This window comes from Actinomadura rupiterrae (assembly GCF_024172125.1).
Lineage (GTDB): Bacteria > Actinomycetota > Actinomycetes > Streptosporangiales > Streptosporangiaceae > Spirillospora > Spirillospora rupiterrae.
In genome coordinates this window covers 172,069-228,030 of record NZ_JAMZEA010000016.1, presented here as the reverse complement: position 1 = coordinate 228,030, position 55,962 = coordinate 172,069, and the positions used below count along the sequence as shown (strand labels likewise).

Here is a 55,962-nt window from a genome sequence, read left to right as displayed (position 1 = left end):
GTCGCGAAGGCCGCCCTCGCCGACCCGAGGTTCACCGAGACGGCCGTGACCAGGGCGTTCAGCGGACGACCCGCGCGCGGGTTGGTCAACCGCTTCCTCTCCCGGTATTCGGACGAGGCCCCGGCCGCCTATCCGGACGTCCACTACATCACGTCCCCGCTCCGCAAGGCCGCCGCCGCCCGCGGCGACGCGGACGCCGTCAACCTCTGGGCCGGGACGGCCTTCCGCAGCGCCACCGAAGCCCCCGCCGCCGACGTCCTCGACCGCCTCACCCCGCGCTGACCCCGCTGACCCAGCTGACCCCGCTGGCTCTGCGTCCCGGCTGACCTGACCGACCCCGCTGACCCGAGTGGCCCTGCGTCCCGGCTGGCCCGACTGACACGACTGGCTCTGCGTCCCGGCTGACCCGGCGTCTCGGTGAACAGGCCCGGGGGCCGATAGCGCCGGGGGCGCGGTGCCGCTAGGTTGTGCGCATCGGGGATCTTTGACGGGGAGGGTGCCGGGTGGGGACCGGTGTTTCCGCCGCCTTCGGGCGGCTCGCCGCGGGCGTCTGCTGCGCGGCATTGCTGGCCGGACTGGCCGGATGCAAGGTGTCGGGCGACTCCGACCGCGGGACGGGCGGCACCGGCGGCACTCCCGGAGACGGCAAGGGCAAGGACGGCAGCACTCAGGTCGATCCCGCCGCGTGGGCGAAGTGGGGGCTCAAGCCGATGCGGCCCGCGCCCGCGGCGCCCGCCGACAAGCCGATCAAGCTGTCGAAGAAGGGCCCGGCGAAGGTGTTCCGGGCCGTCCCGACGAGCGAGAAGATCGTGTTCGTCACCATCGACGACGGCGCGGAGAAGGACCCGAGGTTCGTCGAGATGGCGCGGGAGTTGCGCGTCCCGTTCACGATGTTCCTGATGAACGACGCCGTCAAGGTGAACTACGGGTACTTCAAGCCGCTTCAGGCGCTTGGCAACCACATCCAGAACCACACGCTGAACCACCCGGTCATGCGCAGCCTCGGGCCGGAGTCGCAGAAGCAGCAGATCTGCGGCGACCAGTCGATCCTGGTCAAGCAGTACGCGACCAAGCCGTACCTGTTCCGTCCGCCCTACGGCAGCTACAACATGGCCACGCAGGAAGCGGCCGCGGCGTGCGGCATCCACGGCATCGCGCTCTGGCGCGAGTCCATGCAGATCCACGACATGCAGTACGACGACGCCGCGAAGAAGCTGCACCCCGGCGACATCATCCTCGCCCACTTCCGCGGGCCGAAGGAGCTCAAGGGCGCGACGATGACCGAGATGTTCGCCGCGCTCCTCAAGCACATCGCCAAGCAGGGCTACACCGTCGCCCGCCTGGAGGACTACGTCCAGCCCCCGGCCTAGCCGATATGCCCCGCCCGCGCGGACTCGGGCGGACGCTCAGGCCGGGATGTGGTCGGTCTTGCGCTCCCAGTTGCGGTGGGCCGCGACGGCGGCCTGGACGCGGGACGCCAGGACGGCCTCGTCGGACGCCACGATCAGCGCCGGATCGTCGTCGGTGAAGACGATCCCGGCCTTCTCCAGCAGCTCGCGGCCCGCGCCGTGCGCGGCGACCGGCTTGCAGTGCTTGTAGGCCTCGGTGACGAAGTGCAGCGCGTCGCCGTCCTGCGCGAGCGCTTCGACGCACTCCGGCCCGCCGGGCACCACGACCGCGTCATAGAGGACGGACCCGACCGTCCCGAGGCGGCGCGTCACCTCCACGCGCGCGCCGTTCAGGGCCTGGACCGTCCCGTCGTCCGCCGCGAGCACCTCCACGATCGCGCCCTCGCGGATCAGCGTCTCGCCGACGCTCGCGACGACGCCCGACTCCACGCCGTCCGCGGCGAGCACCGCGATCTTGCGTCCGCGGGCCGAGGCGAAGGAGGTGTTCGCCTGGCTCAGCGCGGGCGACGACCGGCCGTGGTTCGGCAGGCCGGACGACTTGGGCGGCTCGACGCCGATCCCCTCCGCGACCCGGACGGCCAGCTCGTGGTCCACCTCGTTCAGGTGCGCGACGACACCCTCCCGGATGGGCCGGTGCTCGACCTTGCCCAGCTCGAAGCGGAACGCCGCGACGATGTGGTCCCGCTCCCAGTCGGCCATGCTGTTCCAGAACAGCGTCGCCTGGCCGTAGTGGTCGGCGAAGCTGTCGCTGCGCTTGCGGATCTTGCGGCCGTCCACGCGCTCCGGGAAGTGCGTGTACGCGCCCTCCCCGGCGAGGGCCGGGCAGCCGCCCGACAGCGAGTTGGGGTGGTAGGCGGCGCGGCCCTGGTGGATCTCGGTCTGGTGGTAGCCGTCCCGGTGGTGGTTCCGGACGGGCGCGACCGACCGGTTCACCGGCAGCTGCGGGAAGTTCGGCCCGCCGAGCCGGATCAGCTGCGTGTCGAGGTAGGAGAACAGCCGGGCCTGGAGCAGCGGGTCGTCGGTGACGTCGATGCCCGGCACGACGTTGCCGAGGTGGAAGGCGACCTGCTCGGTCTCGGCGAAGAAGTTCTCCGGGTTCCGGTTCAGCACCATGCTGCCGACCGGACGGACCGGAACCTCCTCCTCCGGGACGAGCTTGGTCGGGTCCAGCAGGTCGAAGTCGAACCGGTGCTCGTCCTCCTCCGCGATCAGCTGGACACCGAGCTCGAACTCGGGGAACAGCCCGGCCTCGATGCGGTCCCACAGGTCGCGCCGGTTGAAGTCGGGGTCCTTGCCCGCGATCTTCTGCGCCTCGTCCCAGGCGAGCGAGTGCGTGCCGAGCAGCGGCCGCCAGTGGAACTTCACGAACGTGCTCCGGCCCTCGGCGTTCACCAGCCGGAACGTGTGCACGCCGAAGCCCTGCATCGTCGCGAAGCTGCGCGGGACCGCCCGGTCCGACATCAGCCACATCATCATGTGCATCGTCTCGGGCTGGAGCTGGACGAAGTCCCAGAGCGTGTCGTGCGCGGACGCCGCCTGCGGGATCTCGTTGTGCGGCTCCGGCTTCACCGCGTGCACGAAGTCGGGGAACTTGATCCCGTCCTGGATGAAGAAGACCGGCATGTTGTTGCCGACCAGGTCGAAGTTGCCCTGGCCCGTGTAGAACTTCGTCGCGAAGCCCCGGACGTCCCGGACGGTGTCGGCCGACCCGCGCGACCCGGCCACGGTCGAGAACCGGACGAACACGTCGGTGTCGGTCTCCGGCTCGTACAGGAACCGCGCGGTCGTGTAGTCGGCGAGCCAGCCGTCGTACGGGTGGAACCGGCCGTACGCGCCGGCGCCGCGCGCGTGCACGACCCGCTCCGGGATCCGCTCGTGGTCGAAATGGGTGATCTTCTCGCGGAGCTGGAAGTCCTCCAGGAGCGTCGGCCCCCGCTCGCCGGCCGCCAGGGAGTTGTCGGTGTCGTCCACCGCGATCCCCTGGTCGGTGGTGAGCACCCCGTCGTCCGGGGCCACCCGCGCCTGGTCGAGCTGCCCCTGCTTGCCGGGCCGCCGCCGGCCGCCGCGCTGCTGCTGGTCGCCGGACTGCTGCTGGTCGCCGGGCTGCTGCTCGCTGGGCTGCTGCCTGTCAGCGGACATCCGTCCTCCTCGTCCTGGGCCGTCCCCTTCCCCCTGCCCCCGACACGGCTCCTAACCTCCGCCCGGGGCCCGTGATCGATCCGCGTCCGGGCGTGTTTTCCGTCCGCATTGCCCGGAGTTTTCCGTGCGCTTCCCGGGGAAGGGCACCTCATTAGGCGAGGGGAGCGAGTGGACGGGCATGCAGGGTCAGGGGTGGGTCCAGCTCGGCGAGTTGCTGCTGGCACTGGTGCTGTCGGCGGCGATCGGGCTCGAACGCGGGCTGCGGAACAAGAGCGCGGGACTGCGCACGCACACGCTGGTCGGCGTCGGCGCGGCGCTGTTCATGCTGGTCAGCAAGTACGGCTTCGCGAACGTGCCGGGGCCGCACGTGTCGTTCGACCCGTCCCGGGTGGCGGCGCAGATCGTGTCCGGCATCGGCTTCATCGGCGGCGGGCTGATCTTCGTCCGGCGGGACGCGGTGCGCGGCCTCACCACCGCGGCCGTGGTCTGGGTGACCGCCGCGGTCGGCATGGCGGCGGGCGGCGGCCTGTGGCTGCTCGCGATCGCCGTCACCGCCGGGCACTTCGGCGTCGTCCTCGGGCTCAACGGGCTCGTCCGGCTGCTGCCGCTGGAGCGGTTCGCCCGGCATCCGGGGCGCGTCCGCGTCCGCATGGTCTACCGGGACGGGCGCGGCGTGCTGAGACGCACGCTGACCGAGTGCACCGGCCGCGGCTTCTCCGTCGTCGAGGCCGCCGTGGACCGCGACCACCTCGACGAGGACTCCGACCCCGGACGCGACGAGCGGCGCGGGCGCGGCGAGACCGAACCGCACCACTCGGCCGCCGTCACCCTCGTCCTGGACGGCACGGGCGACGTCCACGACCTCACCGCCGCGCTGTCCGAGCAGCCCGGCGTCCTCGCCATCACCACCGGCGACGACCTGGACGACCGCGACTGACCGCACCGCCTCACGCGGGCGTGCCGGGAGGGCTCGTCGCGCGGGCGTGCCGGGAATGGCGAAAGGCCCGTGCATGACACCTCATCGCGGACTCGCCGGCGAGAGGGGCCATGCTTCCGGACCCTTCGACCTCACCATAATTCAGCGGCGGCACGCCGTAAAGACGCGGTCACGGGTGGTGAGCACGGGTTCAGTGCGCCGTCCGGTGAGGGTGGTGGCGTTGATGCGGCCGCAGGCACTCACTTGAGGGTGATGCGGCCGCGGGCGCTCACTTGAGGTTGATGCGGCCGCGAGCGCTCACTTGAGGTCGTACCAGGCGCGGACGCGGTCGCCCAGCTCGGGCTGGAGCTCCTCGGTCCGGGCGCGGATCTCGGCGAGGGTCTGGCCGGCCAGCGCGCGCCGCCAGGCGAACTCGGCGCTGCGCATGGCCGTGGTCACCGTGCAGGGGACCTGGAAGGCGCGCTCGGGCTGGTTCGCGCCGAGGCCGTGCCGCCGGATCTCGGTGCACTGGAACGCCTCGTCCGGGCCCTCGATCGCGGTCACCACGTCCATCAGGGTGATCTTCTCCAGCGGCCGGACCAGCCGGAAGCCGCCCCGCGCGCCCGGTGTCGAGGCGAGGATCCCGGCCCGGGAGAGGGCCTGGAGCTGCTTGTTCAGGTACGGCGGCGGCAGCTCGTAGCCCGCCGCGAGCCGCGTGGTCGAGACCGGCTCGTCCGTCCCCAGCCAGTCCAGCAGGAGGCAGACGTGCACCGCCCACTCGACGCCCTCGTTCATCCGCACAATCGGGACCTTACTTATCCAGTTTGCCGCGCGCAACGCGGGCGCGTGTGCCGTCCGTAACGGCATAGGGATTGCCCTACGCGGCTTCCGTAACCATTGTCCTGCTCTGGGTGGACGTTCAGTCTTCAAGGAGACCGGGGCTCCCACCCCCGCCGTCGGGTGTGCTCCACCGCCAAGGACGCGACGCGTCCGGAGCCGACCGCGACGGTGCGGTCCCCTCGGTACCGCCATAACCGAGGGGGCCGCTCTAGCGGCCTGCGCGTTTGGGACGCGTGCGTGGCCGGCGGTTCGCGCGGGTGTTCCCTCGGAGCGCCGGTCACCCGCGGGCGCGTCGCCAAGGTACGCGCCCACCTGGCACGGAGGATGAACCCCGTGAGCTCCCACCACCTGCCCCGGCGCGCCGGACTGACCGTCCTCGCCGCCGCGGCGCTGACCGCCGCCGCCGTACCCGGCGCGCACGCGGCCCAGCCCAAGCCGGCCGCACCGGCCGACACCGCGAAGACCGCCGCCAAGCTGGCCAAGCAGCTCGGCGACCGTTCCGCCGGCGCCTACCTGGACCGGACGACCCACAAGCTCGTCGTCACGGTCACCAGCGACGCCGACGCCCGGACCGTCCGCGCGGCCGGGGCCGAGGCCCGCACCGTCGCGCACGACCGCGCCGCCCTGCGCGCCGCCACCGCGCAGCTCGGCAGGACCGCGCGCGTGCCCGGCACCGCCTGGTACATCGACCCGCGCACCGACCAGGTCGTCCTGTCCGTGGACGGCACCGTCACCGGCGCGAAGCTCGCCAAGGTGAAGGCCGCCGCGGGCAAGCTCGGCTCGACCGTCCGGACCAGGCAGGTCCGCGGGAAGTTCCGCCCCCTGATCAGCGGCGGGGACGCCATCTACGGCGCGAACGTCCGCTGCTCCCTCGGCTTCAACGTGCACGACTCCAGCGGCAACGCCTACTTCATCACCGCCGGGCACTGTGGCAACGACTCCTCCTACTGGACGGACGAGAGCGGCAACGAGCTGGGCAACGTCGCCGACAGCCAGTTCCCCGGAACCGACTACGCGATCGTCCAGTACACCGGCAACGTCGACCACCCGAGCGACGTCGACCTGTACGACGGCAGCACCCAGCCCATCACGCAGGCCGCGGACGCCTACGTCGGCGAGTACGTGCAGCGCAGCGGCAGCACGTCCGGCCTGCACGGCGGCACCGTGAACGGCCTGGACGCCACGGTCAACTACGAGGAGGGCAGCGTCAGCGGCCTCATCGACACCGACGTGTGCGCCGAGCCCGGCGACAGCGGCGGCTCGCTGTTCGACGGCACCTCCGCGCTCGGCCTCACCTCCGGCGGCAGCGGCGACTGCTCGTCCGGCGGCGAGACCTTCTTCCAGCCCGTACCCCCGGTCCTCAGCGCCTACGGCGTGGACGTGGGCTGACCCCGCCCCGAACTCCCGGCCGTCCGCCGAACCCCGCCGGCGGACGGCCGGGAACCCCGCCCTCGACCCCCGTCGGCGGCTGGTCAGGAACGCCCCCGGCGGCCGGCCGGGAACCTCCGCCAGCGGCGCCCCAACCCACCGCCGACGGGCCCACCCCATCCGATCCGACCGATCCACCAGGTTCGTCCGCCCGCCAGAGCCCGGCCGAACCGCCTGGCCCGGCTGGAGCGGGCGCTCAGGTCGGACTGGTGGCCCGGCTGAACCGGGCGCCCTGCCTGAACCGGGCGGTCAGGCTGAACCGGCCGGATCGCCTGCACCAGGCTGACCGGTTGAAGCGGTGGGTGTGGCTAGGTTGGTGAGGGCGGTGCGGGCGCGCTCGACCAGGGGGTTCGGGTCGTCGGCGCGCCAGACGAGGTGCTGGACGGTGGTCGTCCCGGCCAGCGGACGGGCGGTGACACCGGCGCGGCGCAGCGAGCGCATCGAGTCGGCGAGCACGGCGCCGCCGAAACCGGCCGCGACCAGCGCGAGCAGCGTCGGGACGGACCGTCCCTCCGCCGCGATGACCGGCGCCACCCCCGCGCGGTCGCAAAGCGCGATGATCTCGTCGTGCGAGCGGGCGGACGCCTCGCGCGGCCACAGCACCAGCGGGATCCGGCCGAGCGCGGCCAGCGGGAGCGGCCCGGTCCCGGACGCCAGCGCGTGGTTCTCCGGCACGAACAGCGACATCGGCTCGCGCCACCACACCCGCGACGCGAGCCGCGGATCGCGCATCGGCAGCCGGTGGACGGACAGGTCGTACCGTCCGTCCAGCACGCCCTCGGACATGTCGGCGTCGCTGAAGCTCTCGTCCAGCCGGAGTTCGACACCCGGCAGCTCGCGGTGCAGCCGGCCGAGCGCGGCGCCGAGCGGCCCGTTGATCCCGGACGGCCCGAACGCGACGGTGAGCCGTCCGGACAGCCCGCGCGCGGCGAGCCGGACGTCCGCCAGCGCCGCGTCCGCCTCGGCGAGGATCACCCGGGCCCGGCGCAGCAGCGCCCGCCCCGCCTCGGTCGGCACCAGCCCGCGGCCCTCCCGCTCGAACAGCCGGGTGCCGAGCTCGCGCTCCAGCTCGCGAAGCTGGCGGCTCAGCGTCGGTTGCGTCAGGTGCATCCGGCGCGCGGCCGCGCTGATCGAACCCTCCTCGGCGATCGCGACGACGTAGCCGAGCAGCCGAATCTCCATCCATACCTCCCAAGCATGGCAAGCATAGAACCCTCTGCCTGAAAGGCAGCCACGCGCCGAACGGCCGCCAGGATGGGTTCATCGCAAGGAACCGACCGCAAGGAGCCATGGAGATGAACCGTTCGGAGCGTTTCGAGCACGGCATGAAGGTCCTGGAGCGCGTGGACGGCGAGGGCGGCAAGCGCGTCGTCGCGTCGCTCGGCGACGTCTCGCCCGAGCTCGGCCACCAGGTCGTCGCCTGGGCGTTCGGCGACATGTACGCCCGTCCCGAGCTGCCGCCGCGCGACCGCCAGCTCGTCACCCTCGGCGTCCTGACCGCGCTCGGCGGCTGCGAGATCGAGCTGGACGTGCACATCAACGCCGCGCTGAACGTCGGGCTGACCGCGACCGAGATCTCCGAGGCGCTCCTGCACTCGGCCGTCTACTGCGGCATGCCCCGCGCCATCAACGCCACCCTCGTAGCCAAGCGCGTCTTCGCCGACCGCGGCGTCTCCCCCCTCCCCACCGACGCCGACGCCTGACCCCCGGGACCCCCGACCCCGGGGGACGGCTGACCTCGCGTCGACGGCGATCGCTAACCTCGAAGCGACCCCCTGACCTCGGACGACGCGGGGGACGGCGACACGCACGGAGGAGCGGGACGTGACCTGGTACGAGCCGACCGAGACCGAGCGCGCGCACCTGCGCCGCTGCGTGGACCTGGCCGCCGAGGCGCTCGCGGACGGGGACGAGCCGTTCGGCTCGGTGCTGGTCTCGGCGTCCGGCGAGGTGCTCTTCGAGGACCGCAACCGGGTGAAGGACGGCGACAACACCCGGCATCCGGAGTTCGAGATCGCGCGCTGGGCCGCAGCGAACGTGCCCGAGTCCGAGCGCGCGGACGCGACCGTCTTCACGTCGGGGGAGCACTGCGCGATGTGCTCGGCCGCGCATGCCTGGGTCGGGTTGGGACGCATCGTCTACGCGTCCTCTACAGAGCAGCTCGGCGGCTGGCTGCGCGAGTTCGGCGCCGACCCCGCGCCGATACGCCCGCTCGCGATCAACGAGGTGGCCCCTGACGTGCCGGTCGCCGGTCCCGTCCAGGAGTTCGCGGACGAGATCAAGGAACTCCACCGCACCCGCTGAACGCGCGGCTCGCACCGGTCGCCGCACGGCCCGATCGAAGATCATCGGGCCGGGGTAGGAATCCTGCCGGGGGCGGACGGCCGTCCCGAGCAACCGGGGGGAACCGACGATGAGTGATCTCGTGGCGATCGCCTACGACGACGTGCAGACCGCCCAGCTGGTCCGGGAGCGGGTGCTGGACCTCCAGAAGCAGCACGTCATCGAGGTCTCGGACGCGGTGGTGGTCGAGCGCCGGCAGGACGGGCGTATCAAGCTCCACCAGGCGGTCCACACCGTCGCCGGGGGCGCGGCGGGCGGCGCGCTGTGGGGCGGGCTGATCGGGCTGATCTTCCTGCAGCCCCTCCTCGGCGCCGCGATCGGCGGCGCGACGGGGGCCGCCGTGGGCGCCGCGACCGACATCGGCGTCGACGACGCCTTCATGCGCCGCCTGGCCGAAGGTCTGCGCCCGGGCGCTGCCGCCCTCTTCCTCCTCGTCGAGAAGAGCACCCCGGACAAGGTCCTGCCGGAGGTCGCTCCGTTCGGCGGCCAGGTCATCCAGACCTCGCTGTCGAAGGACCAGGAGGCCCACCTACGCGACGCGCTCCGCCACCACCCCGTCCCAACCCAGCAGCCCGCCGACCCGGTCCCCGCAATCCCAGGAGACTGACCCCAGGCCGCACGTCGCGGCGGGCGGACGGCACCACCCACCGTCGCCACATGGGCGTCTTCGCGATCGACGCGCCCGTGCGCGGGGCGGACGGGGTGGGTTGCTGGAGCGGTCCAAGCGGGGCGATCATGGGGTGATGAGCGTGACGCGACCTGCCTCGCTGGGCGACGCTGCTGAGCTGGCCGAGTTGTACGGGCAGAACCGGGAGTTCCTCGCGCCGTGGGAGCCCGCCCGCGACGAGGAGTTCTTCACCGAGGCGGCGCAGCGCGCCGGGCTGGCGGTGATGCTCGACGAGCACGCGCGCGGGAAGGCGGTGCCGCGCATGATCGTGGACGAGGACGGCGCGATCGCCGGGCGCATCAACCTGGTCGACATCGTCCGGGGCGCGTTCCAGTCGGGGAACCTCGGCTACTGGGTCAGCGGGAAGGCGAACGGGCGCGGCCTGGCGACCCGGGCGGTCGGCGAGATCGTGCGGATCGCCTTCGAGGACATGGACCTGCACCGGGTGCAGGCGGCCACGCTCGTGCACAACGCGCGGTCGCAGAAGGTGCTGGAGCGCAACGGCTTCGTCCGGTACGGGACCGCGCCGGACTACTGCAAGATCGCGGGACGCTGGCAGGACCACACGCTGTTCCAGCTCATCCGCCCGGACGCCTGAAGCCCGGCCGCCCCGGGTGGGACGGCCGGGCGGAACCCGTGCGGGGCGCCGGAGGCCTACCGGCCCCGGTTGAGCTGGCGGGTCGGGAGCCGGCGGGCGTTCCGGTTGGCGTGGTTCGCCATCGCGCCCGCACGCGGGTTCTGGAAGTCGCGCTTGGACTTCTTCTTCGCGAGGGCCTTGGTGAAGGGCGGATTGTCGTCGTTCTGGAATCGCATAAAGAGACACCTCCGGGCATGCTCGAATTCGGCCTGGGAAAGGCCGCGAAAAAGGCTTGACCGTCTGGGGGCAGGTGTGGCGCACGCCGGGACGCAGGTGTGATGCCGCGGCAAGGTGTGCGTGACAGGTCCGGGGGACGGCCCGGTGGGGGAGATGGGGAGCGGGCCGCGACAGCGACGCGTCGTCAGGACGGGTGCGTGTCGGGCGGCTCAACCCGGAAGATGAATCACAGCTCCATGGCCGAAATAATAGCGGGCTCCACGGGTCTCCTGTCAACCGCTAATTCCGGAAAGAATGGCGCGGGCGCCGTTTGGCGCGATCTGTGGGGTACGTGTCGTTGACGCCACCGGCCGTCCCGCGCGAGGCTCGGTGCCGTGAAGCGGATCGTGTTCGTGGTGTTCGACGGGTTCCAGCCGCTGGACCTGGCCGGGCCGTTCGAGGTGTTCTCGTTCACCGAGCGGTACGAGTGCCTGGTCGTCGCGTCCGAGGCCGGCGAGGTCCGGACGCGCAGCGGGCTGCCGATCGTCGCGCGGCACGGCGTGCGCGACCTGGCCCCGGCGGACGCCGTCGACACCCTCGTGGTCGTCGGCGGCACCGGCGTGGACGCCGCCGTCGAGGACGAGGCGCTCGTCGCCTGGATCCGGGAGGCGGCGCGGGGCGCGCGGCGGGTGGCGTCGGTGTGCAGCGGCGTGCTGCTGCTCGGCGCGGCCGGGCTGCTCGACGGCAGGCGCGTCACGACGCACTGGGGACGCGAGGAGCAGGTGCGCCGCGCGCATCCCGAGGCCGTCGTGGACTGCGATCCGATCTTCATCCGGGACGGGCGGGTGTGGACGTCCGCGGGCGTCACCGCCGGCATGGACCTCGCGCTCGCGCTGGTCGAGGACGACCTCGGCCGGGCCGCCGCGCACCGCGTCGCCCGCGAGCTGGTGCTGTTCCTGCGCCGTCCCGGCAGCCAGTCGCAGTTCAGCGTCCCGCTGTGGACGGCCCGTCCGGAGACCGACCCGATCCGGACGGCCGTGGACGCGATCAACGCCCGTCCCGGCGACCGGCACGGCATCGGCGACCTGGCCGACCGGGCCGGGCTCAGCCCGCGCCACCTGCAGCGCCGGTTCGCCGCCGAGATGGGCGTGCCGCCCGGCGCGTACGTCGAGCGGGTCCGGGTCGAGGCGGCGCGGCGGGCGCTCGCCGAGACCGCCGAGCCGGTCGAGGCGCTGGCCCGGCGGCTCGGCTTCGGCACCGGCGAGACGCTGCGCCGGGCCTTCCACCGGACGGTCGGCGTCGCGCCGTCCGACTACCGCGAACGGTTCCGCTAGACAGGAAGGACCATCCGATGACCACGTACGGACTGCTGCTCTTCGAGGGTGCGGAGGAGCTGGACTTCGCCGGCCCCTGGGAGATCTTCACGGCGTCCTCGATGACCCGCGACGGCGCCGACCGGGCCGTCCTGATCTCCAAGTCGGACGGGCCCGTCCGGTGCAACAAGGGCATGCGCGTGCTGCCCGACCACACCTTCGACGACCATCCGGAGCTGGACGTCCTGCTCGTCCCCGGCGGCAACGGCCGGGTCGCGGCGGGCCAGGACAAGGTGATCACCGACTGGGTCGCCGCGACCGCGCCGACCGTCCAGTGGGTGACCAGCGTGTGCACCGGTTCGCTGCTGCTGCACGACTCGGGCCTGCTGCGCGGCAAGCGCGCCACGACGCACTGGGCCGCCGAGGACGAGCTGGAGGCGCGCGAGGGCGTCACGCTCGTCCAGGACGAGCGGTTCGTCGTGGACGGCAACGTCGTGACCAGCCAGGGCGTGTCGGCGGGCATCGACATGGCGCTGTGGCTGATCGGCCGGCTGCACGGGGTCGACCATGCGCGCGGCGTGCAGAAGTACGTGCAGTACTACCCCGAGCCGCCGTACCAGAGCTGAGCTAGAGGGTCCCGGCGGACTGCTCGGACGCGGCCTCGGACGCGGCCTCGGCCTCGGCGGCGGCCGAAGCCTCGGCGCGCATCTCCTCCATCTCGCGCAGCACCTTCTTGCGGGCGCGGCCCGAGAGGCGGTCGATGTAGAGCTTGCCGTTGAGGTGGTCGGTCTCGTGCTGGAGGCAGCGAGCGAGCAGTCCCGTCCCCTCGACGGTGATCGGGTTGCCCTCGATGTCGAAGCCGTGGCAGACCGCGGTGTCGGGACGGGCGACCGGGGCGTGCGGGCCGGGCACCGACAGGCAGCCCTCCTCGCCGTCGTCGAGGTGCCGGTCCGGGCCCTCGGGCAGGACGACGGTCGGGTTGCACACGGCGCCCTTGCGGTTCACGTCGTCGGCGTCGGGGCAGTCGTAGACGAACACGCGCAGGTCGACGCCGATCTGGTTCGCTGCCAGCCCGACGCCGTCGGCCTCGTACATGCTGGCGAACATGTCGTCCACCAGCGCCGCGAGGTCCGCGTCGAAGCTCTCCACCGGACGCAGGGAGCGGTGGAGGACGGGGTCCCCCACCAGGGTGATCGGTCGTGCCTGTCCGCTCGTCATGGCCTGCATGGTAGTCAGCCGGACACGGTGCCGGGCGCACCGCGATAATCGCGATCATGCGGTTCGGTGTGCTCGGTTCGACGGCGGCGTGGCGGCCGGACGGTTCGCAGGTCCCGCTCGGCGGCCCGGCCCGCCGGGCGTTGCTGGCGTTGCTGCTCGTCCGGCCGGGCGAGGCGGCGTCCGCCGAGGGGCTCGCGGACGAGCTGTACGGCGACCGTCCCGGCGGCGACCCCGGGCACGCGCTGCAATCGCAGGTGTCGCGGCTCCGGGCCGTCCTCCGGCCGGACGCCGATATCGAGGCGACCCCCGCCGGCTACCGCCTGACGGCGACGTCCGGCCCGTCCGGCGACGCACGCGCAACGGAGCCGCCGACCGCGCTGGAGGTGGACGCCGAGCGGTTCGAGTCCCTCGCGGAAGATGGGCGGAACGCGCTCGCCGCCGGGGACGCGGGCCGCGCGGCCGATCTGCTGGCCGAGGCGCTCGGGCTGTGGCGCGGGCCCGCGTTCGCGGACGCGGCGGAGGCGGCGTCCGGCGCGGCCGCGGCGGCCCGCCTGGACGAGCTGCGCTTCGCGGCGCTCGTCGCCCGCGCCGAAGCCGACCTCGCGCTCGGCCGCCACGATGCCGCCGTCGCCGAGCTGCGCGATCTGATCGCGCGGCATCCCCTCCGCGAGGACCTGCGCGCGCTCCTCGTCCGGGCGCTCGCCGCGGGCGGCCGCCAGGCCGAGGCGCTCGCGTTCTACGAGGAGACGCGCGTCCTGCTGGCGGACGAGCTGGGCGCCGACCCGTCGCCCGAGCTGGTCGCCCTGCACCGCGCCCTGCTCCAGAGCGGGCCCGCCGCGCCGCCGCGTCCCGCCGAGCGCCCGAGGGTGGCCCGGCCGGGCACTCCGATCAGCGGCTTCATCGGACGGGACGACGACGTCGCCGGTGTCCTCGGCGGCCTCGCGACCGGACGGCTCGTCACGCTGTTCGGCCCCGGCGGCGTCGGCAAGACGCGGCTGGCCGGCGAGGTCGCGCGGCGCTGGGACGGCGATCAACCGGGCGAGGTGGCGTTCGCGCCGCTCGCGCCCGTCGCCGACCCGGCCCAGGCGGTGCTCCAGGCGCTCGGCCTGCGCGAACGCGGACTGCTGGGCGGCGGTCCCGAGCCCGATCCGGAGGAGCGGCTCGTCGCGGCGCTGGCCGATCGCGCGCTGCTGCTCGTCCTGGACAACTGCGAGCACGTGGTCGCGGATGCCGCGAACCTCGCCTGGCGGCTCCTCTCCGAGTGCCCTGACCTGCGGATCCTCGCCACCAGCCGGGAGCCCCTCGACGTGGACGGCGAGCGGCTCTGGCAGGTCAGGCCGCTGCCGCAGGACGACGCCGTCCGGCTTTTCGAGGAGCGGGCGAGGGCCGCGCGCCGCGACGTCGTCCTGGACGGGACGCTCGTCCGGAACGTCTGCGAGGCCCTGGACGACCTGCCGCTCGCCATCGAGCTGGCGGCGGCGCGGCTGCGCACGCACGAGCTGTACGACGTGGCGGCGCGCCTGGACGACCGGTTCGCGCTGCTCGCGCGCGGCAGCCGCACGGCCGACGCCCGGCACCGGACGCTGCGCGCCGTCGTGGACTGGAGCTGGGAGCTGCTCACCGAGGACGAGCGCCGGGCCGCGCGCCGGTTCACCGTGTTCGCCGGGGGCGCGACCGCCGCGTCCGCCCGGGCGGTCGCGCGAGGGGACGAGGCGACCCTCGACGCCCTCGCCGACCGCTCGCTGCTCGACTTCTCCAACGGCCGCTACCGGATGCTGGAGACGATCCGCGCGTACGGGTCCGAGAAGCTGGCCGAGGCGGGCGAGACCGAAGAGTTCACCGACGCGCACGCCCAGCACCTCCTGGACCTGGCCGCCAACGCCGATCTCCTCGGATCGGGCCAGCTCGAAGCCCTGGACCGCCTCGCGGCCGAGCACGACGACCTGTTCGCGGCCCTCCGCCGAGCCATCGACGCGGGCAAGGCCGACACGGCGTCCCGCCTGCTCAACGCGATGTCCACCTACCTGTGGATCAGAGGGCTCGCAGGCTCAGCGGCACCCCTTGCCGTCGCGATCCTCGATCTCCCTGAGAGCGCCGACCTCCCCGGCGAGGAGTACGCAGTGATCGTCACGATCGCGGGTGCGAACGCGACCGACGAGCAGCGCGAGCGCGCGGCTTCGGCGCTGGCGGAGGCGGAACGTCCGCTGCGGAACTCGATGGCCGCGTTGCAGTGGCTCATGAACACGGTCGGCGGCGGAGACGTCCGCGTCCAGTTCAGGACGCTGATGGCCGAGCGGGAAAGCCCCGATCCGTGGGCGCGGGCGGCGGCCCGCCTGATGTCCGGTTATCCGCAGCTCGCGCAAGGCGACCTCGCCCAGGCCGAGCAGGAGTACCAGGACGCGGCCGACGGCTTCCGCGCGCTCGGAGAGCGCTGGGGAACGGCCCTCGCACTGGACGCCCTGGCCAACCTCGCCGCTACGACAGGCGACACCGTCCGCGCGATCGCCCTCACCGACGACGCGCTCGCGCTAGCGGGCGAGTTGGGCGCTGCCGACGACATCGCCGACCTCCTGTGCAACCGAGGCGACCTCCGCGCGCATGACGACCCCGAAACCGCTCGCGCCGACTATGCAGAGGCCGCCGCCGTAGCGCGCCGAGCAGGAAACGCCACCTGCCTGGCCGCCGCCTTGCGCGGCCTAGCCGACATGGCCCTCGCCAATGGCGACAAGGACGAAGCCCAACGCCTCTACGCAGAAGCCCTGGACCACTTCGACCCGGCCTGGGTGAAGAGCGTCGGAAACCGCGTCCGCACACTCATCGGCCTCGGACGCATAGCCGAACCCGACCCCAAGGCAGCCGACCTGTACCGGCAGGCCGTCGAGGTGGCCGCCGTTATAGGAGCGCTGTCGGAAGGGGCGCGCGCCATGGTCGCCATCGCGCGCCTGCACGAGGGCGAGCAAGCGGCCCGCATGCTCGGCGCCGCGACCGTCCTCCGCGGCATGGACGCCGTCAACGACCCCGAAGTCAACGCACTGGAACAGGCCCTACGGACGCGACTGGGCGATGAGACCTACGCGTCCGCCTACCGAGAAGGTCTGCGCCTCAGCCACGGAGACGTACTGCGCCTGGCAGGCGTGTCGGACGAAGTCGTGGCGAAATCACCGCTGCACGTCTTCCCCGACTCCTGACCCTGGACTCCTGGCCCTGGACTTCTGGCCCTGGACTTCTGGCCCTGGACTTCTGGCCCTGCACTTCTGGCCCTGCACTTCTGGCCCTGGACTTCTGAAACAGCGCCGGTGAGCGCGCGGTGAGGTCGCGGTGAGCGGCCTCCCGCAGAGTCGCGGGCATGACGAAGAACATCCTGATCTCGGGCGCCTCGGTCGCCGGACCGGCGCTGGCGTACTGGCTGCACCGCCACGGACACGCCGTCACCATCGTCGAGAAGGCGAGCGAACTGCGCGACGGCGGCTACGCGGTCGACTTCCGCGGCGAGGCCCACCTGCGCGTCCTCCAGGAGATGGGCGTCCTGGACGACATCTACCGCGAGCAGACCCGCACCGGCGCGATGGCGTACGTGAACGCCGAGGGCAAGAAGCTGGCGTCCATGCCGGCCGACCTGTTCGCGGGCGACGTGGAGATCCTGCGCGGCGACCTCGCCCGCATCCTCTTCGAGAAGACCGCGCCGTACACCCGGTACGTCTTCGGCGACTCGATCGCCCGCATGGACGAGGACCCCGACGGCGTGACCGTCACCTTCGACAGCGGCGCCGTCGGACGCTACGACCTCGTCATCGGCGCGGACGGCCTGCACTCCAACGTTCGCCGCCTCGCGTTCGGACCCGAGGAGCAGTACGTCTCGCACCTCGGCCTGTACTGCGCGATCTTCACCGTGCCGAACTACCTCGGCATCGACCACGCCGGGCTCGCGTTCACCACCCCCGGCAAGGTCGTCACGATGTACAGCGCGCGGGAGAACACCGAGGCCAAGGCCGTGTTCTACTTCGGCGCGCCGCTCACCGACATCGACCGCCGCGACGTCGCCGCGCAGCAGCGGCTGCTCGCCGAGACGTTCGCGGGCAACGGCTGGGAGTCAGACCGGCTGCTCGGCATGATGGCGGACGCGCCGGACTTCTACTTCGACTCGGTCAGCCAGGTTCGCATGGACACCTGGACGCGCGGCCGGATCGCCCTGCTCGGGGACGCCGCGTACTGCCCGTCCTCGCTGTCCGGGATGGGCACCGGCCTGGCGATGGTCGCCGCGTACGTCCTCGCGGGCGAGCTGGCCGAGGCGGACGGCGACCACACCGTAGCGTTCGCCCGCTACGAGGAGCTGATCCGCGAGTACGTCGCGGGCTGCCAGAAGCAGGGCCAGGGCGTCGCGAAGATGATGGTCCCCGAGAACCGCGTCGTCGCCTGGCTGCTGCGGCAGAACTACAAGCTCATGCCGTACCTGCCCGGCAAGAAGATGATCGCGAACAGCGTCCGCCGGACGGCGGAGAACATCGCCCTGAAGACCTACCGGGAGCGCCGCCGGTCCAGCAGCACCGGGGCCAGGTTCAGCGCGAGCAGCCCGGCGACCAGCGCGAACCCGCCCGCGTAGGACGCCACGGACACCACGATGCCGAACCCGACCGCGCCGACGCCCATCCCCGCGTCGTACGCGACGTTCCACAGCGCGCTGACCCGGCCGAACTCGGGCCGGGTCACGCGGTCGAACATCAGCGCCAGGGTCGAGGTCTGCGCGATGCCGAACCCGGCGCCGAACAGCAGCGGCCCGACGATCACCGCGACCGGGGCGCCCGTCCACACCAGCGTCCCGGCCCCCGCCGCGGTGAGCAGCACCATCGGGACGAGCAGGTGCCGCGCGCCGTACCGGTCGGCGTACCGCCCGGACAGCCAGCGCGTCAGCGGTGTCGCGGCCGACTGCGCGAACAGCGCGCCCGCCGCCAGCCCGGCCGTCGCGCCGTGCACCGCCAGCGGCACGAACGTCTGGAGCACCCCGGTCGCGAACGTGACGGCGGCGAACACCAGCGCGGGACGCGCCAGGTCCGGCCGCCGCGCCGCCGCGAGCAGCCCGCCGTGCTCGGTCGGGTCGTCCTCGCACCGGACGCCCGGCAGCATGCCGAGGACGGTCAGCGGGACCAGCGCCACGACGACCGCCGCGACGAACACCGGACCGAACCCGGCGTGCCCGCTCAGCCAGATCCCGATCGGCAGGCAGGACAGCGCGGGCAGCCCGACCGCGACCCCGTAGACGCCGAGCGCCTCCCCGCGGCGGGACGGCGCGACCGACTCGGCGGCGAGCGCGGTCCCCGCGACGACCAGGACCCCGAGCCCCGCGCCGCGCAGCGCGCACGCCAGCAGCACGGCCGGCAGCGCCCCCGACAGCAGCGGCAGCGCGGACGGCAGCCCCATCAGCACCAGCCCGCCCGCGAGCGTCGCGCGGTACCCGAACCGCGAGGCCAGCCGCGGGACGAGCGGCTCCAGCAGCACGGTCGCGAGCATCATCACCCCGGTGCTGAGCCCCGCGCCGAACCCGCCGCCGCCGTGCCGCGCGACGAACAGCGGCAGCGTGGACATCAGCAGGTAGCAGCTGGCCATCCCGCCGAGCGAGCACCAGAGCAGGCCGAGGAAGGCCCGGGTGAAGATCGTCGGCCTGGTTCCGGCGCGGACCGGGACGTCCTGAACGCTCACTGCCACCCTCCTTCGGCACGGGACCTCCATCGTCCGCTTCCGGCGTCCCGCCCGGATCAGGCAATCGCCCTATTTCACGGACCGGCCCGTCCGTGCGGCGTAAGACGCTGTGGCGTGGCCGCTGTGGCGTAAGACGCCCGCCGCCGGCCTGCTCGACCGCGGCTCCGGTCGAATACTGTGATCGTCCGCTGTGTCGACGTGTTCGCTGATAGGGATCCGGGTGGGCATGAGGACGGGCCTTTCGCGCCTCTCGGCGCGCGACCGCATGGGGCTCGCGGTGTCGGCGGCGCTCGTCCTCGGGCTGGCGCTGGGCGACGCGGGCTGGTGGCTCTCCGGCCGCGCGGGCGGGCACCGGGCGGGCTGCGCCCGGTCCGGGCAGCGCCTGCGCGTGACGGCCGACCCGGCGATCGCCGAGGTCGTCCGCAAGGTCGCGGACGAGGGGCCGGGCTGCTCGGCCGTCCGGGTCACGCCGCTCGCCTCCGCGGCGGCGGCGCACGCCCCGGACGCGCCGGACGTCTGGATTCCCGACAGCTCGGTCTGGCTCGACCTGGCCGACCACGCGACCGTCGGGCGTGCCGTCTCCGCCGCCACGTCCCCGCTGGTCTTCGTGCTCCCCGCGAAGGCCGCCGGACGGGACGGGCCGCTGCTGCGCACCCGGTCCTGGTCGGTGTTCAAGGACGCGGGGACCCGGTTCGGCCTCCGGCTGGTCGATCCCGCCCAGTCCGCCGCCGGCGTCGGCGCGCTGCTGCTCCTCCAGCAGGCGGCGGGCGGCGGCGGGAAGGGCCTGGAGGCGTTCGCGGACTCGCTGCGCACCGCGCAGACCGTCGCCGCCGGCGATCCCGTCGCCGAGAGCGCCGCCTACTCCACGCTGCGCACCGCCGACGGGACCACGCCCGTCCTGGTCGACTCCGAGCAGACCGCGTGGCGGCACCTCGCGCCCGGGCCGCGCGGGCTCCGCGTCGTCTACCCGGCGGCGGGCAGCGCCGCGCTCGACTTCCCGTTCGCGGTCCTCAGCACCGACCCGGTCCGGCAGCGGCTCGCCGTGGACCTCCAGCGGCGGCTGCGCTCCGCCCGCGGGCGGGCGCTGCTCGCCGCCGCGGGACTGCGGCCTCCGGACGGCACGCCGGTCGCCGTCCTCGCCCGCGCCGGGCTGTCCGGGGCGCCCGCACTGCTGCCGTACGGGCAGCCGGGCTCGGCGGCGGCCGTGCTGCGGATCTGGCAGCGCGTCCACCTCGGCACCCGGGCCGTCCTCGTCCTGGACGGCGTGCCCGCGAAGTACGAGGACGCGCTCCGGCAGGCGCTCACCTCCATGCCGGACGACGCGGAGTTCGGGTTGCGGACGGCGGGCGGGCCGTCCCCCTCGCGCGTGCCGCTCGGCGCGCTCGGCGAACCGGCCGCCGCCGGGACCCGCCGCGCGCGGCTGCTCGCCGCGATCCCGTCCGCCGCTCGGACCAAGCCCGCGCCCGCCGACCGGGCCGTCCTGGACGCCTACCGGACGCTCTCGGACGGCTACGACGCGAACCGGGAGAACATCGTCCTGCTGCTCACCGGCGAGCGCGCCTCGCTCGCCGACCCGGGCGCGCTGCGCCGGAGGCTCGCGGCGGCCTTCCGGACGACCCGCCCGGTCACGGTCGTCGCCGTGGCGCTCGGCGGCGCGCCGGAGACGCCGCCCCTGGACGAGATCGCCTCCGCGACCGAGGGCGGCGTCTACCGGATCACCGAGCCGGGCGGGCTCATGCGCCTGTTCCTCCGCGCCGCCGCCCTCCGCGCCTGCGACGGCCCGGAATGCCCCGGGTGAGAACCGCGGACATCGCCGTCCTGCGCGGTCTGGCGGCTGTTCGCCTCGCGGTCGTCCTGGCGGCCTTCGGCCTGGACGGCGCGGCCGGGCGGGAGCCGCTCGGCCTCGCCATACAGATCGTCCTCGCCGTGGCGGTCTGGTTTCGGGCGGGACGGGTCCAGGGCCTTGTGGCGAGGTGGCCTGTGCTGCTCCTCCTGGACGCCGCGCTCGGGGCGTTGGTCCTGTGGCGGCTGCACGCGCCGTTCCCGTTCGTCTGGGCCACGCTTTCGACCACTGCCGCAGCCGGGGCGTTCGTGCCGTGGGGCTGGCTGCTGCTCGTGTGCTCGGCGCAGATCGTGGCGTGCCGCCTGCTCGTGTCCGTGCTGCGGCCGGACGACGTCCGGCTCGCGCTCTGGCTGCCGCTGCTCTACCCGCTGGCGAGCGTCGCGGGGATCGGGGTGCGGTGGCTGCTCGTCCGGTACGCCGAGACCGAGCAGGAATCCGCCGCCGCCGAGGAACGCGCGCGGCTCGCCCGCGAGATGCACGACTCGCTCGGCAAGACGCTCGTCGGCGCGGCGCTCAGCGCCGAGACGCTGCCGCTGTGGATCCGCACCTCGCCCGAGCGGGCCGAGGCGGAGGCCGAACGCATCGCGGCGGCGCTCCGCGCGGCGAACGCCGAGGCGCGCGGGCTCATCGCCGGGCTCCGCGCCGAGACCGAGCCGCTGGACCGAGCGCTGCGCGAGCTGGCCGCCCGCTGGACCCGCGTGACCGGGATCGCGGTCGATGTCCGGACGGACGAGCCGCCGGAACCGCCTCCGGACGTCCGGGCCGAGCTGATCGCGATCGCGGGGGAGGCGTTGACGAACGTGGCCCGGCATGCGGACGCGCGGCGCGTCCGGCTGGCGCTCTCGGCGTCCGGGCTGGTCGTCGCGGACGACGGCCGTGGCTTCGTCCCGGAGGACGGCGTTCCGGACGGACACTACGGCCTGATCGGCATGGCCGAACGCGCTGTCCGCGCCGGATGCGGCTTCGCCGTCACGAGCGCCCCCGGTCGCGGGACCGCGATCACCGTCACGTTCCCCGAGGGCTGGGCCTAGGCGGTTGGGCCCTGGGGCCCAACGCGAATCGGGCCCGTGGGCTCTCGTCCCGCAGGTGGGGCGGTTGCGAGATTTGTCGCGCACAAGCGCACCCATCGCAAGGAGTCCCATGCGCATCCCCCGTACGGCGGTGCTCTCGCTCGCCTTCGCCCTGCTCGGGCTGGGCCAGGCGGCAGCTCCGGCCCTGGCCGCCGCCACGACCCCGTCCAGCCCGTCCGGCACGTCCGGCCCGTCCGGCCCGTCCAGCCCGTCCGGCACGGTCGCCGCGGCAACCGTCAACCAGACCACCGAGCCGGTCTACTTCGTCCACGGCTGGAAGCTCGGCAACTCCGGCGACTGCCAGAACGACTGGCGCGACGCCCAGGGCGTGTTCCGCAACGCCGGGCTGCGCGGGCCGTTCATCACCTGGGGCTACTACAAGTTCGACGCGCACTGCACGCGCAAGGTCAACGGCGACCACAACACGCGCGTGCAGGAGCTCGGCCGCCTGTTCGCCTGGGACGTCTACAACAACTACTCCCGGCACGGGAAGTACGTGAACGTCGTCGCCCACTCCATGGGCGGCCTGATCACGGACGCGGCGCTCGTCGGCACGCACAAGTACGCGGGCCACGGCTGGCCGCCCTACCTGCGCATCCGCAACGTCGCGACGCTGAGCACGCCCTACTACGGCGGCAACTACGCCTACGCCTGCTCGCCGTGGCAGCAGCAGTGCAGCGACATGTCGGCGGGCAGCGGGTTTCTGCGCTGGCTGCGGACGTACCAGAACCCGCAGGGCGCGGGCGGCACCGACTGGACGATGATCGGCTCGCAGGACGACAAGACCGTCGACTACCGGAGCGCGGCCGGCATCAAGCCGACGCCGATGACCTCGCGGCACAAGGTGTACTTCTACGCGGGCCAGCACCTCAGCCACTCCTCGATCAACCACGTCGGGACCGGCCGCTCCTGGCACGTCTGGTACAGCAACGACTGGGGCGCGAACCCCTGGCAGATCCGCACCGGCGGCGCTCCGCTGGTGTACGCGGCGAACGCGATCTGGAGCACGGCCTACTAAAACCACCGACCCCGGCCAGGTTGCCCGGCCAGGTTGCCCGGCCGGGCTGAGCGGCCCCGCCCGCTACCGCGGCCTCCCGTTCAGCGGAGGCCGAGGTAGCGGGCTACGGCCGCGGCGCGGTGGGTGACGCGGAGCTTGCCGTAGACGCGGTTGATGTGGTTCTTCACCGTCTTCTCGGACAGGCTCAGCTCGGCGGCGATCTCGGCGTTGGTCAGGCCGCGCGCCATCAGCCCGAGCAGCTCCTCCTCCCGCGCCGACAGCCCCAGGCCGGCGAGATCGCCGCGGGGCCCGGCGGACGGTTCGCGCGCCGCCGCGACCACGGCGAGCGACGCGGCGCCCGACAGCGGGCTGGCGATGCCCGCCGCCGCGTCCCGGACGGCCCGGCACAGCTCGTCCGGGGTGAAGGAGCCGTGCGTGAGGTAGCCGATCGCGCCGCGGCGGACCGCCTCGCGGACGGTCGCGGCCTCGCCGTCGTAGGAGAGCATCACCACCGGGGCCAGCGCGCTCAGCGGGCCGACGACCTCGAGCCCGCCCGCCACCGGCATCCGGACGTCGAGCAGCACCAGGTCCGGGCGGTTCGCGGCGGCCTCGGCGAGCGCGGCCCGGCCGTCGGCCGCCTCGCCAGCGACCTCGATGCCGTCCGCCGCGTCCAGCACACTGACCAGGCCCGCGCGGACCACCGGGTTGTCGTCCACGACCAGCACCCTGACCGGGCCCGCGCCCGCCGTTCCGTCCGCCACGCGCACCACCCCCCGTTTCCGGGGCGAAAGGTACAACACGCGGACGATCAGTTCGGACGGCCGAGCAGCGCCGGGTCGAGGATGTCCAGCACGGGGCAGAGGCGGCGTTCTTCCTCGACGAAATGCGCCTCGATCTTCTCCGTCAGCCGCGCCAGTTCCGCGCGGCGCTCTTCGGGGTCGAGGTCGGTCCGCGCGCAGAGGGACTCGATCTCGGCGCGCTGCTTCTCCAGGACGGCGTGCTGCCGCCGGAGGTCGTCCAGCATGGGCGCGAGGGCCGGGAACTGCTTCTCCAGGCGCGGGAAGAGGTGTTCTTCCTTGCCGTGGTGGGATTCCAGGTCGCCGCAGACGGTCACGCAATGGGTGCGGAGCCGGTCCAGCAGGTGCTGCGGCGCCGGAGTCCCGCCCATGGCGGCCTGGTCGAGCAGGTCGGCGAGGGCGGTGCGGAGCGAGTCGTGGATGCGGGTCAGCTCGTCGCCGAGGGCGCGTTCGCGGTCCTCGTCCACGCGGTGGAGGACGACGGCGGGGAACGTCCGGGAAGTCCGCTCGGTGTATCCGGCGTAGGCCTCGGACGTCTCGACCATGTGCCGGTGCAGGCGGTCGCGCTCCTCGTCGTCCGCCGGGATCGCGGTCGCCGTGTAGGTGGACGCGCCGATCTCGACGGTGACGCGCGGGTTCGCGAGCAGGTTCGCGTACCAGGCCGGGTCGTGCTCGCTGCCCGCGTTGGTCGCGAACACGATGGGACGTCCGTGGTCGTCCTCGCGGTAGGCGAGCGGCGAGGTGCGGGGCGTCCCCGACCGGTGGCCGGTGGTGGTGAGTAGCAACAGCGGGGTCCCGGCGAAGTAGCCGCCGACCTTCCCCTCGCCGGCCCGGAACTCCTCGATGACGGGACGGTTGCGCTCGGTGTAGGTCATGCCTCTGGGCCTCCGCGTAGGCTGGTCCGGCCGAATCATGTTTGCTTTGCAAGCAAATCTACTTTGGATGCAAAGGTATTTGTATGTCAACGGGCCGGGATGCCGAAGGGCCGGACGTCGAGGCCGGCATCCGCGCGATGCTGCTGCTCATGCCGCGCCTGGTGGGCCGGGTGAAGCGGACGCCGCCGCCGGACTCGCTCGCCGGGTTCGCGCTCGCGCCGCGCCACCTGTCGCTGCTGGGGAACCTGCTGTTCGACGGCCCGATGCCGGTGAACGCGCTGGCCGAGCGGCTGGAGGTGGCGCCGACCACGGTCAGCCTCATGGTCGGCGACCTCAGCCGCCAGGGCATTCTGGAGCGCCGCGAGGACCCGTCCGACCGGCGCCGCACGATCGTCGCGCTCGCCGCCGAGCACCACGACGGGATCAGCCGCTGGCTCGCCAAGGGCGCGGACGCCTGGCGCGTCGCGCTGGAGCCGCTCACGCCGTCCGAGCGGCGGGCCTTCATCGAGACCATCCGGCGCTACGAGGAAGCGGTGCGCGACCTGTGATGTGACCCAGAGCACATGATGGACTGTCACGTCGGGGCGGCTTCGCAAGTCCTCTTTGCGTCGAAGCAACGATGAGGAGTCCGTCATGCGAGTTCTGGTCGCCGGAGCCACCGGAGTCATCGGCCGCCGCCTGGTCCCGCTGCTGAAGGAGGTCGGCCACGAGCCGGTCGCGCTCACCCGGAATCCGGACCGGGCGCGGGACATGCTCGGCGTCGAAGCGGTCGTCGCGGACGCGCTCGTCCGCGAGGACGTCCTGAAGGGCGTCGGCGAGGCCGCGCCGGACGCCGTGGTGAACCTGCTCACCGCGATCCCCGCCCAGCTCGACGTGTCGCGCCTCGCCGAGGAGTTCGTGACGACGAACCTGCTGCGGACGCGCGGCACCCGCAACCTGCTGGACGCCGCGCCGGACGCGCGGCACATCGCCGAGAGCGTCGCGTTCGTCTACCAGCCGGGCGACGGCCTCGCCGACGAGGACGCGCCGACCTGGCACGACGGCACGCCCGACCAGTTCGCCACGACCCTCGCCGCGGCCCTGGAGCTGGAAGAGCAGCTCGTGGCGGCGGGCGGTCTGGCGCTCAGGTTCGGCCACCTGTACGGGCCGGGTTCCGGCTACGCGGCGGACGGCGCGACCACCGCCGGGATCAAGGCCGGGCACCTGCCGCTGATCGGCGGCGGGCACGGCTGGTTCTCGTTCATCCACTCCGCCGACGCGGCCACCGCGATCGTCGCCGGGCTCGACCGGGACGTCCGCGGCGTCCTGAACGTCGTGGACGACCATCCCGTCCAGGCGCGCGAGTGGATTCCGGAGACGGCGCGGATGCTCGGCGCGCCCGAACCGTCCGTCGTCACGGAGGAGCAGGGCTTGGCGGCCGTCGGCGAGTGGGGCGTGGCCTTCCTGAACCGGCTCCGCGCCGTGGACAACGCGCGTGCGCGCACGAGCCTGGACTGGCGTCCGCGCTACGCGTCCTGGCGGGACGGCTTCGCCGCCGAACTCCAGCCCGGCGCCTAGCGCGGCGTGGGGCTCGCATAACGCGGCGTGGGGCTCGCCGCGTGCGAGCCCCACAGCAGGCCGGACCGTTCAGCAGGCCAGAGTGCTCAGAAGTGCGTGCCGCCGTCGATGCGGACCTCGGTGCCGGTGACGAACGCGCCGTCGTCCGAGGCGAGCATCGCGACGACGCCCGCGACGGTCTCCGGGCCCGCGAAGCCCTGCCCGAGCGCCGGTGCGAGCTTGACGAACAGGCTCATGTCGGCGTCCTCGGGCAGGCCCGGGCCGCGCCCGGTCGTCATGCCGCTCTCGATCGAGCCCGGGGCGACCGACACCGCGCGGAGCCCCTGCTTGGCGTACTCGCTGGCCAGCACGTGCGTGAACGACTGGATGCCGCCCTTGGACGCGGCATACGCGGCCATGTAGGGGTGCGCGAAGCTCGCCGAGGTGGACGAGAAGTTCACCACGACGCCCTTCCCGGTGGCGAGCAGCGCGGGCAGCGCCTCGCGCGTCACCAGGAACGTCCCGGTCAGGTTGATCTTCAGGACGGTGTTCCAGAAGTCGAGCGTGGTCTCGTGCGTGTGCGCGGAGCGGAGGATGCCGGCCGCGTTGACCAGCACGTCCAGGCCGCCCATGTCCGCGACGGCGGCGGCGACGCCGGACCGCACCGCGGGCTCGTCCGAGATGTCCACGACGGCCGTGGTGAGCCGGTCGGCGGTGCCGTCCTGGGCGGCCCGCTCGGCGGTGGCCCCGAGCCCCTCGGCGTTCACGTCGAAGCCGGTGACCCGCGCGCCCTCGGCGAGCAGCCGGTGCGCGGTGGCCTGCCCGATGCCGGATCCGGCCCCTGTGACGATGACGCGGCGTCCCTCGAAACGCTCCATGATCCCTACCTCCATTGGCAGAACGTGTCTACATGGCACAACGTGCCATTCCTGCACTTTATGCCTACGATGGGGAGATGAGCACCGAGGGCCGGACGAGCCTGACCGAGCGGCGCCGGGCCGAGACGCAGATGGAGATCGCGCTGGCGGCGGCCGGGCTGTACGCCGGTTCCGAGGGCGCCGACGTGACGGCCGAGGCGATCGCGCGCCGCGCCGGGGTCGGGCTGCGCACCTTCTACCGGTACTTCCGCACCAAGGAGGACGCGATCGCGCCGCTGCTCGCGCACGGCGCCGAGCGCTGGCTGCGCCTGCTGAGCGAGACCGCTCGGGAAATGCCGCTGCGGGACGCGCTGGTCGAGGCCGCCGCCCAGGCGCTCGCCGCCACGGACGAGGAAGGCCGCGAGTCCTTCGCCTGGACCCGCGGCCTGCTCCGCGCCGCCGCGTCCGACCCGGCGCTCCGGGCGGTCTGGCTGCGCGTGAACCACGACACCGAGGAGCGTCTGGTACCGGTGCTCGCCGACCTCACCGGACGTCCCGCCGACCTGGACGTCCGGCTCGCGGCGGCGGCGGCGAGCGCGGCGATCCGGGTGGCGGTCGAGACCTGGGCGCTCGGCGACGCCCCGGCCGAGGGGCCGGGCTCCCCGGCCGACCTGGGCGTCCGCGCGATGCGCGGCCTCACCGCCCAGCTCGACGCCCTCGGTTAGCCGACCCGGGATTGGGCGCCCTCGGTCAGCTGCCCGGGACCGGGCCCTCCAGGTTCCTGGTGAACCAGGCGAGGATGTCCGGGAGGAGCTTCTGCAGGTCGGCGGTGTAGTGGCCGCCGTTCTTCTGGATCTGGACCTGCGCGGTCGTCGGCGCCTGGACGAGCTGCTTGAACGCCATCACGCGCTCGCGGTCAGCGCGGAACAGCTTGCGGTCGCCGGCGAGCAGGAACAGCCGCACGTCCGGCCGCTTCTTGACCATCTCGTCCGGGCTGTTCGCGCGCATCTGCTGCGGCGTCCAGCGCGGGCCCGCCTGCGGCTCGGGGACGAAGTACCCGGCCCAGGACATCGCGGCGCGGTACTTGTCCGGGTGCTGCAGCGCCAGCTTCACCGCGCAGAACGCGCCGGACGACGCGCCCCCGAGGCCCCAGCCGTTGCGGCCGGGCAGGGTCCGGAAGTTCGCCTTGACCATGTCGTAGACGTCCTGGCCGAGGAACGTGCCCATCTTCGGCATGCCGGGGATGTCGCTGCACTCGGTGTCCTGGCGCGTGGACATCTGGAGCACCGGCATCACCATGATGAAGGGGTGGGCCTTGTGCTTCTTCTCCATCTGGACGGCGGTCTTCTGTATGGGCTCGACCTCTTCGTGAGCCCAGAAGTTGTAGTTCACGCCGGTGTTGCCCGTGTAGAGCATCAGCACGGGGAAGCCGCTCTTGGCGTAGCGCGGGTCCTTGTACTCCGGCGGCAGCCACACCCAGACCTTGCCGGTCACGCCCGACTTGGCGCCCTTGAGCGTGGTGACCATGATCGGCCCGCCGGACGTGGTGTGCGAGACCTTGAAGTGGGCCTTCGGCCCGGACGGCATCTGCACCGGCGGCTCGGTGCGCCCGGCGGGCGCGGCCGGCGCGGGCGTGGTGGTCTGTGCGGGCGGCTGCGCCTTAGCGCCCCCGGACCCGCATCCGGCGGCGGTCGAGACCACGAGCGCGGCGGCGGCGAACGCGGCCCCGATGCCGCGCGCTCTCCGTCGTGATGTCATCAATGGCCTCCCCGTAGGCCGTCCTCCGCGTCCTCGCGAGGAGGGGCGCGGAAGCACACGAACTGGCAGGATCATAGGGGCGGCCAGGCAAAACGCAAAAGTCCCGCCGCAGGTCACCTACCCGTACATGCTGGGTGAGGTCCCTATTTAAGGATCGGTTAACCCCACGGGCGGACGAATGTCTTCGGCTGCTCGCTCGGGCCGCGGCCGGATGCGGACACCTGACCGAGACGCCCCCATCCCTACCGGTATTTGCGTAATGGCGCAAGAGTCCGGCTTGCTGCCCGGCCCGCCCAGGGCGGACGGCTCAGGGTGTCAGCAGGCGGGTGATCAGGTCGTCCATGGCGACGCCGATCCGGGCGCGGTCGGCGGCCTGGTCGGGCGCGGCGGCGATCGCCACCCCGGCCTGGTTCGCGGCGCCGAAGATCAGGTGCGCGAGCGGCTCGGCGCGTCCGGGGGAGATCAGGCCGAGTTGCTCGGCCTCCCGCATGCCCGCGCGAAGCTGCTGCCGCGCGCAGTACGGGTCGTCGAAGTTCACCGAACGCTCCCAGCCGAGGACGAGCGGCCCCTCCCGCAGCAGCACGCGCTGGACGTGCGGTTCGAGGCAGGCGTCCAGGTAGGCGGCCATGCCCGCGCGCATCCGCTCGGACGGTTCGGACCCGGCGCCCATCGCGGCGGCGGCGCAGCGGTCCGCGACCTCGCGCTGGACCTGCTGGTAGGCGGCCTCGAAGAGGCTCTCCTTGTCGGCGAAGTGGTGGTACAGCGCGCCGCGCGTGACACCGGCCGCCTTCACCACCGCCGTCGTGGACGTCCCGGCGAAGCCGTGCGCGGTGAACAGGGCGACGGCCGCGTCCACGAGCCGCTGCCGCGTCGCGTCGCCCTGTTCGGCCTTCCTGCTCATGCGTTCATCGTAGGGAGCTACTTGGCGTGCACGTTCACCTGTGGCGGCAGGCCCAGCACGGACGCGTCGAGCCGTCCGGTCGCCACCAGGACGAACCGGTACGGGTCGCCGGTCACGACCGTCCCGCCGCCGCCGATCTCGGTCTCGGGGAAGCCGTCGAGCCGCAGCGTGAGGGGGACGCGGTCCTCCAGCTCGTCGCGCAGGAACGCGAGCGCAGCGGCGAGGCCGGGGCCGGGCTCGGCCGGGCGGTCGAGCGCCGCCCGGATGTCGTCGCCGTGCACGTACGCGTCGTACCAGAGCGTCGTGACGCCGCCGCCGATCGTCCGCCCGGCCGGGCCGGGGGCCGTCCACAGGTCGTCGGTCAGCGCGGACAGCGCGGGCTCGATCGCGTCGACCGCCGCGCGCATCGCCGCCGCCAGCTCGCCGGGCGAGGCGTCGCGCCGGGCCGCGGCCTGCTCGTCGGGCGAGCGCGTGCCGGACGCGCGGTTGACGACGTCCTCGGCGTTGCCCACTACGTGCGCGGCGACGTCCCGGACGAGCCATTGCGAGCATCGGGTCCGGGTGTTCCAGTCGTCCTCGGACAGGCCGTCCGTGAGGTCGGCGATCGCGCGGAACTCGGCCAGCAGGCCCTTGACCGTCGTGTCGCGGTCGAGTCGTAGGGTCATGCCCGCGAAGATACATACATGCAGTCTGTATGTGAAGGGGGTGGGGACAACCCGAACACCGATCCGGTGGGAGGCCCCGTTCCGGCGGAGGGGGCCGGAAAGGTGGGATCGGAGCATGACGTTCCCGCGCCCCCAGGCCGCCGTGCCGCAGGCGGTCCCGCCGATGCCGCCGCCCCACCTGCCGCCCCCGCAGCTGCCGCCGCCCGCGGTCGAGCTGCGCTCCGTCGTGCGGCGCTACGGCTCCGGCGACACCGCCGTGACGGCGCTGGACGGTGTGAGCATCGCGTTCCCGCCCGGCACCTGGACGGCGGTCATGGGCCCGTCCGGGTCCGGCAAGTCGACGCTGCTGCACTGCGCCGCCGGGCTCGACCGCGCTGATGAGGGGCAGGTCGCCATCGCGGGCCGGGACATCACACGCGCGCCCGAGCACGTGCTGACCGAGCTGCGCCGCCGGGCGCTCGGGTTCGTCTTCCAGAACTTCAACCTGGTCGGCGCGCTGACCGCCGAGCAGAACGTCGCGCTGCCGCTCCGCCTCGCCGGGGTGCGTGTGGACCGCAAGCAGGTCCGGGCCGCGCTCGCGGACGTCGGGCTCGGTGAACGCGGCGGGCACCGGCCGCGCGAGCTGTCCGGCGGGCAGCAGCAGCGCGTCGCGATCGCGCGCGCGATGGTCACCCGTCCGGACGTGCTGTTCGCCGACGAGCCGACCGGCGCGCTCGACTCCCGGTCCGCCCGCATGGTGCTCGACCTGATGCGCGGCGTCGTGGACGGCTCGTCCCAGTGCGTCGTGATGGTCACGCACGACCCGGTCGCCGCCGCCGCGGCCGACGCCGCGGTGTTCCTGCGCGACGGACGCCTGGTGGACCGGCTTGTGGGCGCGTCCGCGCGGGACATCGCCGACCGGCTCGCGACGCTGGAGGGCTGACCGGTGTGGCGGATGTCGTGGAGCACCTTCCGCGAGCGCTGGACGCTGTTCGCGGGCGCGCTGCTGACCGTGGTGGTCGGGGTCGCGCTCGTCCAGGCGTCGATGATGGTCATGATCGGCTCGCAGCACCCGCGGATCCCGGCCGGGACGTCGCCGCGCGCCGCCGCCGAGATGAGGGACGCCTACGAGGGCGCGGGCTCGCTGCTCGGCATGACCGCGATGCTGGCCTGCTTCCTCGCGGTGTTCATCGTCGGCTCGACGTTCGCGTTCACCGTCGCGCAGCGCCGCGCCGACCTCGCGCTGCTGCGCACGCTCGGCGGCAGCCGGCCGCAGGTCGTGACGCTGCTGCTGAGCGAGGCGGTGATCCTCGGGGCGCTCGGCTCGGCGGGCGGGATCGTGCTCGGCGTCCCGCTGATGTGGATCCAGACCCTGCTGCTGACCTCGACGAAGATCGTGCCCGGTTCGTTCGAGCCGGTCTGGGACAACGGCGTGCTGATCGGCTCGGTGTGCGCGGGCATCGGGATGGCGCTGGCGGGGTCGTTCGCCGCGACGCTGCGCGCCTCGCGCGTCCGCCCGCTGGAGGCGCTGCGCGACATCGGACGGGCCTCGCGGGTCATGACGCCCGGCCGCTGGATCTGGGGCGTGAGCATGCTCGCGCTGACCGCCGCCATGGTCTCGGTCGAGGGCAAGGTCGACTTCCTCGGCGCGATGATGATCGGGCTCGGGGTGTCCTTCTGCGGTGCGATCGGGCTCAGCTCGCTCAGCCCGCTCGTCGTGCCGCTCGCCGGGCACCTGCTGCGCCCGTTCACCCGGTTCGGGCCGCTCGCCGAGCTCGCCCAGGCCAACCTGCGGGACGGCAAGCGCCGCGCCGCCGCGACCGCCGCGCCCATGATCGTGCTGACCGCGCTGGTCGTCGGGCTGACGGCGATGCTCGGCACGCAGGCGAAGGCGGGCGGCGCGCAGGTCGAGCGGAACATCATCGGGCAGTACGTCGTGACGTCCACCGGGGCGGACGCCGGACGGATCGCCTCGGTGCCCGGTGTCGGCGCGACGTCCACCAACCTCGCCGCCGACATCACGCTCACCTACGTCCGCTCCGACGCCGACGAGCGCGGACGCCGCCAGACCGTCCGGTCCGGGATCTACGCCATCGACGCCGCCGACTGGGCGCGCACGCACAAGCAGCGGCCGGTCTCCGGGACGCTCGAAGCGGTGCACGGCAAGGGCGTCCTCGCGGGGCCGGGCTCGGCCGAGGACGGCGTGCGGCGCGGCGCGAAGGCCGTCGCGGAGATCGGCGGCAAGAAGGTGAAGCTGGAGGTCGCGGCGCGGTTGCCCGGGACCGTGGAGAACAACGCCGACGCGTTCTACATCCCGCGCACGCTGCTCCCGCCGGACATGGCCGCGAAGGCGGAGGCCGAGACGATCGTCCAGGTCGCGCCGGGCGCTTCGGCCGCCGATGTCGCGCAGCGGCTGCGGGACCTGCGGATCGGCAAGGTCCAGACGGTCGCGAAGTGGTCCGGCGCGCGCGTCGCCAAGCAGCAGGAGCAGAACGACAGCGTGATGATGGTGCTGCTGGGGCTGTCCGCCGCCTACGCGGTCGTCGCGGTCATCAACGCCATGATCATCGCGGGCACCGAGCGCCGCCGCGAGTTCGCCGTCGCCCGGCTGACCGGGCTGTCCCGCCGCCAGGTCGTGCGGTCGGCGCTGCTGGAGGCGGCCGGGGTGGCGCTGATCGGGGTCGGGCTCGGGCTGCTGGTCGCGCTCGCGGCGCTCGGCGGGTTCCTGTTCGGGCCGTCCGGGGCCGCGGTCCTCGCCGTCCCATGGACGCTGATCGCGCTGCTCGTCCTCGGCGCGTTCGCGATCTCCGGCGTGACGAGCGTCCTCACCACGCGGGCGGCGACGCGCGTCCCACCGGTCGCGCTGGCCGCCGCCCGCGAATGAGTACCGCTAACGAGTACCGCTGGGCAGGATGCCCGCGGCGAACTCGTCCTGCTGGTTGCCCGGAATGTCGTGCGTCATCGAGAACACCGACACGAACGCCGGGCCGGCGTGGTCGAGGGCCATGTAGTCGCCGAGGAAGAACCCGCGCGCGACCGGGGACAGCTCGGTGTCGAACGAGCCGCCGACGTGCTGCTCGCGCCAGGCGTCCGGGTTCTTGGCGCAGGCCCCGCCGCCGCAGGTGACGGCCCAGTAGTCGGTCAGGGCCCCGGCGGCGGGCGTGTTGCGGCGGAAGTCGTAGTACGTCACGCCGACGGTCCCGCCGGCCGCCACGTCCACGGTCGCGGTGAACGCCTGGCCGTTGCCCTGCGGGTCGGAGTCCGGGGTCTTGCTGACCTTGACCGGCTTCGTCCAGGTCCTGCCCGCGTCACCGGACGAGGACAGCAGGATCGCCGACTGGCTGCGGGACGCGCCCGCGTCCTGCCACACCACGTAGAGGCGCCCGGTGTGCTGGTCGACCGCGATGTCCGGGACGATGTCGCCGGTCCGCAGCGCCGCGTGCGTGTCCGGGTCCACCGGCTCGGCCGGGTTGATCACCGCGACGGTGTCGGGCGCCGACCAGGTCGCGCCGTGGTCGCGGGACCGGATCACCCGGATCCGCATGCTCTGGTCGGGCTGCGCCTTGGGCCTCGGCGCGAGCTTGACGTCCCCCTGGTTCTGCGGACGGTCCGGCTCCTCGCCCCCGCCCGCCGGGCCCTCGAAGAACATGTCCACCAGCGTCCCGTCCGGCTGGACGACGATCTGGTTGGCGATCGTGAAGCCCGGCGTCGGGTCATAGAGGATCTTCGCGGGCTCCCAGCTCTTGCCGCCGTCCACGGTCCGGGCGAACCAGACCGGCTGCCCGCCCTGCTCGTTGCTGCGGTCCCAGACCGCGTAGGCCCGCTGCGAGCTGGTCGGGTCGGCGGTGATCAGCTCCTTGTCGTTGAAGAACGCCTCCTCGGTGTCGCTCTTCAGCGTGACCGGCGCGCCCCAGTGGTCGCCGCCGTCGGTGGACTTGGACACCAGCAGCGCGTTCCCGAAGTCGTTGGCGTTGAACGACAGCGAGATCGCGTACAGGTCGCCGTTCGGCGCGAAGCTGACACCCGGGTCGGACGCCCGCTCGTAGGTGCCGCCCGCGCACTGCGTCGTGCCCGGGACGACGACCTTCTTCCAGTGCCGCCCGCCGTCGTGGGTGACCCCGGCGACGAGGCCGTGCGAGCCGCCGTCGCTCCAGCGGTCCTGCTGCCACTCGGTGACGATGTTGCGCGGGTCGCGCGGGTTCACGCTGACCCAGGGCTCGACCTCGGACCCGGTGTAGTTCGTGCTCGTCGGTGTCGAGCCCGCCGTGCATCCCGGGAACGGCGTCGTCCCGGACACCGCGACCGGGCCGAGCACGGCGTCCGGTTTCGGTTCCGCGAACGCCGGTCCGGACGCGACCAGCGCCCCCGTGGCCGCCATCGCGATCAGTGCGCGTCGCCGCATGGCCAGCACCTGCCTCCCGTCCGGCGCTCGACCGCGAGCCGCCGGACCTCGTTGTGATCGGCGGGAAACAGTCGAGCACCGGGCGGGCGGAGTGCCTAGAGCGATGGCCGGAGCCGGGCGGGCCGTGGCGCAAAGCGGACACTACAGTTTGTCAGGCGCGGGACGGCACCTCCTGGATGAGCCAGCTGTTGCCGTCCGGGTCCTGGAAGTCCAGGTAGGTGCCGAAGTCGCCGCGCTTGGGGTCGTGCCCGTCCACCTGGGCGCCGCCCGGCCCGCCGAAGTGGTACGGCCCGGTCACGTCCACCCCGCCCTTGACCAGCTCCTCGCGGGCCTGGTCGATGTCCGGGACGACGATGTGCAGCCCGCCGAGCGTCCCGGCCTTCTCCTCGTTGCGCATCAGCGAGATCGAGCACGCCGAGCCCGGCGGCGTCAGCTGGACGATCCGGAAGTCCCCGGCCTCGAAGTCGACGTCCACCGCCCACCCGCAGCGCTCGGCGTAGAACGCCTTCGCGCGGTCGATGTCGGACACCGGCATGATGATCAGTTCCAGCTTCCAGTCCATGATCCTCCTTCGGGCGGTCCAGTACGCCGATTGGACCAGCGGCCGGGCGGTAACTCATCGCACTTAGCATGAACGGGTGGAAATCCTGGGGCCGGAGGAGTGGCGTGGGCGTGCCGAGGCGCACCGGCGCCGCGTCGGCGCCTGGCTCGCGCCGCATCTGGAGCGCCGCCGGCGCGGCGAGAAGCACCCGGTAGAGGACTTCCTGTTCACCTACTACAGCTACCGGCCGAACCGGCTCCAGCAGTGGCATCCGGGCGCGCACGTCGAGCTGGTCGGCGCCCGCGAATACGGCCGCGACTATGTGGACACCGAGCGCGGCGCGACCGTGGACGTGGACGGCCTGGTCGAGCGCCGCCGGGCCTCGATCGAGTGGACGGCCGCGCTGCTGTCCCGGACGGCGTCGCGTCCGGCCCAGTTCGGCTGCTTCGGCATGCACGAGTGGGCGATGGTCTACCGGGCGCCCGAGGTGCGGCACGAGGCGTGGCCGATGCGGCTGCCCGCCGACGCGATCGCCGGGATCGTGGAGGAGCGCGGCGTCCGGTGCAGCCACTACGACGCGTTCCGGTTCTTCACCGGGCCGGCCCGTCCGCTGAACGTGCTGCAGCCCGCCCGCGAGACGCAGCACGAGCTGGAGCAGCCCGGCTGCCTGCACGCCAACATGGACCTCTACAAGTGGGCGTACAAGCTGTCCCCGCTGGTGCCGTCCGAGCTGGTCGCGGACTGCTTCGCGCTCGCCCGCGACATCCGCGCGGTGGACATGCGGGCCAGCCCGTACGACCTGGAGCGGCTCGGCTACCCGCCCATCCGGATAGAAACGGCCGAGGGCCGCGCTGAGTACGCGGCCCTCCAGCGTGACTTCTCCCGCCGCGCCGAGCCCCTGCGCCGCCGCCTGCTGGCGTCGTGCGAGGCCGTCCTCGGCGTTTCCGTCTAGTCGCGGGCGGCGAGGGTGCGGGTCGGGTCGGCGCGCAGCGCGAGGCGCGCGGGGAGCGCGGTCGCGGCGAGCGCCAGCAGGGTCGTCACGGCCACGATGCCCAGCGCGGCCGGGGCCGGGACGTGCGGGGACGCGTCGCCGGTCATGCCCGCGCCGTAGGCGGTCAGCGTCCAGAACGCGATCACCGCGCCGAGGGCGGTCGCGATCACCGCGACGGCGAGGGTCTCCCAGCGCAGCATCCGCAGCACCTGCCGCCGGGTCGCGCCCGCCAGGCGCAGCAGCGCCAGCTCGCGGGAGCGGCCCGCCACGGCCATCGCGAGGGTGTTGACCATCGCGATCCCCGCGAACGCGACGATCAGCCCGAGCGCCAGGTAGTTCACCGCGGACGAGCCCGACGCGCCCTTGTTCGCCTCCACGGCGCCGCCGATCATGACGCCCGGGGGCAGCGCGCGGCGCAGCGCGTCCTTCGAGACGCCCGGAGCCGACACCAGGACCGTCCCCATCGGGGAGTCGGAGTGCGCCGCGACCAGGTCGTACGGCAGCGTCAGGTCCCCGAAGCCGAGGCCCCGCCGGTAGACGGCGACGACCTTCTGCGTGGTGCGGGTGCCGTCGGCGAGCGCGAACGAGACGCTGTCGCCGACCTTCATGCCGATCCCGTCGCGGACGGCCATCGTGCCCGGTCCGAGGCGGTCGAGCGAGCCGTCCCGGACGTCCAGGTCCATGGTCGCGGCCAGCCCGGACGGGGTGACGCCCTGCACGCTGTACGGGCTGTCCACAGCTCGCACCCGGCTGTGGACGACTTCCGTGACCGCCCGGACGCCCGGCACCTGCCGCAGCCTGTCCGCCGTCGCCGCCGGAACGGCCGGGCCGAGCCGGTAGTCGGCGATCGTGCCGGTCCGCGCCTGCTTGGCGGCCGCGCCGGTCAGGGTGGACTGCGCGAACAGCAGCGTCCCGGACATCGCGATCATCAGCGTCAGCGGCGTGATCACCGAGGCGAGCCTCCGCGCGGAGGTGCGCAGGTTCGCGGCGGCCAGCTCGCCCGTCCCGCCGGACGCGCGCAGCGGCACGGCGGCCAGGGCGATCGCGCCCCGCGCCAGCGGCGGGCCGAGCAGCGCGACGGCCGTCGTGAACAGCAGCGCCGTGAGCGGCGTCAGCGGACCGGCCGCCGCGTCCGTGTGCACCGACCGCAGGACGAAGCTCAGCACCACACCGGCCGCGACCGCCGCGACGCCCGCGACCAGCCGCGGCACCGGGACGCGCGGCGGCGTCAGCGCCGCCTCGCCGAGCGCCTCCACCGGACGCAGCCGCGTGATCCGCCGCGCCGAGACCCGCGCCGCCAGCCACGCCGCCAGGACCGTCGTCACGCCCGCGACCAGCGGCGGGAACGCCCCGAGGACGAGCGGCAGGTTCCCCGGCACCACGTCCCCGGCGACCATCCGGCCGTGCAGCCAGCCGCCGAGCGGCAGCCCGGCCAGCGCGCCCGGCACGGTCGCGAGCGCCCCGACCAGCAGCGCCTCGCGGCCGAGCATCCGGCGCAGCTGCCGCGGCGTCGCCGCGACCGCGCGCAGCATCGCCAGCTCCCGCTCCCGCTGCTGGACGGCCAGCCCGAACGTCCCGACGACCGCCAGCAGCGCCACGATCAGCGACGTCCCGCCGAGCGCGCCGCCCATGCTGACCAGCTTCGTCCGGGCCGCGCCGACGCCGGGGAACTCGACCGTGCCGCGCTCGTCGCCGGTCGCGACGACCGCGTTCGTGCCCTGCACGGCCTGCTTGATGACCTTCGGATCGCCGCCCCAAACGCCGATCGCGGTGACCTGCCCGGGGTGGCCTGCGAGCCGCTGCGCCTCGTCCGGAGCGACGTACGGGCGGTCGGCGGTCCCGACGACCTTGTAGGTGCGCGGGCCGTTCGCCGTCAGGACCGTCACGCGCTCGGCCTTGGTGTTCAGGACGATCTCGTCGGACGTCTTCGGGGCCCGGCCCGAGTGCAGCCGCACCGGGGTCAGCGGCTCCCAGCTGTTCCCCTCGACCGGCCCGGCACCCTGGACGACCAGCGGGAACGTCACCTCCGACACGACTCGCCGCACACCCGGAACGGCCTTCACCCTGTCCGCCAGGTCGGCGGGGATCCAGGCGCGCGCCGCGTTCGGCTTCGACTTCCGCTTCGTCTTGCCCTTCTTCTTGTGCTTGACGAAGTGCGACTGCGGATCACCGGCGACCACGACCGGCGCCCCCGCGTACCGGACCGGCTCGACCTTCCCGCGCAGTCCGGTGTCCATCAGCGTCCCGCACGCCGTGACCAGCGCGGCGGCGAAGAACAGCGCCACGAACGCGCCGGCGAAGGCGGCCTTGCGGTAGCGGAGAGTGCTCCAGATCATCGCGCGTACGCTCCCAGCCGGGTCATGCGGTCGGCCACGGCGGTCGCGGACGGCGCGTCCAGCGCGTCCACGATCCGGCCGTCCGCGAGGAACAGGACGGTGTCGGCGAACGCCGCCGCCACCGGGTCGTGCGTCACCATCACGACGGTCTGGCCCAGCTCGTCCACGGTCCGGCGGAGCAGCTCCAGCACGTCGCGCGCGGTCATCGTGTCGAGCGCGCCGGTCGGCTCGTCCCCGAACACCACGTCCGGGCGGGTGACCAGGGCCCGCGCGAGCGCCACCCGCTGCTGCTGCCCGCCGGACAGCTCGCCCGGACGGCGCCCCGCGCGGCCCGCCAGCCCGACCCGCTCCAGCACGTCCGCGAGCAGCGCCCGGTCGGGCTTGCGGCGCGCCAGCTTCAGCGGCAGCGTCACGTTCTGCTCCACCGTCAGCGACGGCACGAGGTTGAACGCCTGGAACACGAACCCGATGCGCTCGCGCCGCAGCTCGGTCAGCTTCGTCTCGCTCAGCTTCGACAAGGCCGTCCCGCCGAGCCGCACCTCGCCCGACGTCGGCCGGTCCAGCCCCCCCGCGCAGTGCAGGAACGTGCTCTTCCCCGACCCAGACGGGCCCATCACCGCCGTGAACGCCCCCGCGGGCAGCGCCACCGACACCTCGCGCAGCGCCGCCACCGCGCTCCCGTTCCGGCCGTAGACCTTGCTCACCCCGGCCATGACCACCGCATCGCTCATGGGTTCCACTCTGCTGACCTGCGGCTCCGTCCTGAAGAGCGGTCGTCATCGATCACCCGTGACGTCGTCATGGGTACGCTCGTGCCGTGATCAGGGTGTTGCTCGCCGAGGACCAGCACGTCATCCGCAGCGGGCTGGTCGCCCTGCTCGGCCTGGAGGACGGCCTGGAGGTCGTCGCCGACGTAGGCACCGGCGCCGACGCCGTGTCCGCCGCGCTCGTCCACCGGCCTGACGTCGCCGTCCTGGACGTGGACATGCCCGGCATGGACGGCCTGACCGCCGCCGCGGCCCTGCGGGAGAAGCTGCCGTCCTGCCGCACGCTGATCCTCACCGGCCACGGCGCCCCCGGCCAGCTCCGCCGCGCCCTGGACGCCGGCGTCGGCGGCTTCCTGCTGAAGACCGCCCCGCCGGACGATCTGGTCGCCGCGATCCGCACCGTCCACGCGGGTCAGCGCGTCCTCGACCCGAGCCTCGCCGTCACCGCCTGGGACCTGGCCGCCGACCCGCTCACCCCGCGCGAGAAGGACGTCCTGCGCCTGCTCGCCGACGGCGCCGAACCCGGCGAGATCGGCACCCGCCTGCACCTGTCCGCCGGAACCGTCCGCAACCACCTCACGGCGATCGTCACCAAACTCAACGCCCGAGGCCGCCCCGACGCCGTCCGCATCGCCCGCGAAGCGGGATGGCTCTGTTGATGAGCCTCCGGCTCCAAGGGCTCGCCTAGCGGCTCGCCCTTGGCCCGGAGACTCGTGCGAGCGCGACGTCGCTTCGCGACCTTCGCCCCGGCGCTCGCCTTCGGCGTCGCGCCGGGACTCAGATAACGCGCTCGCTGTGCGGGCTGGGCTCGTCGGAAAGTCGGACGGCCAAGCGGAATCGCTTCGGCGTGTGGGTGGCTTCGAGGGTGGCGTTGATGGCGGCGAGCCTTGTCGCGAGGTTGCCGAGCCCGGATCCCGGCGGCGTGACGTCGCCGGATACGCCGTCGTTGGAGACTGTCAGGCTGTCGTTGGTGACCGTGATCTCCACGTGTTGCGCGGAGCTGTGGCGGAGGATGTTCGTTACGGCCTCGCGAAGGACGATCGCCAGGACCGGTTCGGCGTCCTCGGGCGGGTCGTCCTTGCGCTCGACGGTCACCTCGATGCCCGCCGCCTCCAGGACGCCTTGCGCGGAGTCGAGTTCCGGACCGAACTCCAGCCTCGGCGCGGCTCCGGTGACCGCCGCCATGTCGGCGCGCGCCCGCTCGGCCATCGCGACCATGTCGGCGAACTCGCCTGCCGCCCTGTCCTGGTCGCGGGCCGCGAGGCGGCGGGCCAGCTCGCCCTTGATCAGGATGGCGGCGAGGCCGTGTCCCAGCAGGTCGTGCAGGTCGCGGGCGGCGCGCAGCCGTTCCTGGACGACCGCCGCCCGGGCCTGCGCGGCCGCCGCGTCCGCCAGCTCGTCCGCCAGGCGCGCCAGGCGCAGCAGCCCGTACACGACCAGCGCCGTGAGCGGCACGCTGACCAGCGTGTTCACGACCATGCCGTGTCCCCGGACGGCGGCCCCGGTCGCCGTGATCACCGCGAGCGCCAGCGCGGTCGCGACCCTGGCGGGCATCAGCACGAACATCGAGCCGATCAGGAAGCCCGGCAACGTCCCCCACGGCTCGTGCAGCGCGACCAGCGGCACGAAGCTCGCCGCCGCCTGGACGGCCAGCAGCGCCGCCCACCAGCGCCCGCGCGGACGCGTCCAGCGCAGCAGGATCCCCATCGCCAGCAGCGACGGGATCACGACCGGCAGCTCGCGCACCGGAACCTGAAGCACGCCCTTGACACTCAGGACGAGGACGGTCGCCGCCAGCAGTCCGACCGCGAGCCGCCGCTCCGCCGTCGCCTCCGCGACGGGCTTCTCCTCCGGCACCTTCACGGACGCTTCGACCGCGAACCGGCCGTCGTCCTCCAGGCCGGTTTTGAGCCGTCCGCCTGCTTCAGCGATCCGGGTTTCGAGGCCGTCGAGCGCGTCCGCACCCTGCTCGGACGTTCGGACACCGTCGTTCACGACCCGCAGCGTGAGCAGGCCGTCCTTCTCGGCCGTCGTGATCTCGCAGTGCCGGGCCGTGCCGCGCCGGACGACGTCCGTCACCGCCTCCCGCAGGACGACCGCGAGCAGCGCGCCTGCGCGTCCGAGCGGCTCGGTATGCCCGGTCCGGACGTCCGCCTCGATGCCCCCGGACGCCAGCAACCCCTTCGCCGCCGCGATCTCCGGCGCGAGCGACAGGCTCCGCAGCTCAACGGACGCCGCCCGCGCCGTGCCCAGCGCGTCCCGGGCGGTCGTCAGCGTCGCTTCCAGATCGTCCGGACGGGCTTCGGCGATCGCATCCAGCGCCTTGCCGGGCCCCGCGTTCAACTCGGCCGCAACGCGCAACCGCTCATCTTCGACGGCGGCCAGCGCCAGCGTCATCCGCGCGGCGGCCCGCCCATCGATCCGCGCGACCAGCCGCGCGAGCCCAACGACGAGCACTCCGGTCAGGACGGCCGTCAGCGCGTCGTCCAGGACATGCGCGACCGATCCGCCACGCGCCGCCGCCAAGGCGAGCGCACTCACCGCGACGGCTCCGGCCGTCCAGGACCATCCCGCTACGACGAACGCCCCGCCGAGCATCCCGACGAGCCCGACCGAAACCCAGCCAGGCGCGACGACCGCATAGACGCAGACAGCGAGAACGCCGAGGTCCCAGCCCGTCCAGCCGCGCCGAAGCGAACGCAGCCAGACGCCCAGAACCCCGGCGCACAACACACACGAGACGACGAGCACCACGACGGAATGCCCGACCGCCGTCAGCGCGTAAAGCCCACTAAGACAGGCCAGCAACGCCCCGACGACAACCCGAGCCCCCCGAGACCCCATCGCCCGAAACCGTCAGGAGTAACGCAGCAGCTGACCGAAGGACTTCCCGTCCGGATCGACGGTGGAAGCCCCCCAGATCGTCGTGGTTCCGGGAACCCGCGCCAGGCCGTCCACGAACACGCCTGCCTTCGAGCCCGGGACCCGGACCGTGCTCCACTTGCCCGCCTTGGTGCGGTGGACGAGCACGCTGTTGCGCTTGGCATCCTGCGAGACGAACCAGAGTCCGCCCTGTCCGTCCGGCGTGACGTCCCCCAGGCACTTGGCGCCGGGCGCGGCCATGCGCTTCCAGCTACGCCCGTTCCAGTGCAGCAGTGAGTTCGGCTGCTTGGCCTCGTACTGGCAGCCTGTCGCCCACACGCTCTGAGGCGATTCGGCCTTCAGCGACCACACGGGGACGCCGAGGGTCATGATCGTCCACTTGCGGCCGTCGAACCGGGCGACCGTCTTCATGTCCTTGCCGGGCGCGCTGTCGCGGCCCCTCGCCCACAAGTTGGTGGACGAGGTGGCGCTCGTCTGTCCGGGGAGGAAGGTGCCGGTCTTCACGCGCTTCCACGAGCGCCCGTTGTAGTGCCAGGTTCCAGAGCCCTTGTTGGCGCCGGGCGCGCCGAACACCCACACGTTCTTGGAACTGAAGGCGTTGATCGAGTCTGCGAACCCGGGCAGGTCGCGCTTGACGATCGACCAGCGCTTCCCGTTCCAGTGCAGTACGGCGTTCGGGCCCTCGCCGCCGGTTTCGCCCGGCCCGCTCACCGCCCAGGCGTCCGAGGCCGAGCGGATCGAGACGTCGGCCACGAACCCGTCGAGGTTCTTGGGCATGGCGACGTACTTCCAGCGGCTGCCGTTCCAGTGGTAGGAGACGGGAACATCGGCTGGATGCACGTGGTGGATGCGGTACGCGACCCCGAAGAGCCAGCCGTCCTTGCGGCTCGCGATGGACACGGGGCCCACCGACAGGGATGTCGCTCCGCGGAAGGTCTGCGTCACGCGCCAGCCGTGGGTGGCGGCGTTCGCGGAGGTCGGGAGGGCGACGACGGCGGCCGCGACGGCCGCCGCGGCGACGAGCGCCGCCTTTGGGGGGTTGGGCAAAAGGTGCTCCTGCGGAGGGTCCCGTGAGGGGACGAGGACATGCGGAGCGAGATCCTCTCACGGGACCCTCCGGGGGATCAGCCCAGCTTCGGCGTGACGAGGGTCTGCGGGAGGCCGCAGGGGGCCTTCGGGCCGATGGACGTGCACGCCTTGATCGTGATGCTGGTGATGAAGCGGGAGGACGCCGGGTAGGAGAAGCCGACGTTGTTGATGCGCTTGATGACCGGGATGTACTTGGTGCGGCTCACGCCGTTCTTCATCCGGATGGTCACGACCACGTAGGCGGTCTTGCCCGTCTTGTTGTAGGCGGTGACGTGCCCGGCCGGGTAGGACGGGCGGTACTGGACCGTCCCGTAGGCGCGCACCTTGAGGTGCTTGGCCGTCGCGCAGTGCGCCGCCTTCGGGTAGCAGACGTCGAACTTCTTCACCGGCGCCGGCTTGGCCGTGGCGGCGTCGGCGCTGGCAACGCCCATCGAGGCCGCGACGGTCGCGGCGGTGAGGCCGCCGAGGACGGCGGCGCGGCGGAAGCCGGAAGCGATCATGGACACTCCTGTGTGGGAACCCCGATGCGGCGCCGCCCCGTGCGGCGCGCTTGATCATCCTGGGCGCGCCGCGGGGTGCTGTCCACCGGTTCCCCGAACTCCACCGATTCCCCCGAAACCGGGATCGTTTCCGGCGGTTTTCAGTCGGTGGTGCCGAGTTCGGAGATGCGCATCGCCATCGCGCGGTGCACCGGCGGGAGCCAGTCGAGCGTGCGCAGGAAGGTGTTCCGGACGCCGCGCAGCGCCGGGTTGCCGACGGTCGCGACGCGGGTCATCCGGTCGGTGAACGAGACGACCTCCTCGGCGATCGGGCGGCGGGTGGCCTCGTAGGCGTCCAGGCTGTCGGGGGACGCGCCGTCGGCGAGGACGGCGGCGAGCCGGTGGCCGAGGTCCACGGCGTCCTGGATGCCGGTGTTCATGCCCTGGCCGCCGGCGGGGCTGTGCACGTGCGCGGCGTCCCCGGCGAGGAACACGCGGCCCTCGCGGTAGCGGGCGGCGAGCCGGTGGTGGACGCGGAACCGGCTGCTCCACAGCATGTCGGACACGCGGGCCGGGTGCCGGCGCGGGCCGCGGGTGTCGAGCAGGGCCTGGACGTCCTCGACGGTCGGGTGCTCGGGGGCCTCGGCGACGGTGGCGACGATGCGGTGCCGCCCGTCGGGCAGCGGCGCGACGACCGTGACGCCCTCGCGGGAGAAGTACAGCATCACCTCGTGGTGCGAGATGTCCCAGTCGAGCCGGACGTCGGCGAGGATGAACGACTCGGCGTAGGTGTCGCCCTCGAACGGGATGCCGAGCTCCTCCCGGACCCGGCTGTGCATGCCGTCCGCGCCGACCGCGTACTTCGCGCGGATCTCGTGGCCGTCCGCGAGGACGCCGGTGACGCCGTCCGCGTCCTGGCGCAGCGAGGTCAGCTCGTGCGGGCGCAGGACGGAGCCGCCGAGCGCCTCCAGGCGGGCGAGCAGCAGCTCCTCGGTGATGTTCTGCGGGACCATCAGCGCGTACGGGAAGTCGGTCGGCAGGTCGTCGAAGTCGATGGTCAGCAGCACGCGGTCCCGCTCGCGCACGGTGAACCGGGGTGCGATGACGCCGCGCGAGACCAGATCGTCGGTGACCTTCAGCTCGCGCAGCACCTCCAGCGTCTTGGCGTGCACGACGGCGGCGCGCGAGGTGTTCTGGCCCTCCGCGAGGCGGTCGACCAGGACGGCGTCCACCCCCTTCGCGCGGAGCGTGGCGGTCAGCGCGAGCCCGGCGGGGCCTGCTCCGGCGACGAGCACGTCGGCGGTGGCGGGAAGAGCGTTCATGGGGGTCTCCCAAGTTTGCCAATGCATGTTTGCCAACACATGGTGGCAAACGAACCGGGATTTGCCAACAGTTGTTGGCCTACAGTTGTGGGCATGGCATTCACCGAGCGCTCGGCGCAGACCCGGGCCGCGATCCTCGCCGCCGCCCAGCGGCGGTTCGCGGCCGAGGGCTACGACCGCGCCACCATCCGGGGCATCGCAGCGGACGCGGGCATCGACCCGTCCATGGTGATCCGCTATTTCGGCAGCAAGTCGGCCCTCTACACGGCGGCGTCCACGATCGACCTGGCCGTCCCGGTCCTCAAGGACGACCCGGACGACGCCGCCGCCTCGTACGTCCGCGCGATGCTGGCGCGCTGGGAGGAGGGCGGCAACGCGGCCGAGGCCGTCCTGCTGCGCACCGCCCCCACGCGTCCGGAGGCGGCCGCGCAGGTGCAGGAGATCTTCGACCGGGAGATCGTCCCGGCCGTCCGGGCGGCGCGTCCGGGCGACCCGCACGCGCGGGAGCGCGCCGCGCTGCTGCTCAGCCAGAGCCTCGGCGTCGTCTACTGCCGCTACCTGCTCGGCATCGAGCCCCTGGCCAGCATGGACGTCGACACCCTCGCCGCCATGGTCGCCAACGCCGTCGCCGGGCACCTCTCCGCCTCCATGCCCTCCTGACCGGCTTCGATACGCTCGGAGGTGATGTCAGAAGGACACGCCGCCGTCGTCGGGACGGGGCCGAACGGGCTCGCCGCGGCGGTGACGCTCGCCCGCGCCGGGCTCGCGGTCGTGCTGTTCGAGGCGGCGCCGGAGATCGGCGGCGGGCTGCGCGGCGAGGCGCTGTTCGACTCCCGGATCGTCCACGACGTCTGCTCGGCCGTGCATCCGATGGCGACGGCCTCGCCGTTCTTTCGCGAGTTCGACCTGGCCGCGCGCGGTGTCGGCCTGGCGCATCCGGAGATCGGCTACGCGCACCCGCTCGACGGAGGACGTGCCGCGCTCGCCTACCGCTCGCTGGACGCCACGTGCGCCCGGCTCGGCGCGGACGGCCCGGCCTGGCGCCGCACGTTCGAGCCGCTGCTTCACCACAGCGAGAGCCTGACCAGCCTGTTCCTGTCGGATCTGCGACGTCCGCCGCGGTCTCCGGTCGGCGCACTGGAGTTCGGGCTGCGCGCGCTGCGGGGTCCGCGGTTCCGTGGCGAGGAGGCGTCCGCGCTGTTCACCGGGGTCGCGGCGCATGCCGTCGGCGAGATCTCGGGCCTGGTCGGGAACGCGATCGCGCTGATGCTCGGCCACCTCGCGCACGGCTCGGGCTGGCCCCTCCCGGTCGGCGGCAGCGCCGCGATCGCCCGCGCGCTGGCGGACGACATCACCGCGCACGGCGGCGAGTTCCGCCTCGGGCACCGCGTGGCGGACCTCGCGGAGCTGTCCGGGTTCCCGGTCGTCCTCTTCGACACGGGCGCCCGCGAGTTCCTGTCGGTAGGCCGCCGCCGGCTGCCGTCTAGGTATGCCGAGGCGCTGTCCCGGTTCCGGTACGCACCCGGTGCCGCGAAGGCCGATTTCCTCGTCTCCGAGCCGATCCCTTGGGCCGACCCCGAAGTCGGACGCGCCGGAACCGTCCACCTAGGCGGGACGCGCGCGTCGATGATCCGCGAAGAACGCATGGCGACCCGAGGGAAACTCGGCGATGAGCCGTTCGTGCTGGTCGTGGACCCTGGCGTAGTCGATCCGAGCCGGATCGTCGATGGGAAGCGTCCGGTCTGGGCGTACGCACATGTGCCCAACGGAGACGACACACCGCCGGTCGACCTCGTGCGCGCACGCATCGAGCGCTACGCGCCCGGCTTCAGCGACACCGTCCTCGAAGCGCGCGGGATCTCCGCCGCCGCCTACGAGACCTACAACCCGAACTACGTAGGCGGCGACATCGGCGCGGGCGCGATGGACCTGAAACAGATCGTCGCCCGCCCGGCGCTGCGTTGGGATCCCTACACGACGCCTCTGCGCGGCGTGTACCTATGCTCCGCGTCCACGCCGCCCGGGCCCGGCGTCCATGGCATGTCCGGGTACCTCGCCGCGGCCTCGGCGCTACGCCGCCACTTCAACCTCCGTCCGCCGTCGCTCGCCCCGGACTAGACGCGGCGCTGCGCGGGGCTATCGCTCGGGGCTATCGCGCGGCTGTAGCGGCGCGCGAGCAGGTCCAGGTGCTCCAGCAGCTCGGGCGGGCCGTCCACCTCGAAGTCGGCGTTGAGGAGACCCAGGTGGACGGCCAGCGACTCGACCGTGTCCGCGCCCGTGTGCAGGACGCAGGACGCCTCGTCCACCGCCTCCACGACCCCGACCGCCGCCGTGATCTGCGCGGTCACGGCCGCGGCCGGGGCATGGACCAGGACGCGCGCCCGGTACCGCCAGGCGGCGGACGAGACGCGCCCCGACACGTACGCGGCGACGTCCTCGTCCGGCAGCGGGCGCGGCGCGAACCGCGGACCGGTCGGGACCTTCGGCACGATCCGGTCCACCCGGAACGTCCGCCAGTCCTCCCGGTCGATGTCGAAGGCCAGCAGGTACCAGCGGCGACCCCAGTTGACCAGCCGGTACGGCTCGACCTCCCGGCGGGACGGCGCGTCCCGGTGGGAGGTGTAGTCGAACCTCAGCCGCTCCCGGATCCGGCACGCGCTCGCGATCGCCGTCAGCACGTCCGGATCGACGGACGGGCCGGGACGGTCGGCCGGCACCGGAACCGTGTACGCCTGGAGCGTCCCGACCCGGTTCCGCAGCCTGGACGGCATGACCTGCTCCAGCTTCGCCAGCGCGCGAAGCGACGCCTCCTCGTTCCCCGCGATCGCGCCGTTGGTCGCCGTGCGCAGGCCGACCGCGACGGCCACGGCCTCGTCGTCCTCCAGCAGCAGGGGCGGCAGGTCCGCGCCCGCGCCCAGCCGGTACCCGCCCGCCGAGCCGCGCGTCGCGTGCACCGGATACCCGAGCGCGCGCAGCCGCTCGACGTCCGCCCGGACCGTCCGGCCGCTCACCTCCAGGCGTTCGGCCAGCTCGGAGCCCGTCCAGTCGCGCGGTGTCTGCAAGAGCGCCAGCAGCTTCAGCAGGCGCGCCGATGTTTCCAGCATGGTTCCCAGATTGTCGCACCATTAGGAACGAACTCGTCCTAATGGCCGGGCAGACTCTTCTTCATGAGCGAGATCAACGAGTTCCGCGTCAACGTCCCGCAGGCCGACCTGGACGACCTGGCCGATCGCCTGGCCCGCACCCGCTTCGCCGACGAGCTGCCCCGCGAGGAGATCACCGACGGCGTCCAGCGCGGCATGGTCCAGCCCGGCTGGGAGTACGGGGTGCCGGGGTCGTTCGTCCAGGACATGGTCGCGAAGTGGCGCGCCTTCGACTGGCGCGCGCAGGAGGCGCGGATCAACGCGTTCCCGCAGTTCACGACCGAGATCGACGGCGAGACGATCCACTTCGTGCACGTCCGGTCGCCGCACCCGGACGCGACCCCGCTGATCCTCACGCACGGCTGGCCGAACACCTTCGTCGAGTACCTCGACCTGGTCGAGCCGCTGACGAACCCCGAGGACCCGGCCGACGCGTTCGACGTCGTCATCCCGTCCCTCCCGGGCTTCGGTTTCTCCAGCCGCCCCCGCACCAAGGGCTGGGACGCGGCCCGCACCGCCGACGCGTGGGCCGAGCTGATGACCCGCCTCGGCTACGACCGGTTCGCGGCCCACGGCAACGACGCGGGCGCGATCGTCAGCCCCGAGATCGGGCGCCGCCACCCCGACCGCGTGATCGCCGTGCACGTGACGCAGATCTACTCGTTCCCGAGCGGCGACCCGTCCGAGCTGGCGGACCTCACCGAGGACGAGCAGAACTACCTCGGCTTCCTCGGCACCTTCGTCGAGTACGCGGTGCACGACAAGATCCAGCAGGCCCAGCCGCAGACCCTCGCGCACGCCCTCGCCGACTCGCCCGCCGGCCAGCTCGCCTGGATCGGGCAGCTGCTCGGCGCGCTCCCGGACCCCGACGTCCTGCTCACCAACGCGACGATCTACTGGCTGACCAACACCGCCGCGTCCTCGGCCCGGTTCTACTACGAGAACCACCACGCCGACCGCGACACCACCCCGACGACGTTCCCGATCGGCCTGTCGTCGTTCGCCTTCGACTTCCGGCCGCTGCGCCGCTTCGCCGAGCGCGACCACAAGAACATCGTCGCCTGGACCGAGCACGACCGGGGCAGCCACTGGTCCGCCCACGACGCGCCCGACCTGCTCGTCGACGACCTCCGCGCCTTCTACCGCGACTTCCGCTAGCGGACGCGGACGCGGACTCGACCTCGACCTCGACCTCGGCCCGCTCCGCTAGCGGAGGAGGCCGAGGTCGAGGGCGGTGACGACGGCGCGGGTGCGGTCGCTGACGTCCAGCTTGGCGAAGATCCGCAGCAGGTGGGTCTTCACCGTCGCCTCGGCGATGACCAGCCGCTCCCCGATCTCGGCGTTCGACAGGCCGTCCGCCACCGCCCGCAGGACCTCGGTCTCGCGGGCGGTGAGCGCCGCCGGGGCCGGCCGGCGCATCCGCGCCACCAGCTTCTGCGCGATCTTCGGGGCGAGCACCGTCTCGCCCCGGGACGCCGCGTGCACCGCGTCCGCGAGCTGCTCGCGCGTGGTGTCCTTCAGCAGGTAGCCGACCGCCCCGGCCTCCACGGCCCGCTCGATGTCGGCGTCGGTGTCGTAGGTGGTCAGGATCAGGACGCGGGTGGACGGGTGCGCGGCGGCGATCTCGGCCGTGGCGGCGACCCCGTCCAGCACGGGCATCCGCAGGTCGAGCAGCGCGACGTCCGGACGGTGCTCGGCGACCAGCGCGACCGCCGCCCGCCCGTCGGACGCCTCGCCGAGCACGCTGATCCCGGCGTCGGCGGCGAGCAGCGCGATCACGCCGGCGCGCATCGCCGGATGGTCGTCCGCGACGATCACCGAGGTCATGGCCTGTCCTCCCTGGCCGGTGCGGCGGCTTTCCCGGGCCGCCGCGGCACGGTGATCAGCCTACGGTCCGGGGCGTCCTGCCCGGCTCGAGGGCGGCGGCCGGGACGCGGCGCCGGGACGGCCACCACGCGGCCTCGCCGAGCAGCAGCATCAGCGCGGGCAGCACCACGAGCCGGATCACGAACGCGTCCAGCAGCACCGCGACCGCCAGGCTGAACCCGAACTGCTTCATCTCGATCAGGTGCAGCGGGACGAAGCTCGCGAACACCGTCATCATCACCACGGCCGCGCTGGTCACCACGCCCGCCGACCGGCCGATCCCGTCCAGGACGGCCCGCCGCGCGGGGACCCCGCTCCGCACCGCCTCCTGGACGCGGCTGAGCGTGAACACCTGGTAGTCCATCGACAGCCCGAACAGGATCACGAACAGGAACAGCGGCACCCGGGACCCGACCGACCCCATCGAGGTGAACCCGAGCAGCCCCTCGGCCCACCGGTGCTGGAACACCGCCACGAGCACCCCGAGCGACGCGCCCGCCGACAGCAGGTTCAGCACGACCCCGACCAGTCCCATCACGACCGACCGGAACGCCAGGACCGTGATCGCGAACGTGACCAGCAGCAGCGCGCCGAGGACCAGCGGCAGCCGCCCGCTCTGGTGCTCGGGGTAGTCGGCGTACCGGGCGACGTCCCCGGTGACCGCGACGTCCGCCCGGACCCTCCCGACCGTCGCCGGGACGTGCACCGCGCGCAGCTCCTTGAGCGAGTCCTGAGCGCGCTTCTGGCTCGGGTACGCCGGGACCGGGACCTCCAGCATCGCGATCCTGCGGTCGTCCGAAACGCGGATGCGGGACCGTCCGTCGAACAGCGGATCGGCCTTCACGCGTCCGGCGAGCGCCTCCAGCGAGGCCCGCACCTGCGGCTGCTCCGACGCGTCCGCCCGCACGACGACCTGGTTGACCGCCTTGAGGTCGGGGAACGCCGCGTTCACCCGGTCGAACGCCCGCATGGCGGGCAGCTGCCGCGAGTACGTCTCGCGGCCCACGTCGGTCAGCTTGATCCCGACGAGCGGTCCGGTCAGCACCAGCAGGACCGCCACGGCGACGCCCAGCATCGCCCCCGGACGCCGCGCGACGCCGCGCAGCACGGCCCCGGTGACGCGCGGCTCGCGCGTCCGGCCCGGCTTGCGCTGGCGCCCGCCGCCCACGCGGTGGCCGAGCTTCGCCAGCAGCGCCGGCAGCACGGTCAGCGAACTGACCACCGCCGCGACCGTGACCACGATCGCCCCGGTCGCCAGCGAACTGAAGATCACGTCGTCCGCCAGGAACAGCGTCGCGCTGGACGCGGCGACCGCCAGCCCCGACACGACCACCGCGCGCCCGGACGTCGCCGCCGCCAGCTCCACCACGGCCGCGGACGACAGCATGCCGCCCGACCTTGCCCGCTCCTCCCGGTCGCGCTTCAGGTAGAAGAGCGTGTAGTCGACGCCGACCGCCATGCCGATCAGCAGGATCACGTTCGTCCCGACGCCCGCGTCCGGGAACGCGTGCGAGGCGACCATCGACAGCCCGATCCCCGCCGCGATCGACGACACCGCGAGCAGCAGCGGCACGACCGCCATCACCACCGACCGGAACACCAGCAGCAGCACGATCAGCGTCACGGGCAGCGCGAACAGCTCGGTCCGCGACAGGTCGCTGCCGCGCTGGCCCTGGACGTCCTTGCTGATGGACGGGCTGCCCGCCTCGTCCACGACCAGGTCCGGGTTCGCCTTGCGCACCTGCTCGGTCTGCGCGAGCACCGGATCGACGTGCTTCCTGCCGTCCAGTTCGGGGCCCTTGAGCGTCACATCGACCCGGACGGACCGTCCGTCCGCCGACCACACCGGCGCGGCGACCGACTCGACCTCCGGAAGCCGCGCCATCCGCTCCCGGACGTCCCCTGCGAGGGCCGCGCCCCGCGCCGCGTCGAGCTTCCCGTCCTTGGCCTGGATGAGGACGCGTTCGAGCGCCTTCTGCTGGAGCCCGCCCTGCGCGGCGTACGCCTCGGCCCGTCCCGCCTCGCCGACGCGGTAGTCCTCGGACTTCGCCGCGTTCCCGCCGACCGAGATCCCGGCGCCGAGGCAGACCATCACGAACAGGACCCACCCGGCGATCGCGCGCCAGGGGTGATGGGCGCTCCACCGCGCCACTCGCACTGAGGGGTTCTTCATGCCGAAAAGCCTGGCCGGAGGGCCTGTCCCGCCGACAGCCTCGACCGGTTGAACCCGTTGTCCACCGACCGGTGGACAAGACTCAGCGCTCCCGCTTCCACCGCTCGTAGCGATGCCTGGCCTCGACGTCCTCGCCGAGCAGCCACAGCATGTGCTCCCCGTACGCGCGCACGAGGCGGGGCATCCAGTACTGGCCGCGGGCGATACCGAGCAGGCTCGACTCGGCCAGTTCGGGAAGCGTCTCCCAGACGGCCTCCGCCGCCAGCGCACGGCCTGTGCAGACGAACTCCGCGTCCGCGGTGTCGAACTCCTCGGAGAAGACCGACAGCCGCGCCCAGAGCAGCCGTTGCGCGGGCGTCCCGATCTGATGGCTCCAGCCGAGCGTCCGGACGAGCGAGTCGTGCCGTCCCGTGCCTCCGCTGTCGAGGCACCGCAACGCCTGGACGTCCAGCCCGTGCGCGACCTGCGCGACGGTCTCCGAGCCCAGCCGCGACGCCGCCAGCTCGATCGCCAGGGGAAGCGCGTCCAGCTTCCTACACAACCCGACCGCTTCGGCCCGGCCTATCCGCAACCCCGGATCGACCTCGCGCGCCCGCGCGAGGAGCAGCTTCATCGCGTTGGTCTCGCTGAGCGGCAGCAGCTTCAGCACGTACTCGCCACTCCAACCCAGCGGACGCCGGCTCGTCGCGATGATCCGCAACCCCGGGCAGCGGGACGCCAGCTCCTCCACGACCTTCGCGCACGCCCCGGTCAGGTGCTCGCACTCGTCCAGGACGACCAGGCACCGCCGCCCCTGAAGCCACTGGCCCAGGACGTCCAGTGCCGACCGGTCGAACCGGTCCGGCAGGCCCAGCGCCAGCCCGATCGCATGCGTCACCAGCCCCGGATCGGCGATCTCGCCCAGCGGGACGACCCACACCCCGTCCGGGAACGCGTCCGCCAGGGACCCGGCGACGTCCCGGGCGAGCACGCTCTTCCCGACCCCCGGGAACCCCGTGATCGTGACGACCCGCGACCGCCCGAGCAGCTCCCTGACCCGCTTCCGCTCGCCGGACCGCCCGACGAGCCCCCCCTCGGCTTCCATGCGCCGAGCGTGGGCCAAACCGCCCCCGACGGCATCGGCACCCCTACCCATATGCCATACGGAACCCGGCGGAAACCCCTAGGCGATCACCGCGGCCGCCTGCTATCTTCCCGGAGGCCGTGAAGCCCGATCTTGGAGGTGAGACCCGTGAACGCCAGAACCCCATGGGTGCTCCCTCCCTTCACCACGGCAGGCTGACGCGGACGTCGCCGGGAGCGCCAGAAGGCATCCGAAAGGCGACCGCCATGTACTTCACTTCTGAAACCCGCGCCGAAGGCGTCATCGAGCGCGACTTCACCCTCGGCGACATCACCGGCGTCCTCTGGACCCCCGAGACCCCCGCCGAGAACGCGCCCCTCATCCTCATGGGCCACAGCGGCGGCATGCACAATCGCGCCCCCGGAATCCTGGCCCGCGCGACCCGCTACGCGTCCGAATTCGGCTTCTCCGTGGCCGCCATCGACGCCCCGGGCCACGGCGACCGCCCGCGCAACGCCAAAGACCAGGCATGGGTCGACGCCATGATGGCCGCCCGCGCCGCCGGCGAGTCCATCGTCCCGGTCGTCACCGAGTACAACACCGACCTGGCCCTCCGAGCCGTCCCCGAATGGCAGGCCACCATCACCGCCCTCCAAGCCGAACTCGGCGACATCCCCATCGGCTACGGCGGCGTGACCCTAGGCACCGCCACCGGCCTCCTCCTAACAGCCACCGACCCCAGAATCAAAGCGGCCTCCTTCGGCAGCGTCCTCCTCTTCGACGCCCTGACCGAAGCCGCCCGCCAAATCACCATCCCCGTCCAGCTCCTAGCCGCCTGGGACGACGAAGAAATCCCCCGCGCCTACGCCCTCACCCTCTTCGACGCCTTCAACACCCCCCACAAAACCCTCCACGCCAACCCCGGCCGCCACAACCAAACCCCCTGGCACGAGGTAGAAACCACCGCCCACTTCTTCACCCGCCACCTCACCGCCCTTAACCCACTCGCATAAGGAGAACGGCCTGTCGGTCGCGCGGCACGAACGGATCCTTGGAATCGGTTGCGAAGGTTCCAGAGGTGGGATGCGCTGGACCTCATGCAGCGGTGGTCACCTCTGAACGAGCGCCAACTCGTCGTACTTCGCCGTATCGGCGCTGGTGAGGACCCGGTCAGCGGGAAGAACCCCGAGTTGGCGGCGACGGTTTACGCCCTTCGGAACCGCGGGCTGGTGGCGACGCCTCGCCACGAAGGCGTCTGGCACGCGGAGATCACCGACGCGGGGCGTTTCTACCTTGAGCACGGCCATCATCCCGACAGGCCCGAGCCGGGGACCGGGACGGCACAGCGAGCCGCCCCGGTCCCCGGCCCGCGGACTCCCGATGCCCCGGCGTCCGTCCAGGAGTTGATCGCACGCGTCCAACGTGCGGGTGGCACCCTCAAGGTGAAGGAGCCGGACGAGGAGACGCGGGCGGCGTACCGCCGGGTCATCCACGCGGCGAAGCAGCAGGGCGCGGTCCCCGGGGGCATGAGGCTGCGGCACACCGGCCGGAACGCCGGCGACCTGATCATCCGCCTGTCGGACGGAGGGGCGGCGGAGGAGACGGACTGGAACCGGATCCGGCTGGGCGCCCGGGACAAGGTGTCCCGCCGTCCCGACCTGATCACGAGGATCACGGACGACCCGGGACTGCTGACGGTCTCCGACGAGATGAGACCACGCGCTCTCGGTTTGGTCCAGGAGCTCTCGGAGCAGGCCGAGCGCCGTGGCCACCGGCTCGCGCTCTCCAGGAGACGCAGACCGAGAGGACTGTTCCTGCAGGTCGGGAACGATCACCAGATCACGGTGACCATCTCCGAGGAGACCGAAGAACGCGCCCGGGAACCGTCCGCTGAGCGCGGAACCTACGCATGGCAGCGCGTCACTCCGCAATACGAGACCGTCTTCACCGGACGGCTCAGGATCGAGTTGGGGCTCTCCTCACATGCCGACAAACGCGAATGGACCGACGGCAGAGTGCCGGTGGACCGCAAGCTGGGCGAGATCCTCAAGGCCGTGGAACGATGCGTCGAACGTGACGAGCAGGAGCGGCTGGAACAGCAGCGTCGGCTCGATGAGGAACGAGCGCAGTGGGAGAGGGAGGAGGCCGAGAAGCGGGCGCGTTGGGAACGGGCGATGGCCGAGGCGAGGCGACTGTCCACCGAGGATCATCGCGGCAGGACACTGGCGGCGGCACTCGACGGTTGGACGACGGCACGCGAGATCCGCGCGCTGTGCAGCGAGCTTCATGTCGTCGCCGCGGAGGCGGACGACCCCGAACGCGCGGCCGAGCACCGGGACTGGATCGCGTGGGCACTCGGCGTCGCCGACCGCCTGGACCCCGCCCGGAATCCGTCGGTGCTGGGCCGGTTCGAGTTCGTTCCCAAGGAGGCCGATCTGCGGCCGTACCTCGGCGACTGGAGTCCCAAAGGGCCCTTCCGCGAGTACAGGCGGACGGACGAGGCTCCACGAGATGTCAACGATGCCTTTCGTGAGCTGTCGTGGTTCGCACGCCGAGGTCGCGCTCAATGGTGGCGGCGATAGTGCGATGCCCGTTCTGGCGTAGGGCGGCGATCGCCTTCTCCACCACCAGGCCCAGCCGTCGGACCTCGGCGCGTAGCGCCTCCAACTCGTCGTAGCGCTCCAAGGTCTCCTCACCGCACCATTCGTGCAGGAGACGGGCCACGGCCTCCAGCCTCGCGACCTTCTTCTCACTCCGCTCCCGCTGCCACGGGCGTTGCTGGTCGAGGTACGCCCGCTCCGAGTCGAGCCGCCGCAGGATCTCTCCCAGCACGGTGTCGGCCTGAAGCTCCGCGGCACGACGCGCGAGC

Annotated in this window: 52 protein-coding genes (2 of these 52 cut by a window edge); 27 read left to right on the top strand and 25 right to left on the bottom strand. The window is 72.9% G+C overall.

Annotated elements, in window-relative coordinates:
• A protein-coding gene (locus FHU30_RS41510) for an NAD(P)H-dependent flavin oxidoreductase (protein ID WP_253883216.1) crosses the window boundary here: on the top strand, window positions 1–282 show its end. It extends 735 nt beyond the left edge of the window; the window shows 282 of its 1,017 coding nt (coding positions 736–1,017); the start codon falls outside the window, past its left edge; it ends in the stop codon at window positions 280–282.
• A gap of 221 nt (window positions 283–503) precedes the next feature.
• A complete protein-coding gene (locus FHU30_RS41505) occupies window positions 504–1,370 on the top strand; it encodes a polysaccharide deacetylase family protein (RefSeq protein WP_253883215.1) in 867 nt (288 codons plus the stop codon).
• Between the two features lie 36 nt (window positions 1,371–1,406).
• Here the strand turns inward: FHU30_RS41505 and FHU30_RS41500 are convergent, their stop codons facing one another.
• A complete protein-coding gene (locus FHU30_RS41500; protein WP_253883214.1) occupies window positions 1,407–3,548 on the bottom strand; it encodes a catalase in 2,142 nt (713 codons plus the stop codon).
• 178 nt (window positions 3,549–3,726) lie between these two features.
• Here FHU30_RS41500 and FHU30_RS41495 point away from each other — a divergent pair, with 178 nt between their 5' ends.
• Window positions 3,727–4,485 carry an MgtC/SapB family protein gene (locus tag FHU30_RS41495; RefSeq protein ID WP_253883213.1) on the top strand — a complete coding sequence of 253 codons (759 nt, stop codon included), beginning with the start codon at window positions 3,727–3,729 and terminating at the stop codon, window positions 4,483–4,485.
• 297 nt (window positions 4,486–4,782) lie between these two features.
• On the opposite strand, the gene FHU30_RS41490 is transcribed toward FHU30_RS41495, so the two are convergent.
• The gene (locus FHU30_RS41490; RefSeq protein WP_253883247.1) at window positions 4,783–5,259 is read right to left on the bottom strand and encodes an RrF2 family transcriptional regulator; all 477 of its coding nucleotides are present in this window, start codon (window positions 5,257–5,259) and stop codon (window positions 4,783–4,785) included.
• Window positions 5,260–5,637: 378 nt separating this feature from the next.
• On the opposite strand from FHU30_RS41490, the gene FHU30_RS41485 reads away from it, so the two are divergent.
• A complete protein-coding gene (locus FHU30_RS41485) occupies window positions 5,638–6,693 on the top strand; it encodes a S1 family peptidase (RefSeq protein ID WP_253883212.1) in 1,056 nt (351 codons plus the stop codon).
• A gap of 288 nt (window positions 6,694–6,981) precedes the next feature.
• Here the strand turns inward: FHU30_RS41485 and FHU30_RS41480 are convergent, their stop codons facing one another.
• Window positions 6,982–7,914 carry a LysR family transcriptional regulator gene (locus FHU30_RS41480; protein ID WP_253883211.1) on the bottom strand — a complete coding sequence of 311 codons (933 nt, stop codon included), beginning with the start codon at window positions 7,912–7,914 and terminating at the stop codon, window positions 6,982–6,984.
• 113 nt (window positions 7,915–8,027) lie between these two features.
• Here FHU30_RS41480 and FHU30_RS41475 point away from each other — a divergent pair, with 113 nt between their 5' ends.
• The 4 genes from FHU30_RS41475 (at window position 8,028) to FHU30_RS41460 (ending at window position 10,340) form a co-directional block, all read left to right on the top strand.
• Window positions 8,028–8,435, top strand: coding sequence for a carboxymuconolactone decarboxylase family protein (locus tag FHU30_RS41475; protein WP_253883210.1), 408 nt, complete (start codon window positions 8,028–8,030; stop codon window positions 8,433–8,435).
• Window positions 8,436–8,556: 121 nt separating this feature from the next.
• Window positions 8,557–9,036, top strand: a complete 480-nt coding sequence (locus FHU30_RS41470) for a nucleoside deaminase (protein WP_253883209.1) — start codon at window positions 8,557–8,559, stop codon at window positions 9,034–9,036.
• Window positions 9,037–9,145: 109 nt separating this feature from the next.
• Window positions 9,146–9,682: a DUF1269 domain-containing protein gene (locus FHU30_RS41465; protein ID WP_253883208.1), complete on the top strand. Its 537-nt coding sequence runs from the start codon at window positions 9,146–9,148 to the stop codon at window positions 9,680–9,682.
• Window positions 9,683–9,818: 136 nt separating this feature from the next.
• Window positions 9,819–10,340: a GNAT family N-acetyltransferase gene (locus FHU30_RS41460; RefSeq protein WP_253883207.1), complete on the top strand. Its 522-nt coding sequence runs from the start codon at window positions 9,819–9,821 to the stop codon at window positions 10,338–10,340.
• A gap of 56 nt (window positions 10,341–10,396) precedes the next feature.
• Here FHU30_RS41460 and FHU30_RS41455 read toward each other — a convergent pair whose 3' ends face one another.
• Window positions 10,397–10,555, bottom strand: coding sequence for a hypothetical protein (locus tag FHU30_RS41455; RefSeq protein ID WP_253883206.1), 159 nt, complete (start codon window positions 10,553–10,555; stop codon window positions 10,397–10,399).
• Between the two features lie 375 nt (window positions 10,556–10,930).
• Between FHU30_RS41455 and FHU30_RS41450 the strand changes: the two genes are divergently transcribed.
• On the top strand, window positions 10,931–11,869 hold the full coding sequence (locus FHU30_RS41450; protein WP_253883205.1) for a GlxA family transcriptional regulator: 939 nt from the start codon (window positions 10,931–10,933) through the stop codon (window positions 11,867–11,869).
• 17 nt (window positions 11,870–11,886) lie between these two features.
• Entirely contained in the window at window positions 11,887–12,474 is a 588-nt protein-coding gene (locus FHU30_RS41445; protein WP_253883204.1) for a DJ-1/PfpI family protein, read from the top strand.
• Between the two features lies 1 nt (window position 12,475).
• Here FHU30_RS41445 and def read toward each other — a convergent pair whose 3' ends face one another.
• Complete coding sequence (gene def, locus FHU30_RS41440; RefSeq protein ID WP_308211490.1) at window positions 12,476–13,066, bottom strand: peptide deformylase; 591 nt, start codon at window positions 13,064–13,066, stop codon at window positions 12,476–12,478.
• Between the two features lie 56 nt (window positions 13,067–13,122).
• Here def and FHU30_RS41435 point away from each other — a divergent pair, with 56 nt between their 5' ends.
• Complete coding sequence (locus tag FHU30_RS41435; RefSeq protein WP_253883202.1) at window positions 13,123–16,254, top strand: AfsR/SARP family transcriptional regulator; 3,132 nt, start codon at window positions 13,123–13,125, stop codon at window positions 16,252–16,254.
• 158 nt (window positions 16,255–16,412) lie between these two features.
• Window positions 16,413–17,666 carry an FAD-dependent monooxygenase gene (locus FHU30_RS41430; protein WP_253883201.1) on the top strand — a complete coding sequence of 418 codons (1,254 nt, stop codon included), beginning with the start codon at window positions 16,413–16,415 and terminating at the stop codon, window positions 17,664–17,666.
• On the opposite strand, the gene FHU30_RS41425 is transcribed toward FHU30_RS41430, so the two are convergent.
• Entirely contained in the window at window positions 17,582–18,760 is a 1,179-nt protein-coding gene (locus tag FHU30_RS41425; RefSeq protein ID WP_253883200.1) for an MFS transporter, read from the bottom strand. The two genes, FHU30_RS41430 and FHU30_RS41425, sit on opposite strands and share 85 nt — an antisense overlap.
• Window positions 18,761–18,986: 226 nt before the next feature.
• Here FHU30_RS41425 and FHU30_RS41420 point away from each other — a divergent pair, with 226 nt between their 5' ends.
• From FHU30_RS41420 to FHU30_RS41410, 3 genes are all read left to right on the top strand, one after another.
• Window positions 18,987–20,558: a substrate-binding domain-containing protein gene (locus tag FHU30_RS41420; RefSeq protein WP_253883199.1), complete on the top strand. Its 1,572-nt coding sequence runs from the start codon at window positions 18,987–18,989 to the stop codon at window positions 20,556–20,558.
• A complete protein-coding gene (locus tag FHU30_RS41415) occupies window positions 20,555–21,634 on the top strand; it encodes a sensor histidine kinase (RefSeq protein WP_253883198.1) in 1,080 nt (359 codons plus the stop codon). The genes FHU30_RS41420 and FHU30_RS41415 overlap by 4 nt, the downstream gene beginning before the upstream one ends.
• Before the next feature lie 109 nt (window positions 21,635–21,743).
• Window positions 21,744–22,691 (top strand): lipase family protein, encoded by a 948-nt coding sequence (locus FHU30_RS41410; RefSeq protein WP_253883197.1) that lies wholly within the window; start codon window positions 21,744–21,746, stop codon window positions 22,689–22,691.
• A gap of 80 nt (window positions 22,692–22,771) precedes the next feature.
• Here FHU30_RS41410 and FHU30_RS41405 read toward each other — a convergent pair whose 3' ends face one another.
• Entirely contained in the window at window positions 22,772–23,431 is a 660-nt protein-coding gene (locus FHU30_RS41405) for a response regulator transcription factor (RefSeq protein WP_253883196.1), read from the bottom strand.
• Between the two features lie 47 nt (window positions 23,432–23,478).
• A complete protein-coding gene (locus FHU30_RS41400) occupies window positions 23,479–24,342 on the bottom strand; it encodes a nitroreductase/quinone reductase family protein (RefSeq protein WP_253883195.1) in 864 nt (287 codons plus the stop codon).
• Between the two features lie 83 nt (window positions 24,343–24,425).
• Here FHU30_RS41400 and FHU30_RS41395 point away from each other — a divergent pair, with 83 nt between their 5' ends.
• On the top strand, window positions 24,426–24,890 hold the full coding sequence (locus FHU30_RS41395; RefSeq protein ID WP_253883194.1) for a MarR family winged helix-turn-helix transcriptional regulator: 465 nt from the start codon (window positions 24,426–24,428) through the stop codon (window positions 24,888–24,890).
• 85 nt (window positions 24,891–24,975) lie between these two features.
• On the top strand, window positions 24,976–25,899 hold the full coding sequence (locus tag FHU30_RS41390; RefSeq protein WP_253883193.1) for an NAD-dependent epimerase/dehydratase family protein: 924 nt from the start codon (window positions 24,976–24,978) through the stop codon (window positions 25,897–25,899).
• A gap of 86 nt (window positions 25,900–25,985) precedes the next feature.
• Here FHU30_RS41390 and FHU30_RS41385 read toward each other — a convergent pair whose 3' ends face one another.
• Window positions 25,986–26,756: an SDR family NAD(P)-dependent oxidoreductase gene (locus FHU30_RS41385; protein WP_253883192.1), complete on the bottom strand. Its 771-nt coding sequence runs from the start codon at window positions 26,754–26,756 to the stop codon at window positions 25,986–25,988.
• Between the two features lie 77 nt (window positions 26,757–26,833).
• Between FHU30_RS41385 and FHU30_RS41380 the strand changes: the two genes are divergently transcribed.
• Entirely contained in the window at window positions 26,834–27,460 is a 627-nt protein-coding gene (locus tag FHU30_RS41380) for a TetR/AcrR family transcriptional regulator (protein WP_253883191.1), read from the top strand.
• A 25-nt stretch (window positions 27,461–27,485) separates the two neighbouring features.
• On the opposite strand, the gene FHU30_RS41375 is transcribed toward FHU30_RS41380, so the two are convergent.
• The 3 genes from FHU30_RS41375 to FHU30_RS41365 form a co-directional block, all read right to left on the bottom strand.
• Window positions 27,486–28,493, bottom strand: coding sequence for an alpha/beta hydrolase (locus FHU30_RS41375; protein WP_253883190.1), 1,008 nt, complete (start codon window positions 28,491–28,493; stop codon window positions 27,486–27,488).
• A gap of 307 nt (window positions 28,494–28,800) precedes the next feature.
• Window positions 28,801–29,394: a TetR/AcrR family transcriptional regulator gene (locus tag FHU30_RS41370; RefSeq protein ID WP_253883189.1), complete on the bottom strand. Its 594-nt coding sequence runs from the start codon at window positions 29,392–29,394 to the stop codon at window positions 28,801–28,803.
• Window positions 29,395–29,411: 17 nt separating this feature from the next.
• Window positions 29,412–30,059, bottom strand: a complete 648-nt coding sequence (locus FHU30_RS41365) for a maleylpyruvate isomerase family mycothiol-dependent enzyme (protein ID WP_253883188.1) — start codon at window positions 30,057–30,059, stop codon at window positions 29,412–29,414.
• A 163-nt stretch (window positions 30,060–30,222) separates the two neighbouring features.
• On the opposite strand from FHU30_RS41365, the gene FHU30_RS41360 reads away from it, so the two are divergent.
• Complete coding sequence (locus tag FHU30_RS41360) at window positions 30,223–30,981, top strand: ABC transporter ATP-binding protein (RefSeq protein WP_253883246.1); 759 nt, start codon at window positions 30,223–30,225, stop codon at window positions 30,979–30,981.
• A gap of 12 nt (window positions 30,982–30,993) precedes the next feature.
• Window positions 30,994–32,922 carry an FtsX-like permease family protein gene (locus FHU30_RS41355; protein WP_253883187.1) on the top strand — a complete coding sequence of 643 codons (1,929 nt, stop codon included), beginning with the start codon at window positions 30,994–30,996 and terminating at the stop codon, window positions 32,920–32,922.
• Between the two features lie 6 nt (window positions 32,923–32,928).
• Here the strand turns inward: FHU30_RS41355 and FHU30_RS41350 are convergent, their stop codons facing one another.
• Entirely contained in the window at window positions 32,929–34,440 is a 1,512-nt protein-coding gene (locus FHU30_RS41350) for a sialidase family protein (RefSeq protein WP_253883186.1), read from the bottom strand.
• Window positions 34,441–34,591: 151 nt separating this feature from the next.
• Entirely contained in the window at window positions 34,592–35,002 is a 411-nt protein-coding gene (locus FHU30_RS41345) for a VOC family protein (protein ID WP_253883185.1), read from the bottom strand.
• Between the two features lie 76 nt (window positions 35,003–35,078).
• On the opposite strand from FHU30_RS41345, the gene FHU30_RS41340 reads away from it, so the two are divergent.
• Window positions 35,079–35,933 (top strand): 3-methyladenine DNA glycosylase, encoded by an 855-nt coding sequence (locus tag FHU30_RS41340; RefSeq protein ID WP_253883184.1) that lies wholly within the window; start codon window positions 35,079–35,081, stop codon window positions 35,931–35,933.
• On the opposite strand, the gene FHU30_RS41335 is transcribed toward FHU30_RS41340, so the two are convergent.
• Both FHU30_RS41335 and FHU30_RS41330 read right to left on the bottom strand, forming a co-directional pair.
• Complete coding sequence (locus tag FHU30_RS41335) at window positions 35,930–38,308, bottom strand: ABC transporter permease (RefSeq protein ID WP_253883183.1); 2,379 nt, start codon at window positions 38,306–38,308, stop codon at window positions 35,930–35,932. The genes FHU30_RS41340 and FHU30_RS41335 overlap by 4 nt on opposite strands.
• On the bottom strand, window positions 38,305–39,039 hold the full coding sequence (locus tag FHU30_RS41330; RefSeq protein WP_253883182.1) for an ABC transporter ATP-binding protein: 735 nt from the start codon (window positions 39,037–39,039) through the stop codon (window positions 38,305–38,307). Before FHU30_RS41330 ends, FHU30_RS41335 begins: the two co-directional genes overlap by 4 nt.
• Window positions 39,040–39,125: 86 nt before the next feature.
• Between FHU30_RS41330 and FHU30_RS41325 the strand changes: the two genes are divergently transcribed.
• On the top strand, window positions 39,126–39,734 hold the full coding sequence (locus FHU30_RS41325; RefSeq protein ID WP_253883181.1) for a response regulator: 609 nt from the start codon (window positions 39,126–39,128) through the stop codon (window positions 39,732–39,734).
• A 118-nt stretch (window positions 39,735–39,852) separates the two neighbouring features.
• Here the strand turns inward: FHU30_RS41325 and FHU30_RS41320 are convergent, their stop codons facing one another.
• From FHU30_RS41320 to FHU30_RS41305, 4 genes are all read right to left on the bottom strand, one after another.
• The gene (locus FHU30_RS41320; RefSeq protein WP_253883180.1) at window positions 39,853–41,919 is read right to left on the bottom strand and encodes a sensor histidine kinase; all 2,067 of its coding nucleotides are present in this window, start codon (window positions 41,917–41,919) and stop codon (window positions 39,853–39,855) included.
• A gap of 12 nt (window positions 41,920–41,931) precedes the next feature.
• Window positions 41,932–43,005: a hypothetical protein gene (locus FHU30_RS41315; RefSeq protein ID WP_253883179.1), complete on the bottom strand. Its 1,074-nt coding sequence runs from the start codon at window positions 43,003–43,005 to the stop codon at window positions 41,932–41,934.
• A gap of 77 nt (window positions 43,006–43,082) precedes the next feature.
• Window positions 43,083–43,547 carry a hypothetical protein gene (locus tag FHU30_RS41310; RefSeq protein WP_253883178.1) on the bottom strand — a complete coding sequence of 155 codons (465 nt, stop codon included), beginning with the start codon at window positions 43,545–43,547 and terminating at the stop codon, window positions 43,083–43,085.
• Between the two features lie 140 nt (window positions 43,548–43,687).
• A complete protein-coding gene (locus FHU30_RS41305) occupies window positions 43,688–44,848 on the bottom strand; it encodes an FAD-dependent monooxygenase (RefSeq protein WP_253883177.1) in 1,161 nt (386 codons plus the stop codon).
• 93 nt (window positions 44,849–44,941) lie between these two features.
• Here FHU30_RS41305 and FHU30_RS41300 point away from each other — a divergent pair, with 93 nt between their 5' ends.
• Window positions 44,942–45,508, top strand: a complete 567-nt coding sequence (locus tag FHU30_RS41300; protein WP_253883176.1) for a TetR/AcrR family transcriptional regulator — start codon at window positions 44,942–44,944, stop codon at window positions 45,506–45,508.
• A 24-nt stretch (window positions 45,509–45,532) separates the two neighbouring features.
• Window positions 45,533–46,966, top strand: a complete 1,434-nt coding sequence (locus FHU30_RS41295) for a phytoene desaturase family protein (protein WP_253883175.1) — start codon at window positions 45,533–45,535, stop codon at window positions 46,964–46,966.
• On the opposite strand, the gene FHU30_RS41290 is transcribed toward FHU30_RS41295, so the two are convergent.
• Window positions 46,963–47,952, bottom strand: a complete 990-nt coding sequence (locus FHU30_RS41290; protein ID WP_253883174.1) for a helix-turn-helix transcriptional regulator — start codon at window positions 47,950–47,952, stop codon at window positions 46,963–46,965. The genes FHU30_RS41295 and FHU30_RS41290 overlap by 4 nt on opposite strands.
• A 63-nt stretch (window positions 47,953–48,015) precedes the next feature.
• Here FHU30_RS41290 and FHU30_RS41285 point away from each other — a divergent pair, with 63 nt between their 5' ends.
• Complete coding sequence (locus FHU30_RS41285) at window positions 48,016–49,149, top strand: epoxide hydrolase family protein (protein WP_253883173.1); 1,134 nt, start codon at window positions 48,016–48,018, stop codon at window positions 49,147–49,149.
• Between the two features lie 48 nt (window positions 49,150–49,197).
• Here the strand turns inward: FHU30_RS41285 and FHU30_RS41280 are convergent, their stop codons facing one another.
• From FHU30_RS41280 to FHU30_RS41270, 3 genes are all read right to left on the bottom strand, one after another.
• Window positions 49,198–49,818 (bottom strand): response regulator, encoded by a 621-nt coding sequence (locus FHU30_RS41280; protein WP_253883172.1) that lies wholly within the window; start codon window positions 49,816–49,818, stop codon window positions 49,198–49,200.
• Window positions 49,819–49,873: 55 nt separating this feature from the next.
• Window positions 49,874–52,030: an MMPL family transporter gene (locus FHU30_RS41275; RefSeq protein WP_253883171.1), complete on the bottom strand. Its 2,157-nt coding sequence runs from the start codon at window positions 52,028–52,030 to the stop codon at window positions 49,874–49,876.
• Window positions 52,031–52,112: 82 nt separating this feature from the next.
• Window positions 52,113–53,114, bottom strand: coding sequence for an ATP-binding protein (locus FHU30_RS41270; protein ID WP_253883170.1), 1,002 nt, complete (start codon window positions 53,112–53,114; stop codon window positions 52,113–52,115).
• Window positions 53,115–53,359: 245 nt separating this feature from the next.
• Here FHU30_RS41270 and FHU30_RS41265 point away from each other — a divergent pair, with 245 nt between their 5' ends.
• Both FHU30_RS41265 and FHU30_RS41260 read left to right on the top strand, forming a co-directional pair.
• The gene (locus FHU30_RS41265; protein ID WP_253883169.1) at window positions 53,360–54,106 is read left to right on the top strand and encodes an alpha/beta hydrolase family protein; all 747 of its coding nucleotides are present in this window, start codon (window positions 53,360–53,362) and stop codon (window positions 54,104–54,106) included.
• A 48-nt stretch (window positions 54,107–54,154) separates the two neighbouring features.
• Entirely contained in the window at window positions 54,155–55,675 is a 1,521-nt protein-coding gene (locus FHU30_RS41260; RefSeq protein ID WP_253883168.1) for a hypothetical protein, read from the top strand.
• Here the strand turns inward: FHU30_RS41260 and FHU30_RS41255 are convergent.
• Window positions 55,608–55,962 carry the 3' portion of a hypothetical protein gene (locus FHU30_RS41255; protein WP_253883167.1) on the bottom strand. Its footprint extends 347 nt past the window's final position, so the window shows 355 of its 702 coding nt (coding positions 348–702); its start codon lies beyond the right edge, outside the window; it ends in the stop codon at window positions 55,608–55,610. The two genes, FHU30_RS41260 and FHU30_RS41255, sit on opposite strands and share 68 nt — an antisense overlap.

Coding starts and splice junctions, on each gene's coding strand:
- FHU30_RS41500 (WP_253883214.1), bottom strand. CDS start 3,548: ATGTCCGCTGACAGGCAGCAGCCCAGCGAGCAGCAGCCCGGCGACCAG.
- FHU30_RS41495 (WP_253883213.1), top strand. CDS start 3,727: ATGCAGGGTCAGGGGTGGGTCCAGCTCGGCGAGTTGCTGCTGGCACTG.
- FHU30_RS41490 (WP_253883247.1), bottom strand. CDS start 5,259: ATGAACGAGGGCGTCGAGTGGGCGGTGCACGTCTGCCTCCTGCTGGAC.
- FHU30_RS41480 (WP_253883211.1), bottom strand. CDS start 7,914: ATGGAGATTCGGCTGCTCGGCTACGTCGTCGCGATCGCCGAGGAGGGT.
- FHU30_RS41475 (WP_253883210.1), top strand. CDS start 8,028: ATGAACCGTTCGGAGCGTTTCGAGCACGGCATGAAGGTCCTGGAGCGC.
- FHU30_RS41465 (WP_253883208.1), top strand. CDS start 9,146: ATGAGTGATCTCGTGGCGATCGCCTACGACGACGTGCAGACCGCCCAG.
- FHU30_RS41460 (WP_253883207.1), top strand. CDS start 9,819: ATGAGCGTGACGCGACCTGCCTCGCTGGGCGACGCTGCTGAGCTGGCC.
- FHU30_RS41455 (WP_253883206.1), bottom strand. CDS start 10,555: ATGCGATTCCAGAACGACGACAATCCGCCCTTCACCAAGGCCCTCGCG.
- FHU30_RS41445 (WP_253883204.1), top strand. CDS start 11,887: ATGACCACGTACGGACTGCTGCTCTTCGAGGGTGCGGAGGAGCTGGAC.
- def (WP_308211490.1), bottom strand. CDS start 13,066: ATGACGAGCGGACAGGCACGACCGATCACCCTGGTGGGGGACCCCGTC.
- FHU30_RS41435 (WP_253883202.1), top strand. CDS start 13,123: ATGCGGTTCGGTGTGCTCGGTTCGACGGCGGCGTGGCGGCCGGACGGT.
- FHU30_RS41430 (WP_253883201.1), top strand. CDS start 16,413: ATGACGAAGAACATCCTGATCTCGGGCGCCTCGGTCGCCGGACCGGCG.
- FHU30_RS41420 (WP_253883199.1), top strand. CDS start 18,987: ATGAGGACGGGCCTTTCGCGCCTCTCGGCGCGCGACCGCATGGGGCTC.
- FHU30_RS41410 (WP_253883197.1), top strand. CDS start 21,744: ATGCGCATCCCCCGTACGGCGGTGCTCTCGCTCGCCTTCGCCCTGCTC.
- FHU30_RS41400 (WP_253883195.1), bottom strand. CDS start 24,342: ATGACCTACACCGAGCGCAACCGTCCCGTCATCGAGGAGTTCCGGGCC.
- FHU30_RS41395 (WP_253883194.1), top strand. CDS start 24,426: ATGTCAACGGGCCGGGATGCCGAAGGGCCGGACGTCGAGGCCGGCATC.
- FHU30_RS41390 (WP_253883193.1), top strand. CDS start 24,976: ATGCGAGTTCTGGTCGCCGGAGCCACCGGAGTCATCGGCCGCCGCCTG.
- FHU30_RS41385 (WP_253883192.1), bottom strand. CDS start 26,756: ATGGAGCGTTTCGAGGGACGCCGCGTCATCGTCACAGGGGCCGGATCC.
- FHU30_RS41380 (WP_253883191.1), top strand. CDS start 26,834: ATGAGCACCGAGGGCCGGACGAGCCTGACCGAGCGGCGCCGGGCCGAG.
- FHU30_RS41375 (WP_253883190.1), bottom strand. CDS start 28,493: ATGACATCACGACGGAGAGCGCGCGGCATCGGGGCCGCGTTCGCCGCC.
- FHU30_RS41370 (WP_253883189.1), bottom strand. CDS start 29,394: ATGAGCAGGAAGGCCGAACAGGGCGACGCGACGCGGCAGCGGCTCGTG.
- FHU30_RS41365 (WP_253883188.1), bottom strand. CDS start 30,059: ATGACCCTACGACTCGACCGCGACACGACGGTCAAGGGCCTGCTGGCC.
- FHU30_RS41360 (WP_253883246.1), top strand. CDS start 30,223: ATGCCGCCGCCCCACCTGCCGCCCCCGCAGCTGCCGCCGCCCGCGGTC.
- FHU30_RS41355 (WP_253883187.1), top strand. CDS start 30,994: ATGTCGTGGAGCACCTTCCGCGAGCGCTGGACGCTGTTCGCGGGCGCG.
- FHU30_RS41350 (WP_253883186.1), bottom strand. CDS start 34,440: ATGCGGCGACGCGCACTGATCGCGATGGCGGCCACGGGGGCGCTGGTC.
- FHU30_RS41345 (WP_253883185.1), bottom strand. CDS start 35,002: ATGGACTGGAAGCTGGAACTGATCATCATGCCGGTGTCCGACATCGAC.
- FHU30_RS41335 (WP_253883183.1), bottom strand. CDS start 38,308: ATGATCTGGAGCACTCTCCGCTACCGCAAGGCCGCCTTCGCCGGCGCG.
- FHU30_RS41330 (WP_253883182.1), bottom strand. CDS start 39,039: ATGAGCGATGCGGTGGTCATGGCCGGGGTGAGCAAGGTCTACGGCCGG.
- FHU30_RS41320 (WP_253883180.1), bottom strand. CDS start 41,919: ATGGGGTCTCGGGGGGCTCGGGTTGTCGTCGGGGCGTTGCTGGCCTGT.
- FHU30_RS41310 (WP_253883178.1), bottom strand. CDS start 43,547: ATGATCGCTTCCGGCTTCCGCCGCGCCGCCGTCCTCGGCGGCCTCACC.
- FHU30_RS41305 (WP_253883177.1), bottom strand. CDS start 44,848: ATGAACGCTCTTCCCGCCACCGCCGACGTGCTCGTCGCCGGAGCAGGC.
- FHU30_RS41300 (WP_253883176.1), top strand. CDS start 44,942: ATGGCATTCACCGAGCGCTCGGCGCAGACCCGGGCCGCGATCCTCGCC.
- FHU30_RS41295 (WP_253883175.1), top strand. CDS start 45,533: ATGTCAGAAGGACACGCCGCCGTCGTCGGGACGGGGCCGAACGGGCTC.
- FHU30_RS41290 (WP_253883174.1), bottom strand. CDS start 47,952: ATGCTGGAAACATCGGCGCGCCTGCTGAAGCTGCTGGCGCTCTTGCAG.
- FHU30_RS41285 (WP_253883173.1), top strand. CDS start 48,016: ATGAGCGAGATCAACGAGTTCCGCGTCAACGTCCCGCAGGCCGACCTG.
- FHU30_RS41280 (WP_253883172.1), bottom strand. CDS start 49,818: ATGACCTCGGTGATCGTCGCGGACGACCATCCGGCGATGCGCGCCGGC.
- FHU30_RS41275 (WP_253883171.1), bottom strand. CDS start 52,030: ATGAAGAACCCCTCAGTGCGAGTGGCGCGGTGGAGCGCCCATCACCCC.
- FHU30_RS41270 (WP_253883170.1), bottom strand. CDS start 53,114: ATGGAAGCCGAGGGGGGGCTCGTCGGGCGGTCCGGCGAGCGGAAGCGG.
- FHU30_RS41265 (WP_253883169.1), top strand. CDS start 53,360: ATGTACTTCACTTCTGAAACCCGCGCCGAAGGCGTCATCGAGCGCGAC.